This is a genomic window from Cytobacillus horneckiae (assembly GCF_002835735.1).
GTDB classification, from domain to species: Bacteria; Bacillota; Bacilli; order Bacillales; family Cytobacillaceae; genus Cytobacillus; species Cytobacillus horneckiae.
The window spans coordinates 1-57671 of record NZ_PISD01000036.1 but is presented as its reverse complement, the minus strand read 5'-3'; the positions used below and the strand labels follow the sequence as shown (position 1 = coordinate 57671).

General features: G+C 34.8%; 57 protein-coding genes, 1 tRNA gene and 4 pseudogenes (1 of these 62 running past the window's edge). 49 read left to right on the top strand and 13 right to left on the bottom strand.

Annotated features, from left to right (window positions below):
- The 25 genes from CWS20_RS16950 to CWS20_RS16835 all read left to right on the top strand — a co-directional run.
- On the top strand, positions 1–259 hold the 3' portion of the coding sequence (locus CWS20_RS16950; protein ID WP_066190753.1) for a lasso peptide biosynthesis PqqD family chaperone. The gene continues 38 nt to the left of window position 1, outside the view; 259 of the gene's 297 nt are visible here — the last part of the coding sequence; the start codon falls outside the window, past its left edge; it ends in the stop codon at positions 257–259.
- A 3-nt stretch (positions 260–262) separates the two neighbouring features.
- Positions 263–724, top strand: coding sequence for a lasso peptide biosynthesis B2 protein (locus tag CWS20_RS16945; protein ID WP_066190757.1), 462 nt, complete (start codon positions 263–265; stop codon positions 722–724).
- Between the two features lies 1 nt (position 725).
- On the top strand, positions 726–1907 hold the full coding sequence (locus tag CWS20_RS16940) for a nucleotidyltransferase domain-containing protein (RefSeq protein ID WP_066190760.1): 1182 nt from the start codon (positions 726–728) through the stop codon (positions 1905–1907).
- Between the two features lie 140 nt (positions 1908–2047).
- Positions 2048–2776 (top strand): YveK family protein, encoded by a 729-nt coding sequence (locus CWS20_RS16935; RefSeq protein WP_066190762.1) that lies wholly within the window; start codon positions 2048–2050, stop codon positions 2774–2776.
- Positions 2763–3416 (top strand): CpsD/CapB family tyrosine-protein kinase, encoded by a 654-nt coding sequence (locus tag CWS20_RS16930; RefSeq protein WP_066190764.1) that lies wholly within the window; start codon positions 2763–2765, stop codon positions 3414–3416. Before CWS20_RS16935 ends, CWS20_RS16930 begins: the two co-directional genes overlap by 14 nt.
- A gap of 259 nt (positions 3417–3675) precedes the next feature.
- Entirely contained in the window at positions 3676–5499 is a 1824-nt protein-coding gene (locus tag CWS20_RS16925; protein WP_066190766.1) for a polysaccharide biosynthesis protein, read from the top strand.
- A gap of 21 nt (positions 5500–5520) precedes the next feature.
- Positions 5521–6402: a UTP--glucose-1-phosphate uridylyltransferase GalU gene (gene galU / locus CWS20_RS16920; protein ID WP_066190768.1), complete on the top strand. Its 882-nt coding sequence runs from the start codon at positions 5521–5523 to the stop codon at positions 6400–6402.
- Positions 6399–7550 (top strand): glycosyltransferase family 4 protein, encoded by a 1152-nt coding sequence (locus CWS20_RS16915; RefSeq protein ID WP_066190771.1) that lies wholly within the window; start codon positions 6399–6401, stop codon positions 7548–7550. Before galU ends, CWS20_RS16915 begins: the two co-directional genes overlap by 4 nt.
- Positions 7535–8650, top strand: a complete 1116-nt coding sequence (locus tag CWS20_RS16910; RefSeq protein ID WP_066190773.1) for a glycosyltransferase family 1 protein — start codon at positions 7535–7537, stop codon at positions 8648–8650. Before CWS20_RS16915 ends, CWS20_RS16910 begins: the two co-directional genes overlap by 16 nt.
- A complete protein-coding gene (locus CWS20_RS16905; RefSeq protein WP_066190775.1) occupies positions 8647–9543 on the top strand; it encodes a glycosyltransferase family 2 protein in 897 nt (298 codons plus the stop codon). The genes CWS20_RS16910 and CWS20_RS16905 overlap by 4 nt, the downstream gene beginning before the upstream one ends.
- Positions 9544–9559: 16 nt before the next feature.
- A complete protein-coding gene (locus tag CWS20_RS16900; protein WP_066190777.1) occupies positions 9560–10639 on the top strand; it encodes an EpsG family protein in 1080 nt (359 codons plus the stop codon).
- Positions 10640–10692: 53 nt separating this feature from the next.
- The gene (locus tag CWS20_RS16895) at positions 10693–11796 is read left to right on the top strand and encodes a glycosyltransferase family 1 protein (protein WP_083957198.1); all 1104 of its coding nucleotides are present in this window, start codon (positions 10693–10695) and stop codon (positions 11794–11796) included.
- A gap of 87 nt (positions 11797–11883) precedes the next feature.
- Entirely contained in the window at positions 11884–13083 is a 1200-nt protein-coding gene (locus CWS20_RS16890; RefSeq protein WP_066190783.1) for a glycosyltransferase, read from the top strand.
- Between the two features lie 20 nt (positions 13084–13103).
- Complete coding sequence (galE, locus tag CWS20_RS16885) at positions 13104–14183, top strand: UDP-glucose 4-epimerase GalE (protein WP_066190785.1); 1080 nt, start codon at positions 13104–13106, stop codon at positions 14181–14183.
- Between the two features lie 105 nt (positions 14184–14288).
- Positions 14289–14429 carry a YwzD family small protein gene (locus CWS20_RS28085; RefSeq protein WP_157090482.1) on the top strand — a complete coding sequence of 47 codons (141 nt, stop codon included), beginning with the start codon at positions 14289–14291 and terminating at the stop codon, positions 14427–14429.
- Positions 14430–14460: 31 nt separating this feature from the next.
- A complete protein-coding gene (locus tag CWS20_RS16880) occupies positions 14461–15075 on the top strand; it encodes a sugar transferase (RefSeq protein ID WP_066190788.1) in 615 nt (204 codons plus the stop codon).
- Entirely contained in the window at positions 15072–15725 is a 654-nt protein-coding gene (locus tag CWS20_RS16875; protein WP_066190792.1) for an acetyltransferase, read from the top strand. The genes CWS20_RS16880 and CWS20_RS16875 overlap by 4 nt, the downstream gene beginning before the upstream one ends.
- Positions 15715–16860 carry a DegT/DnrJ/EryC1/StrS family aminotransferase gene (locus tag CWS20_RS16870; RefSeq protein WP_066190793.1) on the top strand — a complete coding sequence of 382 codons (1146 nt, stop codon included), beginning with the start codon at positions 15715–15717 and terminating at the stop codon, positions 16858–16860. Before CWS20_RS16875 ends, CWS20_RS16870 begins: the two co-directional genes overlap by 11 nt.
- Positions 16861–16896: 36 nt before the next feature.
- On the top strand, positions 16897–17238 hold the full coding sequence (locus CWS20_RS16865; RefSeq protein WP_066190796.1) for an XRE family transcriptional regulator: 342 nt from the start codon (positions 16897–16899) through the stop codon (positions 17236–17238).
- 20 nt (positions 17239–17258) lie between these two features.
- Positions 17259–18296: a glycosyltransferase family 2 protein gene (locus tag CWS20_RS16860; protein ID WP_066190798.1), complete on the top strand. Its 1038-nt coding sequence runs from the start codon at positions 17259–17261 to the stop codon at positions 18294–18296.
- Between the two features lie 15 nt (positions 18297–18311).
- On the top strand, positions 18312–19493 hold the full coding sequence (locus tag CWS20_RS16855; protein ID WP_066190800.1) for a CDP-glycerol glycerophosphotransferase family protein: 1182 nt from the start codon (positions 18312–18314) through the stop codon (positions 19491–19493).
- The gene (locus tag CWS20_RS16850) at positions 19480–19896 is read left to right on the top strand and encodes an FAD synthase family protein (RefSeq protein WP_066190804.1); all 417 of its coding nucleotides are present in this window, start codon (positions 19480–19482) and stop codon (positions 19894–19896) included. Before CWS20_RS16855 ends, CWS20_RS16850 begins: the two co-directional genes overlap by 14 nt.
- Before the next feature lie 161 nt (positions 19897–20057).
- Positions 20058–21269: a glycosyltransferase gene (locus tag CWS20_RS16845; protein WP_066190807.1), complete on the top strand. Its 1212-nt coding sequence runs from the start codon at positions 20058–20060 to the stop codon at positions 21267–21269.
- Positions 21266–22429, top strand: coding sequence for a glycosyltransferase (locus CWS20_RS16840; protein ID WP_066190812.1), 1164 nt, complete (start codon positions 21266–21268; stop codon positions 22427–22429). The genes CWS20_RS16845 and CWS20_RS16840 overlap by 4 nt, the downstream gene beginning before the upstream one ends.
- 15 nt (positions 22430–22444) lie before the next feature.
- Entirely contained in the window at positions 22445–23980 is a 1536-nt protein-coding gene (locus CWS20_RS16835; RefSeq protein WP_066190815.1) for an oligosaccharide flippase family protein, read from the top strand.
- A 53-nt stretch (positions 23981–24033) separates the two neighbouring features.
- Here the strand turns inward: CWS20_RS16835 and CWS20_RS16830 are convergent, their stop codons facing one another.
- Entirely contained in the window at positions 24034–26079 is a 2046-nt protein-coding gene (locus CWS20_RS16830) for a right-handed parallel beta-helix repeat-containing protein (protein WP_066190818.1), read from the bottom strand.
- A gap of 295 nt (positions 26080–26374) precedes the next feature.
- Between CWS20_RS16830 and CWS20_RS16825 the strand changes: the two genes are divergently transcribed.
- From CWS20_RS16825 to CWS20_RS16810, 5 genes are all read left to right on the top strand, one after another.
- Positions 26375–28156 (top strand): ABC transporter ATP-binding protein, encoded by a 1782-nt coding sequence (locus CWS20_RS16825; protein WP_066190822.1) that lies wholly within the window; start codon positions 26375–26377, stop codon positions 28154–28156.
- Between the two features lie 66 nt (positions 28157–28222).
- Complete coding sequence (locus CWS20_RS27765) at positions 28223–28363, top strand: paeninodin family lasso peptide (protein ID WP_158237013.1); 141 nt, start codon at positions 28223–28225, stop codon at positions 28361–28363.
- Between the two features lie 76 nt (positions 28364–28439).
- Positions 28440–29078: a hypothetical protein gene (locus tag CWS20_RS16820; RefSeq protein ID WP_066190826.1), complete on the top strand. Its 639-nt coding sequence runs from the start codon at positions 28440–28442 to the stop codon at positions 29076–29078.
- Between the two features lie 23 nt (positions 29079–29101).
- Positions 29102–29818 (top strand): metallophosphoesterase family protein, encoded by a 717-nt coding sequence (locus CWS20_RS16815; RefSeq protein ID WP_066190829.1) that lies wholly within the window; start codon positions 29102–29104, stop codon positions 29816–29818.
- On the top strand, positions 29818–30237 hold the full coding sequence (locus tag CWS20_RS16810) for a VanZ family protein (protein ID WP_066190832.1): 420 nt from the start codon (positions 29818–29820) through the stop codon (positions 30235–30237). The genes CWS20_RS16815 and CWS20_RS16810 overlap by 1 nt, the downstream gene beginning before the upstream one ends.
- 451 nt (positions 30238–30688) lie before the next feature.
- Here CWS20_RS16810 and CWS20_RS16800 read toward each other — a convergent pair whose 3' ends face one another.
- Positions 30689–31072, bottom strand: a complete 384-nt coding sequence (locus CWS20_RS16800; protein ID WP_066190835.1) for a PH domain-containing protein — start codon at positions 31070–31072, stop codon at positions 30689–30691.
- 514 nt (positions 31073–31586) lie between these two features.
- Between CWS20_RS16800 and CWS20_RS28080 the strand changes: the two genes are divergently transcribed.
- On the top strand, positions 31587–31751 hold the full coding sequence (locus CWS20_RS28080) for a hypothetical protein (RefSeq protein ID WP_157090483.1): 165 nt from the start codon (positions 31587–31589) through the stop codon (positions 31749–31751).
- A gap of 315 nt (positions 31752–32066) precedes the next feature.
- Here the strand turns inward: CWS20_RS28080 and CWS20_RS16790 are convergent, their stop codons facing one another.
- Entirely contained in the window at positions 32067–32642 is a 576-nt protein-coding gene (locus CWS20_RS16790) for a DUF6944 family repetitive protein (RefSeq protein WP_066190842.1), read from the bottom strand.
- Between the two features lie 133 nt (positions 32643–32775).
- On the opposite strand from CWS20_RS16790, the gene CWS20_RS16785 reads away from it, so the two are divergent.
- The 8 genes from CWS20_RS16785 (at position 32776) to CWS20_RS16745 (ending at position 39074) form a co-directional block, all read left to right on the top strand.
- A complete protein-coding gene (locus tag CWS20_RS16785) occupies positions 32776–33375 on the top strand; it encodes a PepSY domain-containing protein (protein ID WP_066190844.1) in 600 nt (199 codons plus the stop codon).
- A 180-nt stretch (positions 33376–33555) separates the two neighbouring features.
- Positions 33556–34059 (top strand): GNAT family N-acetyltransferase, encoded by a 504-nt coding sequence (locus CWS20_RS16780; RefSeq protein WP_083957200.1) that lies wholly within the window; start codon positions 33556–33558, stop codon positions 34057–34059.
- Positions 34060–34380: a divalent cation tolerance protein CutA gene (gene cutA, locus CWS20_RS16775; protein WP_066190850.1), complete on the top strand. Its 321-nt coding sequence runs from the start codon at positions 34060–34062 to the stop codon at positions 34378–34380.
- Between the two features lie 19 nt (positions 34381–34399).
- Positions 34400–34717, top strand: a complete 318-nt coding sequence (locus CWS20_RS16770; RefSeq protein WP_066190853.1) for a DUF4406 domain-containing protein — start codon at positions 34400–34402, stop codon at positions 34715–34717.
- Between the two features lie 352 nt (positions 34718–35069).
- Complete coding sequence (locus tag CWS20_RS16760) at positions 35070–35609, top strand: GNAT family N-acetyltransferase (protein WP_066190862.1); 540 nt, start codon at positions 35070–35072, stop codon at positions 35607–35609.
- A gap of 207 nt (positions 35610–35816) precedes the next feature.
- Entirely contained in the window at positions 35817–36017 is a 201-nt protein-coding gene (locus tag CWS20_RS16755; RefSeq protein WP_066192047.1) for a hypothetical protein, read from the top strand.
- A 713-nt stretch (positions 36018–36730) separates the two neighbouring features.
- Complete coding sequence (locus CWS20_RS16750; protein ID WP_066190866.1) at positions 36731–38353, top strand: ATP-binding protein; 1623 nt, start codon at positions 36731–36733, stop codon at positions 38351–38353.
- Complete coding sequence (locus CWS20_RS16745; protein WP_066190869.1) at positions 38346–39074, top strand: response regulator; 729 nt, start codon at positions 38346–38348, stop codon at positions 39072–39074. Before CWS20_RS16750 ends, CWS20_RS16745 begins: the two co-directional genes overlap by 8 nt.
- Positions 39075–39156: 82 nt before the next feature.
- Here CWS20_RS16745 and CWS20_RS16740 read toward each other — a convergent pair whose 3' ends face one another.
- On the bottom strand, positions 39157–40188 hold the full coding sequence (locus CWS20_RS16740) for a 2-hydroxyacid dehydrogenase (protein ID WP_066190871.1): 1032 nt from the start codon (positions 40186–40188) through the stop codon (positions 39157–39159).
- Positions 40189–40217: 29 nt separating this feature from the next.
- Entirely contained in the window at positions 40218–41276 is a 1059-nt protein-coding gene (locus tag CWS20_RS16735) for an AEC family transporter (RefSeq protein ID WP_066190874.1), read from the bottom strand.
- Positions 41277–41667: 391 nt separating this feature from the next.
- Between CWS20_RS16735 and CWS20_RS29440 the strand changes: the two are divergent.
- The 6 genes and pseudogenes from CWS20_RS29440 to CWS20_RS16710 form a co-directional block, all read left to right on the top strand.
- Positions 41668–41806: pseudogene (locus CWS20_RS29440) on the top strand (FAD-dependent oxidoreductase); the annotation flags it as partial.
- A 9-nt stretch (positions 41807–41815) separates the two neighbouring features.
- Positions 41816–41968: pseudogene (locus CWS20_RS28740) on the top strand (dihydrolipoyl dehydrogenase); the annotation flags it as partial.
- A 130-nt stretch (positions 41969–42098) separates the two neighbouring features.
- The gene (locus CWS20_RS16725; protein ID WP_066190876.1) at positions 42099–43556 is read left to right on the top strand and encodes a DASS family sodium-coupled anion symporter; all 1458 of its coding nucleotides are present in this window, start codon (positions 42099–42101) and stop codon (positions 43554–43556) included.
- Positions 43557–43595: 39 nt separating this feature from the next.
- Positions 43596–46436, top strand: a complete 2841-nt coding sequence (locus tag CWS20_RS16720; RefSeq protein ID WP_066190879.1) for a 2-oxoglutarate dehydrogenase E1 component — start codon at positions 43596–43598, stop codon at positions 46434–46436.
- A gap of 66 nt (positions 46437–46502) precedes the next feature.
- Positions 46503–47735: a 2-oxoglutarate dehydrogenase complex dihydrolipoyllysine-residue succinyltransferase gene (gene odhB, locus CWS20_RS16715; RefSeq protein WP_066190881.1), complete on the top strand. Its 1233-nt coding sequence runs from the start codon at positions 46503–46505 to the stop codon at positions 47733–47735.
- A gap of 324 nt (positions 47736–48059) precedes the next feature.
- Positions 48060–48749, top strand: coding sequence for an N-acetylmuramoyl-L-alanine amidase family protein (locus tag CWS20_RS16710; RefSeq protein ID WP_066190882.1), 690 nt, complete (start codon positions 48060–48062; stop codon positions 48747–48749).
- A gap of 248 nt (positions 48750–48997) precedes the next feature.
- Here the strand turns inward: CWS20_RS16710 and CWS20_RS16705 are convergent, their stop codons facing one another.
- Positions 48998–49453: a hypothetical protein gene (locus CWS20_RS16705; protein ID WP_142385392.1), complete on the bottom strand. Its 456-nt coding sequence runs from the start codon at positions 49451–49453 to the stop codon at positions 48998–49000.
- Positions 49454–49640: 187 nt separating this feature from the next.
- Complete coding sequence (locus CWS20_RS16700; RefSeq protein ID WP_066190888.1) at positions 49641–49847, bottom strand: hypothetical protein; 207 nt, start codon at positions 49845–49847, stop codon at positions 49641–49643.
- A gap of 120 nt (positions 49848–49967) precedes the next feature.
- On the opposite strand from CWS20_RS16700, the pseudogene CWS20_RS16695 reads away from it, so the two are divergent.
- From CWS20_RS16695 to CWS20_RS29490, 3 genes and pseudogenes are all read left to right on the top strand, one after another.
- Positions 49968–50377 (top strand): annotated as a pseudogene (locus tag CWS20_RS16695) (RusA family crossover junction endodeoxyribonuclease).
- A gap of 46 nt (positions 50378–50423) precedes the next feature.
- A pseudogene (locus CWS20_RS16690) lies at positions 50424–50952 on the top strand (tyrosine-type recombinase/integrase); the annotation flags it as partial.
- 215 nt (positions 50953–51167) lie between these two features.
- Positions 51168–51266 (top strand): hypothetical protein, encoded by a 99-nt coding sequence (locus CWS20_RS29490; protein ID WP_488175129.1) that lies wholly within the window; start codon positions 51168–51170, stop codon positions 51264–51266.
- A 106-nt stretch (positions 51267–51372) separates the two neighbouring features.
- Here the strand turns inward: CWS20_RS29490 and CWS20_RS16680 are convergent, their stop codons facing one another.
- The 6 genes from CWS20_RS16680 to CWS20_RS16655 all read right to left on the bottom strand — a co-directional run bounded on the left by CWS20_RS16680 (position 51373) and on the right by CWS20_RS16655 (position 55792).
- The gene (locus CWS20_RS16680) at positions 51373–51804 is read right to left on the bottom strand and encodes a ferritin family protein (protein WP_066190895.1); all 432 of its coding nucleotides are present in this window, start codon (positions 51802–51804) and stop codon (positions 51373–51375) included.
- Positions 51805–52387: 583 nt separating this feature from the next.
- A complete protein-coding gene (locus CWS20_RS16670) occupies positions 52388–52855 on the bottom strand; it encodes a DUF2690 domain-containing protein (protein ID WP_066190897.1) in 468 nt (155 codons plus the stop codon).
- 691 nt (positions 52856–53546) lie between these two features.
- Positions 53547–54029 (bottom strand): hypothetical protein, encoded by a 483-nt coding sequence (locus CWS20_RS16665; protein ID WP_066190900.1) that lies wholly within the window; start codon positions 54027–54029, stop codon positions 53547–53549.
- A 182-nt stretch (positions 54030–54211) separates the two neighbouring features.
- Complete coding sequence (locus CWS20_RS29030) at positions 54212–54343, bottom strand: hypothetical protein (protein ID WP_276328316.1); 132 nt, start codon at positions 54341–54343, stop codon at positions 54212–54214.
- A gap of 506 nt (positions 54344–54849) precedes the next feature.
- Positions 54850–54922, bottom strand: a tRNA-Ala gene (locus tag CWS20_RS16660).
- Between the two features lie 174 nt (positions 54923–55096).
- Complete coding sequence (locus tag CWS20_RS16655; protein ID WP_066190903.1) at positions 55097–55792, bottom strand: MgtC/SapB family protein; 696 nt, start codon at positions 55790–55792, stop codon at positions 55097–55099.
- Positions 55793–55906: 114 nt separating this feature from the next.
- Between CWS20_RS16655 and CWS20_RS16650 the strand changes: the two genes are divergently transcribed.
- Positions 55907–56833 carry a DMT family transporter gene (locus tag CWS20_RS16650; RefSeq protein ID WP_066190906.1) on the top strand — a complete coding sequence of 309 codons (927 nt, stop codon included), beginning with the start codon at positions 55907–55909 and terminating at the stop codon, positions 56831–56833.
- The last annotated feature ends 838 nt before the right edge of the window (positions 56834–57671 follow it).

Sequence of the window (57671 nt, the reverse complement as noted above, 5' to 3'; positions counted from 1 at the left end):
GCAGCAAGTAAAAGGGAATATTGTCAGTGATATGGGCGGGGAGAAGGTCATGCTCAATATTGGAAATGGAAAATATTATAACTTAGGCACGATTGGCGGTGATATTTGGGAGCGAATGAGTGAACCTGTTGAAATTGGACAGATTATTGCAGATTTACTTAATTATTATGATGTCGATCGTGAAAAATGTGAAGAGGAGGTCATTAACTTTCTTCTTCATCTGCATACAGAGAAATTAATAGAAATGAAGTGTGATTAAGAAATGAATGTAGCGCAAAAAATAACAACTTTCTTTTTATTGGATTGGGATATAAAAAAGCTCTACATAGAAGCTTATGCCTACTTAGCTTACGGGAGAATTTTTAAATTGTTTCCCTTTAATAAAAAATCTCATCTATTAGGATGTTATATGAAAGAAACGAGCTATGAATCGAGTACACATTTGAAGGAAATAAAGAATATATCCAATGCGATTCACCATATGAGCGCATATACATTTTGGGAAAGCCAATGCTTAGTTAAGGCTATTGCTGGAATGAAAATGCTTGAAAGGCGGAAAATCGATAGCACACTATACTTGGGGACTGGAAAGGATGAAAAGGGGCGCTTAAGCGCTCATGCCTGGCTTAGAAGCGGGCAATTTTATGTATCAGGTGCAGAGGAAATGAGCGGGTTTACGATTGTTGGAACATTTGCCAACATAACAAATGGCAAAGGAGAATAACATGGAAAAGGATATAAGCTTGAATTTGGAACAATTGCCATCAGAAATGCAGCTTATATTGTCTATCATGACTAAAAATGGGCAGCGGTATCAAGATCTAACAAAGAAAGATTGGTCTTCATTTCTGGAATTCACAATGCATCATAGATTATTTCCGCTAATATACACTCAACTATCAAATCTTAAGGATTGGGAAATCCCGTCATATGTAATAAATTCATTAGAAAATAGATATAGAAAAAATACCTTTTATATGCTTCATCTCACATCACAAATGGAGTTAATTAATGAACAATTTGGTCAAAAAGGAATCGATACGCTCTTTTTAAAAGGCCCTATCCTTGCAAAAGAATTATATGGAGACTTATCATTGCGAACTTGTGGAGATATAGATTTACTTATTAAAATAGACGATATGCAAACAGCTGATAGGATAATGAAATCACTAGGTTATCAAAAGGATGATTATATAAAAACTGTGTTAAATGATTGGAAATGGCGGCATCATCATTATACTTATTTTCATGAGCAGCATGGCACAAAGGTTGAAGTTCACTGGAGGCTTAATCCGGCTCCAAGTAATGAACCGGCATTTTCAGAGCTTTGGGAGAGAAGAAGGAAAAGTCATATCCATGAAAAGTGTACATTATTTATGCTAGGTAGTGAGGATTTGTTTTATTTTCTTGTTACGCATGGAGCAAGACATGGATGGTCGCGTCTGAGATGGCTGAGAGATATTCACGAGCTAATTAACAGCGAATTAAATTGGGATAAAATCGACGGTCATATTACTCAATTTAAATATAGGAAGGTTGCAGGCCAAGCACTGATCTTGTCCTCGTCCCTGTTTCAAACAGACTTACCTAAAGAAGCACAATCCTTCATCTCATCTCAGTCACTTAAATTAGCCGATCAAGCATTATTTTATTTAAAAACACGAGTGAATCTTCATAGTGAACCTGTGCCTAGAGATGTAGCTAAATATCATGCTTTACATCTTTTCTCTCTTATGAATCTTGAACAGAAATTATTGCATAGCTTGATGATATTGCACCCTTTGTATACAGATGCGGAAACCTTACCATTGCCGAAACGATTGCATTTTTTATACTTCCCGCTAAAGCCAATCATTTGGATTTGGAGGAAGACGCGGAAATCCACCTTAAAAAATATCAAAATATAGTAATTTTCTAGGGCGAATTTCATAAGCGGAAGAGAAAATATATTGACATGTTCTTTATATAGAACTATTATATATCTTAAGAACTTTATTTTTTTATCATTTTGTTCTTTATTTAGAACGATGAAATAAGGTGGTTAATAATGAGCCGATTTACTGATGACCTCAAAGGCGCGAAGGAAATTAACTTATACGAATTATATAAAGTAATTAAAAAGCGCTTTTGGGTAGCAATCTTATTTACTGTACTTGCTGGGGCCGCGGCTTATACGTATAGCAGTTTGAATAAAACAACACCGCTCTATCAAAGCTCGACCAATATTATCATTGGTGCGGAAGCAGCATATCGGAACACGCTTCAGGTCATAATCAAAGATACAATCGTATTAGAGAAAGTAATTGAACAGTTGGACTTAGCCACTACATCAGACGGCCTGGCAAATAATATTACTGTAGAAAGCATTGACGATACACAAGTCGTTAAAATTACAGTGACAGATACTGACCCTTCAAGAGCAGCTAATATCGCCAATAAAACCGCTGATGTATTTATTTCTGAAATACCCAAAATAATGGATTTTGAAGATGTAAGAGTATTGTCAGAAGCGACATTGAATGCAATACCAATTAATGAAAGCAATCAAATACCAATAATGGTTATGGCAAGTATTTTTGGTTTTGCGGCTGGTATTGGCTTAATATTTTTGCTTGATTCATTAGATGATACGATTAAATCTGAACGAGAGATTGAAAGGCTGCTAGAGGTTCAAATAATAGGAACTGTTTCAAAAATAGATAATAAAAATTTAAGAAAAAAGCAAAGTAAACGAGCTGTGACCGAGAATAGGGGGGAAACAATTGAAATGGAATAAAACAAGTGCTAAACGAAGAAATCTGGTCACCTTTTCCCATCCTGATTCCGTTATTTCTGAGCAATATAGGACGATTAGAACAAATATTCAATTTATCATTGGCGAGCAAAAAAATAGCATTCTTTTAGTTACATCTCCGAGTAGATACGAAGGAAAATCAACAACTGTAGCAAATATAGCCGTTTCTATGGCACAGCAGAAGGAAAAGGTTCTGCTCATTGATGCCAATTTAAGAAACCCATCCATTCATGAAATATTAAAGCTCCCTTATTCTTTAGGTTTAACCGATGTTTTAAAAGGTTTTACATCTTTCGAAGACGCGGTCGTCTCATCTCATATTCCAGGCTTAAAGGTATTGCCGTCTGGAGAAATCCCTTCTAACCCATCTGAGCTGTTAAGCTCAAGTATTATGAAAAGATTGCTAGAAAAAGTGAGTCCGCTTTACGATATTATCTTAATAGATTCACCGGCTTTATTAGATGTCACTGACACGAAAATATTAGCCAATGTAAGCGACGGTGTCGTTCTTGTTGTACGAAAAGGAAAGACGAAAGCTGAACATACATACAATGCAAAAAAGGTCCTGCAATATGCAAAGTCGGAGATCATCGGGGTTATCTTAAATGAGGAATTCAAATAAGCTATTTTTTTGTTACGTTGTTCGTTATATAGAATAATATTGTTTTTAAAAAAGAAGAAAGGTGATGTTTCCTTACCTTTATCAATGGAAGCACTCGGTCATGCTGTGGGCATTTGCCTTAGACGCCAGTCGTCGAGAGTGTGATGTGAGGAGGGGTTCAATGCCCCATTTTTAAAATAAAGGATTTAGTTATGTGTTTTTTCATTTAAGAACTTATAACTAAAACCTTTAATTAATCAAAATAGGAAGGGAGACTCAGATGACTTATAGACAACGGCTTTCTTTATTTATTTTAATTGATTCCTGCTTAGTATTAGCTTCATTAATCATAGGGCTGCTCATAGTGAAGGAAACGTTAGTTGAAATGCCTTCTGTTCTGGCTATATCAGCTAGCATCTTGCTTTGCCATCATTTATTCTCATTTAAATTTCATCTCTATAATAAGGATTGGGCTTATGCGAGTATTGGAGAATTAATCATTATATTAAAGGTTGTAGCATATACTGTGCTCATAACTTTCATCATTCATTTTATTCTTTTTCAGTCTATCCCTATCAATCTATTTTCTATTATGGGCCTTCTCCATTTTTTTTTTATCGGGGGGTCGCGTTTTTGTTGGAGAGTCTATCGAGATGAAGTGATGAATAAAAAACAATATAAGCAAAGAACGCTTATTATTGGAGCTGGATCTGCTGGTGTGATGGTAGCAAGACAGCTCTTGAAAAGTAATGATGATCATTTAATCCCAGTCGCTTTTATTGATGATGATAAGCTAAAACACCACTTTGATATATTAGGTCTTCCGGTGGTTGGTGGAGTAGATGTACTTGAAAAGGTAGTAGAGCGCATGGGTATTAATCATATTATTATCGCAATTCCATCATTAAATAAAACGATTCTAAATAAAATCTTCAAAGAATGTGCAAAAACAACTGCTAAAACGCAAATATTACCGAGGTTGGAGGATATTATCACAGGGAAGGTATCCGTTAATCAGTTTAGAGATGTACAAGTAGAGGATCTTCTAGGGAGAAAACCGATTCAGTTGGATATTGAATGTATTTCCGAGTATATCACAAACCAAACTGTTTTAGTTTCAGGAGCAGGTGGATCGATAGGCTCAGAAATATGCCGGCAAATTTCACAATTTAAGCCGAAACGGCTCGTCCTTCTCGGGCATGGAGAAAACAGTATTTACTCTATTCATATGGAATTAGAAGCGAATTTCAAATATAGAGAAATCGAGTTTATTACAGAAATAGCTGATATTCAAGATGAGAAAAAAATGCTAGCGGTCATAAGTGCTCATAAACCATCTGTCGTCTATCATGCGGCTGCACATAAACATGTACCGTTAATGGAGAAGAACCCTGAAGAAGCTGTAAAGAATAACATCATTGGTACAAAAAATATCGCCGAAGCTGCCCACTGGGAAGGTGTCGATGCATTTGTCATGGTATCGACAGATAAAGCGGTCAATCCTACAAGTGTGATGGGCGCAACAAAAAGGCTCGCAGAAATGGTCGTCCAGCATATGGATACAATTAGCCAAACAAGATTTGTAGCAGTAAGGTTTGGCAACGTATTAGGAAGCAGGGGCAGTGTTATTCCTCTATTTAAAAAACAAATTGAAAATGGTGGACCGGTGACAGTCACCCATCCGGATATGATTCGCTATTTTATGACGATTCCAGAAGCATCTAGATTAGTCATACAAGCTGGTGCATTAGCAAAAGGCGGGGAAATATTTGTTCTTGATATGGGTGAGCCAGTCAAGGTGGTTGATTTAGCAAAGAATTTAATCAAACTCTCAGGCTACCATATAGATGATATCGGCATAGAGTTTACCGGAATTAGACCAGGGGAAAAATTATTTGAAGAACTATTAAAAGCAGATGAAGTATATGAACAGCAAGTATATCCAAATATTTATATCGGTAAGTCATCTCATATATTTCTAGATGAAATAAATGAGATATTGGCGCTTTTCGAAAGTGTTGAAAAGGATGTTTTAAGGGACATTTTGCTGAACCTGGCAAACAAAAAGGCTGAAGGTAATCCTCAGCCGGTAATGACCATGTAAAGCAATGAAAGGAGATGCACAATGAAGGTCAGAAAAGCAATTATCCCGGCTGCCGGGTTAGGCACCCGCTTTCTTCCGGCAACGAAAGCAATGCCAAAGGAAATGCTGCCTGTTGTTGATAAACCAACGATTCAATATATTGTGGAAGAAGCCATTGCTGCCGGCATAGAGGATATTATAATTGTTACTGGAAAAGGCAAACGTTCAATTGAAGATCATTTTGATTCATCGTTCGAGCTTGAAAAAAACCTGCTGGAGAAAGGCAAGTTAGACATTCTAGATGAAGTGCAGAAATCATCAACGATGGCGGATATCCATTATATTCGGCAAAAGGAACCAAAAGGTTTAGGGCATGCGATATGGTGTGCTAGAAAGTTTATTGGAAATGAACCATTTGCAGTATTATTGGGTGACGATATTATTCAGTCAACAAAGCCATGTATAAAGCAGCTGATTCATCAATATAATCGCTATCATGCTTCCATTCTAGGGGTACAGGGAGTATCGGACGATGAAGTGTCCCGTTATGGAATCATTGATGGATTTGAAATGGCAGAAAAAATGTATTCGGTAAGAAACGTTGTTGAGAAACCGGCAAAGGAAAATTCCCCATCCCGCCTCGCTATTATGGGCCGATACATATTGACTTCGGGAATTTTTGAGGTATTAAATACTCAACAGCCTGGTGCAGGCAATGAAATTCAGCTTACTGATGCGATAGCTGAATTAAATAAACATGAGGCTGTCTATGCCTATGAATTTGAAGGCGTTCGTTACGATGTTGGTGAGAAGCTTGGCTATTTGAAAACAACGATTGATTTCGCCTTGCGAAATGCTGAGCTAAAGCAGCCTTTACTGGATTATTTAACAACAGTTGTTGAAGGGCAAGCGATAAAGAAATGAAGAAAAAAATATTATTTTGTGCAACAGTAGATTACCATATTCGTTTATTTCATTTACCATTTATCCAGTGGCTAAAGAGTCAAGGGTGGGAAGTTCATGTAGCAGCAGCAGGGAACTCAAAACTTCCTTATGTAGATCAGCAATATCATCTTCCTATACATCGTTTTCCATTAAGGAAGGAAAATATATTAGCTTATCAATTGCTGGAGAGTATTATTGAGAGCAATTCTTATGATATCGTAGATTGTCATACACCTGTAGGAGGTATGATTGCTAGATTGGCAGCTAAAAATAGAAGAAAAGATGGACTTAAAGTGATGTACACTGCACACGGATTTCATTTTTGTAAAGGGGCACCTTATATTAATTGGCTCATGTATTACCCTATCGAGAAACTAATGGCGAATTATACTGATTTGCTTATTACTATAAATCAAGAGGACTATCAGCTGGCTCGACAAAAGAAATTTAAAGCAGCAGATATTACTCATATTCATGGCGTAGGTGTAGATACAGATCAATTTTTTCTAGTATCGAAAGAACAAAAAAATAATTTGCGAGAAAAGCATCGTTTTCCAGAAGATGCTTTTTTATTATTTTATGCTGCTGAATTCAATCGTAATAAGAATCAGGCTTTTCTAATCAAAGTATTAGCTTTACTAAAAGAAACTCTTCCAAATGCAATTTTAGTCCTTGCTGGCGATGGAAAAGAGCTGAGTCATTGTCGGCAAATTGCATACAAAATGGATGTGAATCATATGGTTAGGTTCTTAGGTTACCAAAATAATATGAATGTTCTCCTCCAGATGAGCGATATCGTTGTAGCGTCGAGCAAAAGAGAAGGATTGCCAGTAAATATTATGGAAGCCATGTCATGCGGCCTGCCAATTGTCGCTTTTCCAAATAGAGGACACCGAGAGCTGGTATTGGACGGGGTAAATGGATGGTTGGAATGTACTGAAAAAGGAATGGCTGAAAGAATTGTGCAATTGGCAGAAAATCCGCCTTTAAGATTTAATCTCGGCAAAAATGGCAGGAAAATCATCATAGAGAAGTATTCACAAAATCAAGTATTAGCAGAAAAACGTCGGGTATATCAATCAATCGTAAATGAAATGGAGGAAAGGATGGAATGGACAGCCCATTAAGAATATTGCATGTGGTCGTAAATATGAACCGGGGCGGAGCCGAAACGCTTATTATGAATCTCTATCGTCATATTGACCGATCGAAGGTGCAATTTGATTTTTTAACGTGTAAACCAGGTGCGTTTGACAAAGAAATAATGGAAATGGGTGGAGTAGTCCATAGAATTCCCTATGTTACTGATGTAGGCCATTTCAAATATACCCGGCTGCTGGGAGATTTCTTCAAACTTAATCCTTATCACATTGTTCATTCACATATGGATAAGATGAGTGGTGCCGTCTTAAAGAATGCGAAAAAGTATGGTGTTCCTGTCAGATTAGCGCATAGTCATAATACAGAAAGTGAAGGGAATTCCATAATCAGATTATATAAATGGTGGAATGGAATGAATATTGGCAGAAGCGCAACAAAGTTCATTGCTTGTTCTACAGATGCGGCAGAATGGCTATTTCACAGAAAGGCAGCGAAAGCACAAATAGTAAAGAATGGAATCGTCCCAAGCCAGTTTACTTATTCCAATGAAACGAGAACACGAATAAGAGGAGAGCTTGGATTAGCTGAACATAGTTTTGTGATTGGCCATGTTGGGCGATTTGCCAAGCAAAAAAACCATGAATTTCTGATTGAGCTTTTCTCTGAATATGAACAGTTAAATAAGGATGCTGCTCTTGTGATGTTAGGTGATGGACCAATGAGAAATGAAATGGAGAGTAAAGCTAAAGAGCTGGGGTTGGTACGTAAGGCGAAGTTTTTAGGTGTAAGACAGGATGTGGAGGAAGTGATGCAGGCATTTGATGTTTTTGTTTTTCCATCCAGACATGAAGGACTGCCTGTCACATTAATTGAAGCGCAAGGGTCAGGACTTACTTGCATTATTTCAGATGCTATAACAAAAGAGGTCGACCTTGGTTTAGGCTTGATAGATTTTCTTCCTTTACATGATCAGCGGATATGGTTAAATAGGCTAGTACAAAGCCAAAAGGACATAAATAAAAGAGGAAAGAATCACGAGGCTTTTATTAATAAAGGGTATGATATCACGAAGACAGCAGCAGAGATAGAGTCAATGTATTTATCATTTATAGGTGAAAGCGGATGAAAAAACTAACCATTTTTACGCCCACTTATAATCGAGCTTATTGTTTGGAAAAATGCTATAAGAGTATGCTTTCTCAAACGAATAAATCATTTATTTGGCTTATAGTTGATGATGGCTCAACAGATCAGACAAATATATTGGTACACGAATGGATAGAAGAAGGGAGCTTGGATATTCAATATGTTTATCAGGAGAATCAAGGGATGCATGGAGCTCACAATACCGCTTATCGTCTAATAGAGACAGAGTTGAATATGTGCATTGACTCTGATGATTATTTAGCGGTAGATGCCGTTGAGAAAATCATAAAATTTTGGGAGGATAACGGCTGCGATAGAGTGAGCGGAATCATTGGCCTAGATGCTGATCAGCATGATGGAGTCATCGGTACAAGACTGCCTTCTCATTTAAGGCAATCGACCTTGTTTAACCTTTATTATAAACATGGCGTAACAGGTGATAAGAAATTAGTATACCGTTCTGAGCTAACTAAAAAATATCCATATCCTATTTTTAGTGAAGAAAAGTATGTTGGTCTTGCTTTAAAATACTATTTGCTTGATAGAGAATATGAAATGTTATTAATGGATGAAGTTCTATGCCATGTTGAGTATTTGCCAGATGGTTCATCTAACAACATGATGAAGCAATATAGGAGCAATCCAATGGGGTTCGCTCATTATAGAAAAGAATTAATGAAGCTTCCTTTCGCGGGGAGGATTTTTAAGTTCAGGCAAGCCATCCATTATGTGTCAAGCTCTTTAATGCTAAGAAATCATCATTTTTGGCGGGAAACGCCACAGAAAGGCCTAACTTTTTTCGCTCTTCCTTTCGGAGTCATTTTATATGCTTATATTATCGTAAAATCCCGGACGCCAAAGGCTTTTAATTAGAAAGGAATGAAGAGCAATGACCTTTCTATGGTTAAACCTTTTGTTAGCTTTTACACTGGCGTTTTTTTCAAGATATTTTGCAAGGCCAGCACTTCATTCAGGAATTTATGCACCTGTCCGGCCAAATAAAATTCTCGTCTTAGGTGTAATGTTTATCTTGGTTATCGTTTCGGGCTCGAGAACAAATATAGGGGATACTTATTTTTATCGGCATGCATTTGAAACAAACCATTTTACTTGGGGAACAATTGGAGATCAGAAAGATATAGGGTTCGGCCTTCTGCAAATGTTTTTGAAGAGCATTTCAGAAAATCCGCAAATTCTCGTGTTTACAGCTGCACTTATTACGAATGTGTTGATTGTCTATGTTTTAAGTAAATATTCAAGAATGTTTGAACTAAGCATCTATGTTTATATAACTGGAGGCTTATTTTTAATTTCGATGAATGGGATGAGGCAAGTACTGGCAGCTGCAATAGCTTTTACTGCTACAAAATATTTATTAAATGGAAATTGGCTCATGTATATGCTCATTGTATTCATCGCATCCCTTTTTCATCAAAGTGCTTTTATTCTTATACCGATCTACTTTTTAGTACGTTATAAAGCATGGTCAAAGGCGACTATTTTGTTGCTTGTATTTTCAATCATTATCGTAATTGGCTATGAACAATTTTCGAAAATATTATTTTCCGCGATTGAAAATACACAATATGGAGAGTATGCAGATTTTCAGGAAGGTGGAGCAAGTCTTTTAAGGGTGGCTGTAAATGCAGTGCCTCTTATGATTGCCTTTCTTGGGAGAGATAAGCTCAGGGAAATATATAAGAGCAGCGATTATATTGTCAACATGGTGTTAGTTGGCTTTATTTTTATGGTCATCTCAACACAAAATTGGATTTTTGCCAGAGTATCCATTTATTTTAATCTTTATCATCTGATTTTAATCTCATGGATTATTGTCTTATTTCGGACAAAGGAACAGCGATTTGTTTATTATGCATTATTGACTTGCTATTTAGTTTACTACTATTACGAGAATGTGATTAGTTTAAATATTTTATATAAAAGTCCATTACTAGAACAGCTATTTTAAATAAGGGGGGACAAAAGTTGACGAGGTACAGAGTTTTGCATGTCGTGAGTTCGATGGGACGTGGAGGGGCGGAAACGCTGATTATGAACGTCTATAGACAAATGGACCGCTCGAAGTGCCAATTTGATTTTATAACCCACAGCCATGGAGAAAATGATTATAATCAAGAGATTCGCCGGTTAGGTGGAGATATTTATCAGATCGATAGTCTCGGCCTTGTCGGACCGAAGCAATATTTAAAGAGATTAAAAGATGTAATGAAGATTCGCGAATATGATGCTGTCCACGCCCATACGGATTATCAAGCAGGCTTTCCAGCCCTTGCTGCAAAACAATTAGGAATCGCCACAAGGATTTGTCATTCCCACAGTTCCGGATGGCCGAAAAACAGTTGGAAGGACCGTCTTACTTTAAAAGCGATGCAAGGCTTAATTCGGTATTCAGCAACAGAATATTGTAGCTGCAGTGAGGAAGCTGCAGCTTTTTTATTTGGAAAAAGAAAGGCGAAAATACTGAAAAACAGCATCGATGTCCATTCATTTTTAGATATTCATCCCGACAGCAAACAGTTCATGCATGAATTGCTGAATATTCCCCAATCTGGAAAAGTAATTGGGCATATTGGAAGATTTTCAACATCAAAGAATCAAAGCTTCTTGATTCCTATTATAAAAAAGCTATTACATGATGATTCGTCCTATTATCTTGTTCTTGCAGGTGATGGCCCATTAAGGGAGAAGGTTGAGGCAGAGGCAAAAGCAGCCGGCATTTGGGATCATATAAGATTTCTAGGCATTAGAAAAGATATACCTCAATTGATGAATGCATTTGATGTGTTTTTATTTCCATCAATTTTTGAAGGATTTGGCATTGTCATGCTGGAGGCGCAGTGTGCTGGCATCCCTTGTATAGCTGCAGATACAGTTCCTAAAAGCACAGATATGGAACTAGGTTTAGTAAAATATATCAGTTTGGAAACAAAGATAAGTGATTGGTGCGATGAGATCGAAGCTTCATTTAACTATTCTAGACCGAGCAAGGCGCTCATCCATCAACAATTCGCGAATAAAGGATTTCATATTAATGACGCATGGAAGGATTGGTTCCAGCTTTATCCAGAATCAACTGGAAGTAAAAGCCCTACTTCAAAGTTTTAAGGGGACAATAAAGGATATGTGGGGAGGAAGGAAAACCCCCATGATGGAAATTTTTACTCTATCACGTAGGTTAAGAAAGGTCAGGTCATTGTGAAAAAGAAAATATTAATCACTTCATTTGATATGGCTATCGGTGGGGTAGAAAGAAGCTTAATAGGCTTATTAAACCATATCGACTATAACGAGTATGAGGTAGATATCATGCTGTTCAAACATGAAGGAGAATTTCTGCCATTGCTTCCTCCTTCATCTAGATTATTAAATGAGGTGCCACAATACACTACTTTTAGATATTCAATTGGTCAGGTTTTAAAAAAAGGGTTTTATCAGATAGGTTTAACAAGGCTGGCGGCACGTTCTTTTAGCAGCATTTATGGCAGGATAAGAAATGTAAGTGAGCCTGGTTATTTAAATATCCAGTTTGGATGGGAACTATCCAGTGCATTTTTACCGAAATTTGAAGAAGAGTATGATGTTGCAATCGGCTTCCTTTGGCCACACCATTTTATAGGCAAGAAGGTAAAGGCGAAGAAGCGGATTGGTTGGATTCATACAGACTACTCTAATATTACTTTGAATCGAAGAATTGAAACGAAAATGTGGCAGCGTTTAGATTATATCGTAGCTGTTTCTGAAGAGTGTCGAAATCATTTTCTGCAAAACTATCCTACATTTAAAAAGCAAACAAAGGTAATAGAAAATATATTATCTCCTGACTTTATTCGGGAACAGGCAGTGATTGATAAGGTAATAGAAATCAATCACTCACCTGAACATACTATTATCGTTACTGTCGGCAGGCTCTCGCATGCAAAAGGATTGGATATAGCTATTCATGCATGCAAGAAACTTATCGACAAAGGCTATCAAATACGATGGTATGTTATTGGATATGGCAGTCTAGAATCAGAATTGAAAAGTATAATACATGAGCTCCAAATGGAAGAGCATTTCTTCCTACTAGGGAAAAAGCTTAATCCCTATCCATATATTTCCGCCTGTGATATTTATGTTCAACCATCGAGATATGAAGGTAAGGCAGTAACAGTAAGGGAAGCGCAAATTCTAGGAAAGCCAGTCGTTTTATCAGATTTTCCTACAGCTAAAAGCCAAGCAGTTGATGGCGTGGATGCCCTTATTGTGCCGCAGCATCCAGAAGGAATAGCTAATGGAATTGAACAGCTTTTAGGCAATGAAGCACTTTCCAGCCAACTAATCAGCAATACTTTGGCCAGAGATTATGGTAATGCAGACGAAATTAATAAGCTGTACAGCCTCATAAGATAAATAGAAAGGTGGTTCGGAGAATGACCATATTAATTACAGGTGGTGCTGGCTATATTGGAAGTCATGCATGTGTAGAATTTTTAACTGCAGGATATGACATTGTAGTGATTGATAATTTTATTAACAGTAAGCCAGAAGCATTGGAACGCGTCAAGGATATTACTGGTAGAGACTTTCATTTTTATGAAATCGATCTATGTGATGGCCCCAAATTGGAACAGGTTTTTATAGAAAATAAGATTGAAGCAGTCGTCCATTTTGCGGCATTAAAAGCAGTGGGAGAATCAGTTGAAGTGCCGCTAACTTATTATCAAAACAATATCATCGGGACAGTAATATTGACTCATATTATGCAAAAATATCAAGTTAAAAAACTGGTATTTAGTTCATCAGCTACAGTATATGGTTCACCTGCAGAAGTACCTATTAATGAAACAGCACCGTTGCATGCGACAAACCCATATGGTCGGACGAAATGGATGGCAGAGGAGATTCTAAAGGATTTATCTGAGGCAGATTCTAGCTGGCAAATCTCTATATTAAGATACTTTAATCCGATTGGTGCACATATAAGTGGAAGGTTAGGAGAAGATCCGAATGATATTCCGAATAATTTATTGCCTTATATTACGCAAGTGGCGATAGGAAAGTTAAAGCAGCTTAGTGTGTATGGCAATACTTACCCGACACCTGATGGAACAGGAATAAGAGATTATATACATGTAGTCGATTTAGCTAACGGGCATGTGCAGGCATTAAAAAAGCTGGATACCATCCAAGGAACAGAAGTGTATAATCTCGGAACAGGCAAAGGGTACAGTGTATTTGAGGTAATTCATGCTTTTGAAAGGGTAACGAAAGCAAAAATACCTTATAAAATATCTGCACCTAGATCAGGTGATATTGCCATTTGTTATGCCAACCCAGAGAAGGCGGAAAAGGACCTCGGCTGGGTTGCTGAAAAAGGCATTGAAGAAATGTGTGCGGATGCCTGGAGATGGCAGCAAATGAATCCAGAGGGCTATCTTAGCAATACGGAAATGTACTCTTCACTTGCTTCTGCGAGTGGAGATTTTTTAGCTAATAGGAAGTTATATTAACTTAATTTAATTTAATTTAATGAACCTATCCTATTGGCCTCTATTGCCTAGTAAAAAGCATTCGCTTACGGCAAATGCCAGTTATTCTATAAGGAGAAAGAGACTTTGAACAAAATTTCTGAACAGCAGTTAATAGAATTAATGAAGGAAATCTATATTCGAGTAAACAAAAATCAATCATTGTCTACGATGGAGATTATTGGAGAAATAAAGGATAGATTAAATGATCTGTTCTACATAAAATGAAGCACCCTCATTAGTTAGGAGATTGAATAAGGTGAAAAGAGTGTTTGATGTAGTGGCATCATTATTTTTATTGGTTGCATTGAGCCCGCTCATTGCAATCGTTGCATTCCTTGTCAGAGTAAAAATTGGCTATCCTGTCTTCTTTAAGCAGCTTAGGCCAGGATTAAACGAAGTTCCATTTTATCTTTTGAAATTTAGGACAATGACAAATGACAAGGACAATGCCGGCCAATTATTACCTGATGAAGAAAGAATAACTCGATTCGGTCGGTTTTTAAGAAAATATAGCTTCGATGAACTTCCACAGCTTGTAAATGTTTTAAAAGGGGAACTGAGTCTTGTTGGACCGAGGCCGCTGTTAATGGAATATTTACCTTTGTATTCAGCAGAGCAGGCAAGACGTCATTATGTGAAACCAGGTATAACCGGCTGGGCACAAATAAATGGAAGAAACGCAATTAGCTGGGAGGAAAAGTTCGCGTTGGATGTGTGGTATGTCGATCATCAAACCTTTTGGCTAGATATGAGAATCCTTCTTCTGACATTGAGAAAGGTATGGCTTTCAGAAGGTGTTTCTCAGCAGGGGCATGCTACAGTTGACCGATTTAAAAGCGAGGAAATACGAGTGAAAGAGGGAAGAGGATGAACGTTGCAATTATTGGCAGAGGGGGACATAGCAAAGTCATAGAGGACCTCATTGCAAGCAATGAAAATATGAAAATAATTGGCTACTTTGATGATAAATACCGTTCACTGAAGCTTCATGACGATTATTGTTTAGCGCCTATTGATTATCTAAAAGACATTTTTCATATGCAAGAAGACTTGAAAATCATTATTGCTATTGGTAATAACAGAGTAAGAAAGCAAATATTTGAGCGTCTTCATTTACCTTTAGAAAGCTTTGCAACAATTATCCACCCGTCCGCTTGTGTAAGTCCATCTGCTACAATTGGGTGCGGAACTGTTGTTATGCCTCGTGCAGTTATTAATGCAGATTCCGTCATAGGCATTCATGCGATTATTAATACAGGAGCGATTATTGAACATGATAATCATATTGGCGATTATGTTCATATTTCACCTAATTCAACTTTGACAGGGATGGTCAAAGTGAATGAAGGGGCGCATGTTGGATCCGCTTCAGTCGTTATTCCAAAGGTTGAAATCGGTCAATGGTCTGTCATTGGTGCTGGATCGACTGTCATTCATTCTTTGCCGTCAAAGGTAATGGCTGTTGGTTTACCAGCTCGCACGAAAAAAATACTAGAGTGGAGTGAATATAATGAAAAGTAAAATTTATCTTTCTCCGCCCCATCTGACCGGTAATGAAATGAGTTATATCCAGGAGGCAATGAACCGAAATTGGGTGGCTCCGCTTGGTCATCATGTAGATGGATTTGAAAATGAAATAAGTAATTATACTGGAGCCGGTGGGGCTGTTGCAGTCAATTCAGGGACTGCAGCAATTCATTTGGCTCTTTCTTTATTAAATATAAGTTCTGATGATATGGTTTTTTGTTCGACATTAACCTTTGTTGCAAGTGCAAATCCCATTTTATATTTAGGCGCCCGTCCCGTGTTTATTGATTCTGAGCCAGACACCTGGAATATGTCCCCTCAAGCATTGGCCGTCGCCTTCAAAGATGCTGAAGACAATGGAAAGCTGCCAAAAGCGGTGATTATTGTTCATCTATATGGGCAAATAGCAAAAATGGATGAACTATTAGGAATATGCAATGAATACGGAGTTCCTGTCATTGAAGATGCTGCAGAATCTTTAGGTTCCTCCTATAAAGGCAGAGCAAGCGGGACACTCGGTCATTTTGGCATTTACTCTTTTAATGGAAATAAAATAATAACAACTTCCGGTGGAGGCATGCTTGTTTCAAATGATATAAACGCACTGGATAAAGCGAGATTTTTAGCCACACAGGCACGTGAACCCGCCAGGCATTATCAACACGAAGTATCAGGCTTTAATTATCGATTAAGTAATTTATTAGCAGGTGTAGGAAGAGCGCAATTAAAAGTGATTGATGAGAGAATTTCTGCCAAAAGAATTATATTTGAAACGTATAAAAGCGAGCTATCTTCTATTCGGGGAATTAGCTTTATGCCTGAAATGAAAGGAACCTTCTCCAACCGTTGGCTTTCAGTCATCACTGTCAACAAAAATGAATTAGGCATTTCCTCATTAAAGCTTATTCAAGCACTTGAAGAAGAAAACATAGAAGCACGACCCGTTTGGAAGCCATTGCATCTGCAGCCTTTGTTCAGCGAATGTGAATTTTATCCACACGAAGGCCGTGACATTTCAAGCGAACTATTTTCTCACGGCATATGCCTTCCTTCTGGCACAAGCTTGTCTATGGAAGAACAGTATAGAGTCATAAATTGTATAAAAGATTCCGTGAAAGTAAAAGTATAGTAGAGTAGAGTTCATTATGAAAAAGAGGTTAGGTGAATGTTAGGAAACAATATAGCAGAGATCAGGAAAAGAAAAGGAATGACAATGACTGAGCTGGCAGAAAAAGCTGGCATCGCTAAATCGTATTTAAGTAGTATTGAGAGAAATGTGCATCAAAATCCTTCTATTAATGTGATTGAGAAAATAGCTAAAGTACTGGAGGTAGACGTAAGAATCTTATTGAAAACGGACAATATTAAAAAGTCTTACCATCAGTTAGATGAAGAGTGGATGGATTTAATATATGAATTGAGGGATACAGGTGTTACAAAAGAGCAGATGGATGAGTATCGAACGTTATTAAAGTTTATTAAATGGAAAAAAGATCAGAAAATGTAAAATGAAAAAGGGAGAGGATTATGCCATCAAAAGTAAGTATCATTGTTCCTGTTTATAAAGTAGAGAAATATTTGCATAGATGTGTAGATAGTTTAATCACACAAACCTATGGGGATATAGAAATTATTTTAGTAAATGATGGCTCACCAGATGAATGTGGAAAAATAATTGAGGAATACAAGATAAGAGATCACCGAGTAAAAGCGGTGCATAAGGAGAATGGCGGATTATCTGATGCAAGAAATGAGGGAATGCACTATGCTACGGGAGATTATATATATTATGTTGATAGTGATGATTGGGTTCCGGAAGATAGTATAAAAATCTTAGTTCATGCATTGGAATTTTATAAAGCAGATATTGTTCAAGCAGCCTTCTATTATTCATATGATGATTACCTTCTATATGATAATCGGTATTTTATGAAAAACCATTCTCCTATTATTCTGGATAATGAGGAGCTAATGAGTGAACTAGTAAAAAATGAAGTAGTAAAAAATTTTGCATGGGGTAAGCTCTATAGGCGTCAGGTTTTAGAAGGTCTCTTATTTAAAAAAGGAGTGTTGTTCGAAGATGTTTTTTGGGCTCACCTTGTTATGCAGAGAGTACATACCTATGTAATTATTCATGAGCCACTATATTACTATCAGCAAAGAAATGATAGCATCGTTTCTACATTTTCATCGAGAAATTTGGATTTATTAACGGGGTTAATCGAGAGACACGAATTTATAAAGAGAAATTACCCCGGTTTAATTGATGAGTCTTATAGGCATATTTTAAAAGTTTGTTTTTCATATTATTTGATCATTCTTAGAAACTGGAAAATAAATAAAACAGGGAATGACACATCGAATATAGATCAGTTTATAAAAAAACACTATAAGTATTTAAAAAAAGCTGTAAAAAAAGATAAGTATTTAATGTATCAGCTAAAATTTTTTAGAATTCATCCACTTTTTATGATTATTTACCTTGGTCTAGCTAAAGTCTTAAGAAAAATAAGGTTATTACCGGAGCAGAATCATTTACAGCGAATAGAAAAAGCTAAAGGTTAGGAGTAGGTAGATGGCATGGTAATAGAAAAATGTAGAAATATTATTGCTTTAAGTATTGTCTATTTTTTTCGTTTGTTTCCTATAAAGAAAAATAAACTATTCTTTTATAGTTATTATGGAAGTCAGTATGGCTGTAATCCAAGATACCTTACAGAATATATATTAAAAAACTATCCTAAAGGTTATTTTGATATCGTTTGGGCATTTAATGATTTAAGTAAAAGAGAAAGCATGAAGGATATGAGAATAGTTAAAACGATGTCATTGAGATACTTTTATGATTTGTGTACAGCAAAAGTTGTGATTACGAATTTTAGAACAAATGATATTTTTATGAAGAGAAAGAGTCAATACTATATCCAAACCTGGCATAGCTCATTAAGGTTAAAGCAAATAGAAAAAGATACGGAATCCACACTTGCAGCTTCTTATATTAAAATGGCGAAAAAAGATTCGAGAAAATGCGATCTCCTATTATCTGGCTGTCAATATAGTACAGATATTTTCAGGAGGTCTTTTTGGTATGAAGGTGAGATTTTTGAATATGGCACACCAAGAAATGATTTGCTGTTTGCTCAGCCTCAAAATATTAGGCAGGAGCTTTTAAGTGAGTTGAACATACCAGCACATAAGAAAATTTACCTATATGCACCTACATTTCGTAATAATAATGACGTTACAGTTTACCAGCTTGAATTTAATATGCTGAAGCAAGCATTAGAAGATAAATTTGGAGGTGAATGGCTTTGTTTAGTCAAGCTGCATCCGCATTTACTATCTCAATCTTATGAAATCATAAATGATAAAAATGTAATTGATGTAACGAAACATCAAGATATTCAAGAGCTCCTTATGATTGCAGATGTACTAATAACAGATTACTCTTCATTAATGTTTGATTATGCTATTTCGAAAAAGCCGTGTTTTCTTTATATTCCTGATTATAAAAGTTATATAAAAAATGAAAGAAATCTATATTTTGATGTAAAGGATTTGCCTTTTCCTGCAGCTGAAACATTTCCAATACTTATAGAGCAATTAAAAAAACATGATTATAAACAGTATCAAGCAAAAGTTAAAAGGTTTTTGAATAGTATTGGAACCTTTGAAAATGGTCATGCATCAAAAATGCTAGCCGAGAAAATTAACGAAATTTGCTTTGAAGAAAATAGGAGGGAAATGAATGAAGCCGTATAAATTAGGTTATACGACAGGTGTTTTTGATTTATTTCATGTGGGGCATTTGAATATTTTGAGAAGAGCAAAGGAACAATGCGAATTTCTTATTGTAGGGGTAAGCACAGATGAGCTTGTACAAGATTATAAGAATAAACGACCTGTTATCCAACATAAGGAAAGAATAGAAATCATTGAGGGTATTAAGTATGTAGACAAAGTCGTTTCACAAACGAATAGAAATAAATTCTTAGCATGGGAAGAATTAAAATTCGATGTCATGTTTGTCGGTGATGATTGGAAGGGCGACTCGCTCTTTAATGAAGTGGAAAACCAGTTAAACAAAGTTGGAGTGGACATTGTTTATTTACCGTATACTAAAGGGGTTTCATCAACGATTGTAAAGGACAAAATTAAAATATAAATTATAAGGATACTAGCATAATGTGCAATCAAATGGTCATAAAAATAAAAATGTACTTTTCAATAATCATATTAAATTTAGTGGGCTGAAAACATATTATCAGTTTAATGAAATCTATAGATGTTTAATTAATAGTTAAAGAAAAAGAGATGTGAGTAATTGTGAAAACAAAGATGTTATTTGTAATAGATTCATTAGAATGTGCTGGAGCAGAAAAGAGTTTAGTTACATTATTGTCATTATTGAATTATTCAAAGTACTCAGTAGACCTAATGCTGTTTGGTCATGGTGGTGAACTTGAAAAATTAGTACCAAATGAAGTTAATATTTTAGAGCCGCTAAAATACACTGAATTTTCCAATATGAACTTATCAGAAGCTATATATTATTCTATTGCAAATGTAAATATAAATTTATTAATTGCTAGAATGAAATATTCAATGAGTATTCGAAAGAAAAAATACAGTAATGCTCAGAAAGCTAGAGTTTTTTGGAAGAGTATTTCTAATGTAATAGAAAATAATCCAAAGACATATGATATTGCAATCAGTTACGCACAAGGTGTCCCCACTTTCTATGTTGCTGAAAAAATTAAAGCTAAGAAAAAATATGCGTGGGTGAATGTTAGTTATCGCTTAGAAGAAAACGATAAAGTGTTTCAAAGAAAATATTATAATCTTTATGATAAAATCGTTGCAGTTTCTGATTCAACTAAGGAAGTTTTGTCGGAAACATTTCCGGAATATTCGGAACGAATAGAAGTTATTTATGACATTAATAACCCTAAACTTATTTCTGGAATGGCGGGAATAGGAAAAAGTTATGAAGATGATTATGATGGTCTCAGGATACTTACAATCGGTAGACTCGCACAACAAAAAGGATATGATATGGCATTAGAAGCATGTAAAATGCTTAAAGAAAAAGGTCATAAGTTTAGGTGGTATGTATTAGGAAAAGGTCCCTTGGAAAAAGTGATTAAGGAGAAAATAAAAGAATACAATTTGATAGAAAATTTTATTTTATTAGGTGTTAAAGCAAATCCATACCCTTATATAAAAAATGCTGATATTTATGTGCAAACATCAAGATTTGAGGGTTTTGGTTTAGCTATTGCTGAAGCCAGAATGTTGAATATTCCTATAGTTACCACAAAGTTTGATGCTGTATTTAATCAAATGATAGACGGTGAAAACGGACTTGTCGTAGACATGAATGGTAAAGCAGTTTATGAAGGTATTGTAAGGCTGATAAGAAATCAAGCTATTTATAATCATATTCTTGCATACCTGTCTTCAGAGAAAAAAGGAAATATTGAAGAGCTTGATAAGTTTTATCAATTAATTGAGGAAAGAAAGCAAGTGGTTCAATGAAAAAGCAAAGTATACTGTTTATGGTTATTAATATGAACGTAGGTGGGACAGAGAGAGCGCTCTTAAATATGATCAATGAAATACCGAAGGATAAATATGAGATTACTGTTCTGATGCTAGAGAAATTTGGAGGGTTTCTTAGTTTTATTCCAGATTGGGTAAAGGTGGACTATATAGATGGGCATGATCAATTCAAGCCATTGATTAAAAAGCCACTTCATTTGATAGCGTTTGATTACTTGAGGGAATTAAAGTTTCATTATTTTTTCATCTATTTAATTTTATTTATTGTATCTAAAATGACAAAAGAAAAATCTCTATTTTATCGTTATATTCTTAGAAATTATCCGAAACCAAGTGAAGAGTATGATATTGCAATCGCTTATGCTGGTCCAATGGACTTCATAAGCTTTTTTATTGCTCATAAAGTAAAAGCAAAGAAGAAAATCCAATGGATTCATTTTGATGTAACGAAGATAGGCTTTAATACAAGGTTTGCAAAAAAAGTATACGAATATTTTTATCAGGTAAATGTTGTTTCTGAAGAAGCAAAAAACTGCTTAGTTAAACTCACCCCATCATTAAAAAACAAGATATTTGTATTTCCAAATTTAATCTCTAAGGAAATGATCATCCGGCAAGCAAATATTAGTGAAGGATTTAAAGACAATTATAATGGCATAAGGATTTTGACTGTTGGCAGGTTGTCATTCGAAAAAGGCCAGGATATAGCAATAAAAGCTGCAGCAAAGCTTATTAAAGACGGGATGAACGTAAGATGGTATTGCATAGGTGATGGAATAGCAATACAAGAATATGAAAGATTAATAAAAAAGTTAAATATGAAAGAACATTTTTTGTTACTAGGGTCGGACAGTAACCCGTATCCTTTTATGAAGCAATGTGATTTGTATGTGCAGCCTTCTAGACATGAAGGCTATTGTATGACAGTAGCTGAAGCAAAAATATTTAATAAAATGATTATTTGCACAAATTTTACAGGGGCTAAAGAGCATATGGACGATGGAAAAATCGGAAAGATTGTACCTGTGAATGATCCTGAAAGACTGTACAAAGGAATTAAGGAAATAATAGAAAGTAATAAACTACTATTTTTAGATAAAGATAACCTTATTAAAAGTCCAAAAACTACAAATTAAGACGGAAGGTTTAAAATGAAAAGTCAACTAAAAGCTGGGGCAATATTATCTTATGTACTACTATTTTTAAATAGTGCCATTTCCCTCATATATACACCTATCATGTTAAGTTTATTAGGGCAATCTGAATATGGACTTTATAGTTTGGCTACTTCTGCAGCTGGATATGTTAGTGTATTAAATTTTGGATTGGGTAATGCTTTAATAAGATATATTGCCAAATATAAGGCATTAGAGGATGAACAAAACTGTTCAAAGCTATACGGCATGTTTTTTATTATGTATATTGTTTTAGGCTTTTTGGCTTTAATCATTGGAACGATTCTTACGCTAAATGCCGATGTCGTGTTTTCCTCTTCTTTAACCCCAGTCGAATTATTTAAGCTAAAAGTGATTATGGGCATTATGGTTGTTAACCTATCTATTGGGATTGGTTTAGGTATGTTTAGTGTGATTATTTTAGCACATGAAAGATTTATCTTTCAAAAAATAATTGTAATCTTCACTTCATTGTTAAACCCCTTAATTATGTTACCTCTTTTAATGATGGGGTATGGATCGATTACAATGACTATTGTTACAACATCTATTACTGTTATAACGATCATAATCAATATTTTCTACTGTTATAAAAAATTAAACATAAAAGTATCATTTATAAGTGTTGAAAAGAAGTTATTTAAAGAAGTAATTATATTTTCGTCATTTATCTTTCTGAATTTAGTCATTGGACAGCTTTATTGGTCAACAGATCAAGTATTATTAGGAATATATAGCGGAACAATCGCTGTCTCTATTTATGCTATAGGAGCCTCATTTACTGGATATTTTTCTGGTTTTTCAAGTGCTATCTCTAATGTATTTTTAGCAAAGGTTTCTAGAATGGTTACGAAAGAAGCTACAAATGATGAGATTTCAAACTTATTTATTAAAATAGGCAGAATTCAATACATTATTATTGCATTTGCATTAAGTGGGTTTATTGTTTTCGGTAAAGAGTTTATCCAATTGTGGGTAGGAGCTGAATACAGCCAATCTTATTTAATTGCCTTGATTATTCTAATACCTATGCTTGTAAGTCTTATCCAAAGTATGGGTGGAATAATTCTTCAAGCAAAGAATATGCAGGGGTTTAAAACGGTTATTAATCTTTTTATGGCGATCCTTAATGTTATTCTCACGATATATTTTATAGAATTTTGGGGAGTGATTGGTTGTGCAATTGCGACAGGTTTTTCATTTACTTTAGGAAATATTATCATTATGAACATTTATTATTGGAGAAAAATAAAATTAAATATTTATCGATTTTGGATAAATATGCTTTCGATGAGCTTGCCAATTACTTTAAGTATCATTTACGGCTGGATGATCAACCCTTTGATATTAGCTAGTAACTGGCTTGTTCTAATAATTAAAATCATATCATTCTCAATTATATATCTTTCTATCACGTGGATATCTTCGATGAATAGCTATGAGAAGAGTCTATTGCTTAATCCAATAAAAAAATTATATAGAAAAAAAATCCCTAGAAATCATTATATTTAATTATTTATGAAATAAAAAGACTATCAGCAATTGCTGATAGTCAAAATATTTAACTAAGGATACCTTATATTATCAATGATATTATCAAACCGTAAATGGGAATTACTTAGTTGGAGCCGAGTATTAAAAAGAATATTATCTTTAGCAAACAATTTAACGGTTGGAGAGTTATCGGATTTGATTGCATTCATATTTTTTGCCAAGAAGGTATTGCTTGTTAAAGCAAACGATTCTATTGAAGCGGTTCTAGTTATTTCTATCATGGAGCTGCTGCTGCCATTAAGGTAGTTGAAAGTATTGTTTGAAAAGAGTATATTTCCCCAATTTCCATTCATGTAAAAGGCATAATCACTCGTAGATGGATTATAAAAATAACAATTTGAAATGATTAAAGTATCAACTTTAATAGAAGAACCGATATAAAACAATGGATATGAATCCCACTTAAAGTAGCAGTTATTAAATTCGAATTTAGAGAAGTTCGGTCCCGGATTGCTGTTCAGACGACCGGAATGAATAAATTGACAACCATTATAGGTACCAGGAGGCAATCCGGTTACCCTATTGCTTCGATGTTTAATATTAATAAAAGAAACATTCTCTAATTGCCAATCATATGCACCAGCGGGAACAACAGTAAAAGCTTCTTGACCGCTACCTTCAAAAACTGAATTGGAGATTGTTTGCGGTTCTATACTAAAGATTAATGGAGCACCGGGGTTAGAAGAAGCAAGGTAAAAGTCATCATCAAATAAAAACTTACAGTTATTTATTTGTGCAACATATGCCTTTTGTTTATCAAAGTTAATAGCACTGTTATGAAACTTGCAATTATTCACTAATGCTTCAGAGGTGCCTAAAAGTCTCATCCTACTATTATAAATGTGATTGTTAGAAAAAATGGTTTCGCCACTTAAACGAGGATCACTATTATGAAAATGATTATCAGATACAATTACTTTATCTGCACCTGAATTGATTGTAAAGATACCTTGCTGTATGCGATTGCTAGTAATGTTGATATGCCTGCCAGCAATAACAATGATATTATAAGCTTTGTTATCATAAATATTATTTTCATCTATATAGATGTATTGATTTAAATCATAGCCATCTTCAATATCAATCGCGCCAGCAGGTGAGGTACCACTTATATGATGAATTTCACATCCTCTAATATAGCATTGCTTCATCCCGCAAATGGCGACTCCTAATCTTCGGCAATGGTGGATATTACATTTTTCAATATATATATGTTTAGGGAATTCAGGGGTTCTTATTGTTATTCGTATGCCTTGTGGAGTAGGAATCGTAGATTGATGCAGGACAACTTTTGCGTAGCTTGCTTCAGTTGGAACTTCAATTTCATCGAAGAAATGTAAATCTGTAATAGAGGATAAAAATGAATTGTTGCTTTTATAGAAAATAACATCAAAAGTATCAGTAGATATTTCGTTGCCAATTCCTCCATAGCTGTCACCGTAGAGACCGAAATAACCGAGATTTGTGATTTGGGGAACCATTGGAATATTAATTGAGGAGCGAATTCTGTTAGTATCAGGGGTCAATGTTCCGTTAGTAGTATTTATTCCACCTTGCTCTAAGTTACCAGGTAGTTGAGGAAATCCTCCGCCAATTCCTCCGTAAGAAGTTAGACCTATAATACCATCACCAGTGGTATTATATATTTCGAGATCTTCAATAGTTATATTTTTTGAACCAAATCGAAGATTAATTCCAACTCCAAATTCATGTGTTCCACCACTATCATAGTTGTGTGTGTATCGGTCCCCCTCAACTTTACCGTTAATTATTCGTACATGCTGTTTGTTGTTCAGGAGAATAATTGAGTAACTTGGCAAGCTATTATCCCGAATACGTAATGTAGCACCTCCTAAATTCAATGTTAAAAAACTTTGGGGAATGATGGGGTTATTTTCGTCAATTAAATAAACTCCGTTTGGGAGCACCAGCTCTGCAAAGCCTTCTGTAGCGGCCCAAGATAATGCGTTATTAATACCTGCAGATGTAGTAACTGCATTTGTTCCATCATTTTTTACATTCCACCTGGATAATTCCAGTAAATAAGAACCAGTCATGAAGTTTCACCTTTTCCCTTTCAAAAATGGGTCAAGCACTTATTAACTAAACTATGTTAGATCATTAGTATTAGACAGGGCGAATGTATCCGGAAGTTTTACTTTTTTTTATAATGAAGAAAATTAGGAATTAATACCTAAAAATGATTGACACAAAAATAAAGTGATGATATTTTATTATTAATAAGTTCTTAATAAAGAACGAAGAACCCCTGAAAAATAAGGGGATTTTTTTTGGAACCCTTGTTCTTTATAATGAACATTAAAATGTTTTGCTTAACAGGAGGATGTCATCTTGAAAGATCTTTTATACTTCGTTAAACAGATTCAAACGTTTGCAGGAAAGAAGTTATATATAAATCTTATTGCCATGACATTCATCGGTCTGCTTGATGGAATCGGCCTTTTGTTGCTCGTACCATTAATCAGCATGACAGGTATTGTAGACTTAGGTTTAGAGGAAACAATGTTTACCGGATTTACCCTTTTTAATGATTTCCCTCCCTCTGTGGCACTGCCTATTATTCTATGTATTTATGTTTGCATAGTGATTGTCCATCATTTAATTGAAAGGGCCGTTATGATTCGGAATGTTCAAATTCAGATGGGATATTTAAGGTATTTGCGGATGACTACATATGAGCATGTATTACGGTCTGATTGGTCGTTCTTTATTAGGAATAGGAAATCAGATTTAATTAATCTTCTTCTCACAGAGATAGCAAAAACAAGTGGTGGGACGAATTCATTTTTACAATTGTGCTCAGCATTCATTTTCTCTCTTATTCAAATTGGCATAGCCTTATGGTTATCGGTGGAAATAACAATATTTGTATTAATCGCAGGGGTTTTTATTGTTTTTCTTAATCGCCGATATTTAAAGAAGTCAAGCGCGCTCGGTTCTAGAAACTATAGGCTTGGAAAGGATTTCTTAGCTGGCATGACGGACCATATTAACGGGATTAAGGATATAAAAACAAATAATCTGGAAAAATCACGATTAGCTTGGGCACGATCCATAACAGCGAAGATGGTAGAAGAGCAGATAGAATATACGACAATTAGAATGACATCACAGCTAACTTATAAAATATCTTCAGCGTTATTTATCGCATTATTTATTGTTGTATCAGTTCTTGTTTTCCAAGCGCAGGCTGGGGTTTTACTGTTAATCATTTTGATATTTTCAAGGCTATGGCCGAGGGTAGCTGGCATTCAGGCCTCACTTGAACAAATAGCAACAGCAATACCTTCCTTTAATGCAGTTAAAACATTGCAGGAGGAATGTAAGCAATCAGTTGAATATGCAACAGCAGCAGAAGAAAAAATGCCAGTAAATATCGGGATAGATTGCAGGGGAATTGACTTCCGCTATAACCGAAGTCAAGAACAATATGCTTTAAAAAATATTAATATTTTTATTCCTGCAAATAAAATGACGGCTATAGTCGGACGTTCTGGAGCAGGGAAAAGTACACTAATCGATTTAATAATGGGGCTAAATCAGGCAGAACAAGGAGAAATCCTAATAGATGGCCAGAAGCTAACAAAGGAAAACCTGTTTATGCTCCGTAAAAACATCGGCTATGTTCCTCAGGACCCTTTCCTATTTAATGAAAGCATTCGGGAAAATCTATTGCTTATTTCGCCAGCTGCTACTGAAGACGATCTGTGGAATGCCCTTGATTTTGCATCTGCTGCTGAGTTTGTAAAAAGACTACCGCATGGATTAGATACATTTATTGGTGATCGAGGCATTAAGCTATCAGGGGGAGAACGTCAAAGAATCGTCCTTGCTAGGGCAATCTTACGCAAGCCTTCTTTATTAGTATTAGACGAGGCTACGAGTTCGCTAGACACAGAGAGTGAATTGAAAATTCAAGAGGCTATAGAAAAATTAAAGGGAACATTAACAATTATTGTTATTGCCCATCGGCTTTCAACAATAAGAAATGCAGACCAAGTCATTGTCCTAGACAAAGGACAAGTCGTACAGCAAGGCGGCTTTCAACAATTATCACTGGAGAAAAATCAAGTATTCAGCAAGCTATTAGGGAGGCAGGTGGAGGTCATGTAATTCCTGCACTGCTCCTGCAATGAAGGAGAATAAACAATTTCATATCTGACAAAAAGGAGAATGAGGATGAAAAAGAAATGGAAAGAATTAAGCTTAGAAGAGTTAGAAGTTAGTATGACAATGAAAGGTTGGAAACCGCCAGGAGGCGGAGGCAAGGACCCGAAGCCAGAAGAGCCAGAACCTGAAATTCCAGGTTTAGATAGTTAATTAGTAAAGTCCTTATGTACTGGGAAAAACTTAGTCATAAGGGCTTTTTTTATCAAAAATGAAAGGTGAGACTTATATGTTTGAAATTGTCCTATCCTTAAATCAGCAAAAAACTTTTGAAAACACATGGGAATATTTTTGCGAATTATATGGCTGGTACAACGATCCATATAGTACAGGCGGATTAAGATACCTTTTGCTATTGCCAAGTCATTCAAAGACAGTGATAGGAACCATCGAATTTATTCCATACGATGAAGAAAATCCGAATAGTACGGTTGAGGGGCATTTTCAGTTTTCAAAAATAGAAAAGGTGAAAGAACATAAAGAAAGAGTGTGGGAAATTGATAAGTTGTGCTTACATAAGGATTTTCAAAGAAACGGACATTTTGAAGGGTTTCTTGAAATTTTTTATCACCATGCTCAGGAGTACCGTCCTAAGTATTATATTGGCTTAATGGAAAAGCGTTTTTTTAGAATGGTAAGAATTATATTTGGCGTTTATATCATCCAGGTTGGAAAAGAAATTGAAGGCGAAACCACTATCCTTATACCAGTTGTCCTGGATATGGAAAAAATAATGAATAATGAAAAGATGGCGTTAAATTTATTTAATAAAGGATTTAAGCATAAAAATACCTTTAATATTAAACAGATTTTTAATTTTAAACTGAAGAGAAGGAACACCAAGAAAAAAGTAGAAACTAACCATTAATCAAATTAATGAGGAGGATTCGGATGAAGATTGCCTTTATTTCAGATATTCATGGTAATGCAGTAGCACTTAAAGCGGTATTGGAGGACATTGAAAAGAGACATGTAGATGAAATAATCGTTCTTGGTGATATAAGCTTTCGCGGAATTGAGCCTGCTAAATCATTAAAAATGGTTAGACACAATTCTGAGTGGGTCATTAAAGGAAATGGCGATGAATGGATAGTAAGGGGAATTGAGCAGGGAGAGGTTCCTGATAACATGCTTTCGCTAATGCAGCAGGAGCGTGATTGGGCAGTTCAACAACTGGAAGAATCAGAAATGAATTATTTAAAGGAGCTCCCTCACTCGATAAAGAGAGACATAGAAGGTGTAAAGATCCATGCTTTTCATGCCACCCCACAAAGTTTGTTTGATGTTGTCTTTCCATATGAAAAAAATGAAATCTTGCAAGAGAAACTCAAATTAGATGAAGCTGACATCAGTATATATGGTCATATTCACCAATCGTTTATCAGATATGTAAATGGAAAATGTGTGATGAATATAGGCAGTGTGGGGTTGCCATTTGATGGAGAATACAAATCTTCTTACGGTTTAATTGATGTCCAACAAAATAATTATCAAGCATCGATTATTCGCGTGAATTACGATAGAGATCTTGTGTTGAAGAAAATAAGCGAGTCTGATTATCCAAATAAAGACTTTTTTAGAGATTACTATTCAAGTGGAAAACAGTAATGGGTAAAAAAATCATTTTATTGGTTCTGATTTTCTTATATATGGCCTTTATTTGGATTCAATCAAGCTATTTTAATCCAAGTGGCTTACTTAAATATGCAGATTATATAAGTTTGGATGTTGTGATTATCGCAGGAATTATTCTGGAATTGGCTCATTTAATTGAATTTGGGATTCTCTATTTGCTCTGTATTTTTTTCCTTTTAACATTTGGAAAATTAACTATGAAAAAGGAAATCATTGCAGCTTTATTTTCAATAGCATATGGGGCAGTTGATGAGGTACATCAAATTTTTGTCCCATTTAGGTCATTTTCAATAGTGGACTTAATTAAGAATATAGTTGGTGTGCTGATATTTCTTTATAGTTTTAGAAAGGTCTATTATAAGAAAATGAAAATTAACGTTCTTCCGAAATAAGTCTCCCTCTTCAAGCGTGTGAAAGGTAAAGCCTACGAGAAAGAGGGAGATAATTTTTCGTTTGGTCGATAGCCTAAAGATTTTTTCTTTTGTACATTTCCTCAAGGGGGGTATAGTCAGAGCCAGTATTATAAAGACAAAGTTTTGATGTAACAGTGAACAGTAACAACCATTCAGTATTCGAAGCAAAATCGACCACCTATTCAAAATTAAACACTTTATCGGTAAATTGCCTCGCTATTTCTTTCGTGGCATCAGCTGACCCTGTATCCACTATAATTAATTCATCACTGACTCCTTTTACGCTGCTCAGCATTGTTGCAAAACCTCCTCTTCTTCATTCTTCACAATAATAGTACCAAATGCATTCACCACCACATAACGATTCTATAATAAATGAGAATCCTATAGAAAAGACACCGCTCTCTTATTTAGAGAGGCGGTGTTAATCTTATGACCGTGTGATAGCGGCCGCTAATAGCTTTTGAACATCATTGATGCTGCTGTTTTTACCAAATTGTTTATTAATTGCTGGATTATCTGCGCCGGATATCCATATTTTTAACTCTGAGTCTAAGTCAAACCTTCCGGCAGTCTCAACGCTAAAATGTGAGATGGATTTATAGGGAATTGTGTGATATTCAATCTTCTTTCCAGTAATCCCTTGTTTATCAACAAGGATGAGTCGTGTATTAGTGAAGACCAATAAATCTCTGATTAACTTGAATGCTGCATCAATATCTTCCCCAGGTATTAAAACGGCGCCTAATTCATTCTTTACTTCATCTGTGCTAATGGTTGAAGCGTTACCGAGTAACCCATTTAAAAATCCCATCATTTTTCCCCTCCAGAATTTTACTTTTTCTTTTATTATAAATGCAAAATAGTAGAAAAGGAAATAAGGTGCTTTAATTTAAGCAAACAGCAGGTAAATAAAATGGTATGTAATAAATAGGCCTATATAAGCACCAGCTAATAAAAATATAGGATTTAGAAACACTGCATGGACATTTGTCATAAACACAGTTTGATCAATTATTATGTCATAAATTGTAATAGCGGTTATATATCCAAATATCATGGTGGCAATGATTGAAAGTAAACAGAATAATTTGTGCAAGAGGTTCCAACGTGTTTGAAAGAAAAACATCAAAATCGGAACGACTATAATAGAAAATAAAATAAAGATCTTCAATAATAACACCCTCATTCTATTTAAGATTCTTTATATTATTTCAAGTGCATTGAAAACTCATGCAAGCTTTAAATTATATAATATTATTTGAATTTTCTGTTAAAAATAGAGGGTTTTAATGTTTTTTAGCGAATCATAAAAATAAAAAGAGGAGATGAGCATATGGAGCAAGTTAAACAACGATGGATTTGCTCTAAGTGTAAACAAGAAATTGACGACAAGAACGAGTATTACGACAATAAAGGCGTATGTGATCAATGCTTTTCAATTAAGCTTAAAAAGAGAAGAGGATTTAAAATATAACCAGTTAAAACCTTGATTGCAGCAAGCAATCAAGGTTTTTTGTTGAATTTGCGTCATTTTTTATAATTCTTGCTTTCTTTCTTTTTAAGACAAGCAGGGCAGACAATCTTCTTATTTACCATGTCGGTCAGTTCAAAGCTGACAAGCTCACCACATCGGTCGCATACAATAAATTCACTCATTGAATCTGCACTCCCTAGTTTTTATTACTAGTTTATGGGCAGATTTTCCGTTTTATGCTACAAAGATGGGTTCATAGGCAGCTTTAATTTGTAAAAGCTCTTATTGTTGAATTATTGATTTTTTTGGAAATTTTCCATGTAAATAAATCTTATTCATTAATTCCTAATTGGATTTCCTCAGTTTCTTCTTTAATTTGTCCGATTAAAGATAAAACAGATCCAATTGCTTGAATCCAGCTGCCGCTAACACCTAAAAATTGGCCATATTCATCATTATTGTTATAAAGTTGATCAGTGCCGCCTAAAGCCTGCATGGAGTTGCCTATCCCTTGCAAGAGGCCGCCTGCAATATTCAACGCACGACCTGATGGGGTGGAATCAAAAAATTCATCAGTAAGACCAACGAAGCTACCTAAGGCTTGAAGCCAATTACCGGTTATTATCAATTTTTGATTAACGATATCATTAAATTGTATAAGCAATCCGACAACTACTGTGGAATTGCCAATCGCCTGGATTTCATCCCCAATCAGTTCAAGGGACAATGAACCCTGACCGTCAGCTGATAAACTGGCACCTGCTGCTTGAAGGACGTTCCCTTGTAGACTTAAATTAAACTTTGTCTCCTTGCTTAATTGTTGGAAGGGCGTACTGCCAATTGCTGCTTCAACTGTTCCAATCACAGACAAGACTGATCCTAGAATTTCTTTAATGTGACTGTTCATTTTAACCCCTCCAACAATGGATAATGATTATACTATTCATATTTAGTTAGAATGTTTTTGTGATACCAAGTTTTAAATAGGTATTAGAGAGGAATAATAAAGGTATAAAATCTATACATAAAGGAGATTAAGTATGAAAAAATTACTTTTATTGATTAGCGGATTATGTTTGTTTTTATTAATAGGCTGCAATCAAGACAATGATCAATCAGCTCCGCCTCAAAATGATACTCAAAATGATACTCAAAATGATACTCAAACAGATAATCAAACGGCAAAGCCTGATTTAAATAATGAGGAGCTGTCAGTGAGTTTTAATGATGCAATAGATGAATTTAAGAAAAAATATGCAGATGCTTCTATTACAAAGATTGAACTAGATAGTGATTTAAAAGAGTGGAAGTATGAAATCACTGGTGTTGATGATACGACTGAATATGAAGCAGAAATAAATGCAAATACAAAAGAACTTACTAATACCGGCGAAGAAGCGCTTGATCAAGATGAAAAAAATACAGAAAAAGAAACAAATGCGTTAGATATTGATAACGTCATTTTACCTGACAAAGCCATTGAATCTGTGTTAAATGAAACAGAAGGCGAGATTGATGGATGGACATTAGAAATAGAAGATGGACGTACTATTTATGAAGTGACTGTAAGAAATGGTAATAAAGATATTGATTATATTGTTGATGCAATGAATGGTGAACTTCTCGGGACGGATAAATAAATATAACAATTGTGAAACCCTCTTTTAAATAGAGGGTTTTTTGTTGTTTAACATGTCAAATCAAATATTTCCTTGATTTGAAATATTAGGATATGATTAACGTAAGCTATGTTGCCAATAGTGGAATAAATTCGGCAATATCGTTTTGAAAAAGAAGGAAGGTTGGTAGGATTGGAAGTAATGATAGAAAAATTAAAATTAGATGATGAAAAAGCGCTTTTTGACTTTGAAACGAGCAATAGATATTTCTTTGAAACGCTAGTACCAACCAGAGGAGATGAATTTTACATACCTCCATATTTTAATTTACGGCTACACGCTCTTCTAGATGAGCAAGAAAAAGGGCTGTCATACTTCTTTTTAATAAAGAATAGCGAACATGAAATAGTCGGCAGGGTAAATTTAGTAGATATTAATGAACACGGTACTGGCCAAATTGGCTATAGAGTGGGAGAAGAGTATATTGGCAAAGGTATAGCTTATCAAGCGGTACAGCAATTACTAAAGGAAATAAGTCAGTATAAAAAAGTTAAAGTGATCGAGGGAAAAACGACGGCGAATAATATTGCGTCACAAAAAGTTTTAGAAAAGAATGGATTTGTTTATTGTGGTGAAAGCAATGAAGGTGTAGATCATTTTCTCCACTACAAATATGAAATAAATGAAGGATTGGAGGAATGTTAATTGGAATTTACATATGTAAAAGTGGAAGTGCTTTTACCTGAAGAACATATAGAATCATTAAGAAATAGATTAAATGATTTAGGTGTGCTGACTGTTGGAAAATATGACCATGTCGTTTCTTATTCGCATGTAAAAGGATACTGGCGTCCATTAGACAATGCTCAGCCATACAATGGACGTACAGGTGAAATATCCTTTGGATCGGAATGCAAGCTTGAATTTAAATGCTCATATAAGAAAATCGATCAAGTGAAACAGGCAATAAAAAATATTCATCCGTATGAAGAGCCTGTGATTTATGTTCTACCATTATTGGATTAGCTGAAAAGAGGTTGATGAATTGAAAATTATTACGTTATGTGGATCAACAAAATTTAAAGAGCAATTCAGAGAAGCTGAAGCAGCTTTAGCTTGGGAAGGCAATATTGTCATTAGTCTTGGTTTTTTTGAGCAAAGTGAAAATATTAAACTAACAAATGAACACGAAATGAAGCTTGAAGCGCTGCATCGCAAAAAAATAGATATGTGCGACGAAATCTTCGTCATTGATGTTCATCATTATATTGGTAAAAGCACAGCAAAAGAAATTGACTATGCAAGGCGTAATGGAAAGGGAGTTAGGTACTATTCTGAGGAAAAGCTTATCGCTATACATTAATTATGTCCCTTTTTATATGGTTAAATAATATTAATAATTAAATTTAGCAGGTGAATGATGGGAATATTCTTTCAGTCGCAAACAAAAGAAAATATTAAATCGTTGAATGTACTTAGAACTCTCCTTCTCCTACCTATGGTTTGTTTTTTAATCATGTGGTTAATGAATAGCCTATCCTCTCAGCATTTGAAATATTTTTTTATTCTAGCCGCAACCATTTCTTTTATCAATCTTGTGGAAGGCTTCATTCAAAAGGAAAGTAAACGTGTCCTATATATAGAGGTAATGTTATTCATCATTTGGATTTCATTGACTTTAACTTTATGAAAATAATAGCGAGGAAGGTGCGTGTATGATAAAAGGAGAAAATATCTATATAAGACCTTTAACAATAAATGATGTTAATCAATTGCATTTATTTCAAACTGAGAATGCTGGATTTTTTGAAAAATACGCGATGGAAAGAACGGAACAATTTTATACATTAGACTATCAATCCAGTTTGATAAACAAGTGGGAAAACGATGCAGAGACTGACGGCGAATATCATTTTGGCATATTTAAGATGAATCAACATCAGTTAGTAGGCAAAATCAACTTGTTTCAGGTTTTGCGCGGATCCCTTCAAAGCGCTTTTATTGGCTACTTTTTAGATAAAAGCCAAAATGGGAAAGGCTATGCCACTGAAGCAGTTAAGTTAATAACACTATTCGCATTTGATACATTAAAACTGCATAGAATTGAAGCAGGCGTGATGCCAAGCAATCCAGCTTCTATCCGTGTATTAGAGAAGGCGGGTTACCATAAGGAAGGAATTGCTGTGAAAAATGTGAGAATTAATGGTAAATGGGAAGATCATCAAGTATTGGCTATCATTAATCCGAATGATTAAATCATAAAAAAGAGATGAACTTTACAGCGATTCATAAAACATGAGGGGCTGCCGATGTTAGTAAGTTCATTTTTAACATATGATTTGTTGCATTGAGCGGCAATTGAAAATCTGATAGTTGTTTTCTATGCATTCATTACGCACTATTTAAATAATGGTAAAATTGGTATCAAAATGTAATTGTTTGAATATAATTTTATAGAGGTGATGAATGTGTGGATTTTCCTTGTTTTTTGTGCAGGGTTGTTAGGTCTAGGTTTTTTTATAGATTGGCTTGCTAAAAGGAAAGGGCTCGATCATTATAGCCCTGAAGAAAATGAAAGGAATGTTTCTGAGTCGGAAAGAATCTATACAGAAACATATATGAATCAGATGAGAAATAACAATGATCAAGGACCTTTGCAATAAGCATGTCACTAATAATAGTGGCATGTTTTTTATGTTTTAATAAAAAGCTACACGATTTCATTGCAATCCAAATTCTTTTTAACACAAGCATTTAACCACTCCAAGTTTTTGTGATTCTCCTTTCGAGGTAACACTGCATACCCCTATTGTACGTATAAACGTACAAGCATTAACTGGCAGTAAAACTCCCGCTACAAGACCTTCATTGTGAAGTGCCCCTGTCAAATAGACAATTATAAAAAAGCACAATTATGCAACCTGAGTCCTGTATTGATATGGACTCAGGTTATTTAATACCTTTTGGAAATGCGGATGGTTATAGAATCGCATATATATATTTAAAGCCTTTAATATAGCTGTAGCGATATCGAGTGAAATGCAATTTACACCTCATTTGAAAGGATTTCATTCCAGGAGGTAACCTTGATTGTTGATAAATATGGCTTTTTTCCTTTTCCATAAAACAGATAGGCCATATCGGTTAGAAGGTCTTATCCTAGTTCATGCTAAATACTGGTCTCTTTTTTGTTGATTTCATAGCGAGTAACGTCTAAGGCTATATTCCTGCTCATTTTGTAACAACTTGTCCATAACTTATAAGAATCACCTCATACAAAATTTGATAAATTATATTTATAAGATATTTTTGTAGGAGATAGGAGAGCAGTAGAAAATTGCAAAAATAATTATTAAATAAACTTAAGGAATTAGGTATGATTGAAAATAAATGGTTAGCTAAATTATCATTAAAAAAAATGACGATATTGCTTGTTTTGACGTCAGCCATCGTTTCGTTAGTTGCTAGCAGTCTTTTAAATTTATATGTGTTGAAACGAGAACACAATGTTGTAAAAGAAAAATTAGCAAGTATCGCTAGAATGGTTGCGAAAGATCCGCGTGTAATAAATGAGGTTGATAATGATTCGTATAGTTCAGCTATACAGCAATTTACCTTGGAAGTGATGGAATCGTCGGGTGTTAGCTTTGTTGTTGTACTTAACAATGATCTTATTCGAAAATCACATCCAGACGAAAGTGTTATAGGCAAACCTTTTTCAAATATTGAAGATGCCAAAAAATCATTAAACGGCACTGAGCATTTCTCAAGGGAAGAGGGGGTGCTAGGAGAGGGCACACGTTTCTTTACTCCCATATGGAATAAAGAAGGGAAGCAAGTTGGGATTGTGTGTGTAGGCTTTGTACAGCAAACGATATATCAAGAACTATGGAAAACACAGAAAAATCTGTACTTAGGTATAGGGGTAGGCATTTTTGTAGGCATGTTGGGGGCAATGTATTTAGCACAGCAATTAAAGAAAATGTTATTAGGACTTGAACCTAAGCAGATAGTCGCAAATATAAAGGAACGCGATATTATTATTGATTCAGTAGGTGAAGGGATTATTGCTGTTACTCCAGCTCGAAAAATTCTTTTACAAAATTTAAACTTTACAAAGCTTATAAAAAATGCAAGGTTTACTGGGGACAATATGAAAGATGGTTACCTTGATAAAGATATCTTTTCTACATTCTTTGAAGAAGTATTTACAACAGGAAAGTCAATATCTAATCATGTAATTGTTGTAAACCAGTTTGAGTTCATCGTTAATGTTCAGCTTATCTATATAGAGAACAGGATCTATGGTGCGGTTGCAACTTTACGTGATCAATCAGAAATGCAACAGCTTATTCGAGAGCTTAGTGGAACAGAACAATATATTGATTCCTTGCGTGCTCAAAATCATAAATTTATGAATCAATTACATACAATTTTGGGATTAACTGAATTGGGCAAATATCAAGATGTCGTTCACTATATTCGTGTATTAAATACTGATTATCATAGGGAGATAGGGTTTGTAACGGATAAAATTAAAAGCCCAGCAGTTGCAGGATTCTTAATTGGAAAAGCAAGTGAGTTAAAGGAGCAAGGTGTTAAGTTAATAATAGATTCAGATTCTCTTTTTCCAAATATGAAGATGGGTGAGATACTTCACGATTTGCTTTTATCAATGGGGATTTTACTAGATAATGCCAAAGAGGCTATGGATCTAACTGTCATAAAAAAAGCAACTCTCTTTCTTTACTATGATGAGGAGGAAGAAGTGATTTTAATTGAAGTGAAGGATACAGGAATAGGCGTTGATGAAGGAACAATGGAAAGGATTTTTGAGAGAGGATTTTCAACAAAAGGTAGGGCTAGAGGCTATGGATTGGATGCTATTCAATCGATTGTCAAACAATATCATGGAATTGTTGATGTTCAATCTGAATTAGGTAATGGAAGTATCTTTCGAATAGAAGTACCATACAAACGGAGGAACCTTGATGATTAAAGTTATTATAGTTGAGGATGACCCCATGGTTGCAATGATCAATCAGCAATATATTGAGCGGTCTGAAGGCTTTAAAATTATCGCTACAGTAGGAAATATTGGGGAGCTATGGAATGTAATCAAAGAGAATCAACCAGATTTAATATTACTTGATGTCTATTTACCTGGAGAAACTGGGATTGATTTTTTACAAAAGGTTCGTCAAAAACAGTTCTCAATACCAATTATTATGATTACAGCAGCTCATGATATATCTACTATTAAAAAAGCGCTAGAAAATGGTGTAATAGATTTTTTAATTAAACCCTTTACATATGAAAGGTTTGAACTAGCGATTGAGAATTTTCTTCAATATCATACACTAACTACAAAATTAGAAGAAGCTGACCAGGACGCGTTAGATCAAATATTAATAAAAGAAAGAGGTCCTTTGTCTTTAAATCAAGTTGGTAAGGAGCTACATTCATCACTGCCTAAAGGATTATCAAAACTAACATTAAAAAAAATTCTGCATATAGTAGTAAATCAAGAAGGATATTTTTCAACAGAGGATATTGCTAAAGAAGTTGATTTATCACGTATTTCAACTAAGAAGTATTTGCAGTATCTAAATGATATTGGTTACTTAATTGAAGAATTGAAGTATTTAGCAGTTGGACGACCAATTATGGTATTTCATATTGCCCCAGAAAAAGAGTATTTAATCATGTCTTATAAATAGACGATTGATTTAAAAAAAGAGTCAAAACCTGACTTATTGTTTCATGTAGGTTTGACTCTTTTTTATCAAAGCGAGTTAATCATTACTTAGAAATAAGTTTTCGTTTTTTGGGTAAAGGAACAGCATTTGCTGTGCTCCCTTTTGTAATTAAATCATGTAGGTTTTCGAAGCTTGTTTCAATCATATTAGTAAGTGCTTCATCTGTATTTGATCCCATATGAGGTGTCACAAGGACACGAGGGTATAGTCCCAGTAGTTCTTTTACTGTTGGATCTAGGTTTTCAGTTGTTTTGTCAAATTTTTGGAAGAATATGTTTTCTTCGTTGGCAAATACATCTGTTGCAAACCCTTCTAGCTTATGAGATTTAAGGGCATCAAGTATGGCTTCATTATCATGAAGTTCGCCCCGAGCCGTATTAATGAGAATGGCTCCATCTTTCATTTTTGAAATAAATTCAGAATTGACCATTTTGTCATTTTTTCCTGGAAAATAAGGAATATGTATACTTACGATATCACTTTCCTTTAATAAATCATCCAGCTCCATAAAGGTAACCGTGCGTTTTGCCGAATCACTTTGGAAAACATCATATCCAATAACTTCAGCACCAAGCCCTTTAAAAAGTTTCGCCTCTGTCAGCCCAATTTTACCAGTACCAATAATACCGACTTTACAGTTTCTGATTTCTTTACTAAACATAACGTTATCTACAGTGAAATCTTTATTTGCTGTTCTTGTTGTCGTGTAGGTGGTATGTCTCAACAATGACATTGCAAGTGTTAAAGATAGCTCCGCAATTGCATTTGGAGAGTAGGAAGGAACTCTTGCCACGTGCATGTCGTTATCTGCTGCTGCTTGTAGATCAATATGATTATAGCCAACAGTTCGTGTGAACAAATATTTTACGCCGTATTCTTTTAATTTTTGAATATTCTTCAGATCAGCTACACAATTTCCTCTTAATAAAACAGCATCCATTCCTTGAGCTGTTTCAATATTATCATGTCTAAGTAAATCTTCAATTAGGTATAACTCGAAATTATACTTATTTAATTTATTAAAAAATGGTGCTTCATTTTCTCTAACTCCGTAGCAAGCAATTTTAATGGTCATGTTCAATCTATCCTTTGTTTTAAATTTTGTTATCCAAATAGCCTCGTAAAGCTGATTAAATAAATGGCAATAATCCATATTGGAATCATAACAACTGCACTGATTGTTGAAAGTAATGACGCATTGGAAGCAAGCAAGGCATCCTTATCAAAACTAATTGCATAGGCAGCTGCTACTGTAGCAGTAGGTGTCGCCATCATTATGACTACAACCCCAAGACCAATAGCACTCATTGAAAGAATTCCTGTTAGTGAAAGAATAGCAAGAAATACAATATTGATAATAGGAACTAACACAACTTTGTTTATACTGTAGATTAAAGATGTCCGGTCTGTAATGGCAGTTTTGAAATTTACAGAACCGAGTGTTGCTCCGATGGCAAGCCAAGCAAGTGGTGAAGCTAGGCCAGATAAATAAGTCAGCGGTTTATATAGCCAAACCGCAGTTTGATCAATTCGTAAAAACGCAACTTTTGATAATGTCCCATCAGCAGCTGCAACAGTCACTTGAGGAAGATAGCCTTGGAAAATCCAAATGAATAGTCCTAAAAATGTAGCGATGACAATAGGGTTTATAAACATTTCCTTAATATTTTTCGCTTCCATTTTAAGTCCACTCATCTTGATATAACCATAGGAATATAGAAAAATTCGATAACCAATATTAAAAATGGAAGCATACAGGACACCTTCAGCACCATATATAGCACCTACAATAGGAATACCAAAGAAAGTTGTTGATCCAAAGATTGTTAAAACACGCAAGGTATCTTGTTTGTCCCCTTTATAATTATGGTACAGAGGTTTAGACACAAAAATTAAAATAATGTATATAAGCAGTCCCCAAATTAATATGCTCATTCCTTCAGATAAAGATTTTTGATCAATATCCATCATAAAGGATGTTAAAGCAAGTGCAGGTAATGCAACTGACAATACTACCTTTGATAGCATCTTTCCAACCTGATCATTAAAGATGCCTTTTTTGCGAAAAAAGTAACCTAATAAAATAATGAAGATAGTTGAAGTAATGGCACTTACAATATTCATATCAGTAAGTGTTGTCTGAATAAGTTCAAACATTTTCATGGATTTTTCCTCCAATTGAATTTGTTTGTGAATGATTTCACAAAAACCCTTAAAAAATTTTTTTGACCGCTATTTCTTACAAGTCCATCATAAGTTAATTTGTATTTTATAAAAATAAATTGTAATAAAAATAATTTATGCAATTAAAGTAAGTGAAATATTGAGCAAACTATAAGTCATTTCATAGTTAAGGAAAAAATACGATTGATTTCGATAATTACAAATCACTTTCGTTATTTACGTATTATAGAAATGCATGATTTTTTTTTTTACATTTAGAACGGGAAAGCTATTATGATTCAATTTATTGTTCTCATATAATTTAAAATCTTTTAATTGCTATCTATTTAAAAGATATCGCTCCTGTGAACAATAAAAAGGAGGATGAAAAATGGACAAAAATGAACTTCATTTAGCAGAAACAATCGTAATAGGTGCTGAACCAGGAGGATATGTGACAGCAATTGGTGCTGGCCAGCTGGGGCAAAAAGTTACAATTTGTTGAAAAAGAAAACCTTGGAGGCGATTGTGGGTAATAAGCTTCAGATATAATAGCTGAACTTTCATTAGCGATGGAAGCAGGCTTAATAGCAGAAGATTTGCTTAACCAACCATGCCCAGCCAATCTTGGAGAAATTGTGATGGAATCAGCAGAAGTTGCACTAGAAAGCCCTATCCACATTGTAAAATGAAATGTTAATTAGATTACACCACATGGACTTTATGAACTAGTTCATATATCTGGTATGAATGAAAGTGATTTGTAATTTTGTTAAGGATTTCTTTGTTTCATATATTGAAAAAACAAAAAGAGGGATAAAAATGGACAAGAAAAAATTAATAGCGATTTTCCTAGCTTTTACAGTATTTTTCATTATCGTCCTATTGCCAAATCCTGATACCCTTCCAATTGCAGGACAAAGGGCGCTAGCGATATTAGCTTTAGCTGTCATTCTCTGGGTGACTGAAGCTGTAACTTATCAAGTAAGTGCTGTTCTTATTGTCGTACTAATGACTGTTTTTATAGGACTTGCACCAATGATTGAAGATCCATCAGTAACTTATAGTAGTACAGGTGCATTAAAAATGGCACTGAGTGGATTAAGCTCTCCGGCTGTCGGACTTGTGGCAGGGGCACTATTCATTGCTGCAGCCATGGAAATAACAGGCTTGCATAAACGTCTGGCCCTATTCATTATGTCAAAAGTAGGGACAAAAACAAGTAATTTAGTTTTTGGAACGATTGTGGTTAGTATCGCTCTTGCCTTATTCGTACCAAGTGCAACAGCACGTGCGGGTACAATCATTCCGATACTATTGGGAATTGTAGCAGCATTCAAGCTTCCAAAAACAAGCAGATTGTCGGCATTACTTATTATAACAGCTGTTCAATCCATTTCTATTTGGAACATTGGGATTAAAACTGCGGCTGCACAAAACATGGTTGCTTTAGGCTTTATGGAACAATCCTTTGGTACTAATATCACATGGGGACAATGGCTGTTATATGCTGGCCCATGGTCCATTATCATGTCCGTCATCTTATTTTTTGTAATGAACAAGCTCATTAAACCCGAACTTGGAGAATTACAAGGCGGAAAAGAAATTATTAGTACTCAATTAAAGGAATTAGGAAAGATTTCCTCAAAAGAATGGAAATTAATTATTATTTCACTAGTACTATTAATCCTTTGGGCAACAGAAGGAATCATACATCCATTTGATTCTACAACTGTTACTATTGCTGCTGTTGCTGTTATGCTTTTCCCTCAAATCGGAATTTTCACATGGAAAGAAGTTGAAAGTAAAATTCCGTGGGGAACGATTAGTGTATTTGCAATCGGAATTTCGTTAGGAACTGTTTTATTACAAACTCAAGGCGCATCGTGGTTATCAGAGAGAACGTTAGAAGCTGTTGGATTAACCAGTATGCCACTAGTATTCATTATTATGGTATTAACTTTATTTAATATATTAATCCATTTAGGTTTTGCAAGTGCAACAAGCTTATCATCAGCTTTCATTCCGATTGTTATTGCACTTGTGATGTCAATGGAACCAACATCCTTTAATGGCCCAGGGCTTGTATTGATTCAACAATTTGCTGTAAGCTTTGGATTTTTATTGCCAGTAAGTGCTCCACAAAATATGCTTGCATATGGAACAGGGGCATTTACAACGAAAGACCTTTTGAAATCTGGTATTCCAATTACTCTAGTAGGTTATTTATTAATTATTATTTTCAGCTTAACGTACTGGCAATGGATAGGTTTACTTTAAGAGAGAAAAATTCAATAATGTTTAACTTAATAGAAAGGGATGGAAAGTATGAATAACACAACTAGTTCATGGCATGATGTTTCTGGGCCTAACTTAGGTTATTTGTTAGAACAATATGATTTGTATTTGAATAACCCGGATTTAGTTGACGAAAGTTTACAAGGGCTATTTGCGACGTGGGGAGAACCCCAATTAGATATAACTGAAAATAATGAAGAAGCTGCTTCACCAGCATTTGTTATTAATAAAATGAAGAAGTTTGTTGACGTATTGAAACTAGCAGAAAATATACGCACAAATGGGCATTTAGAGGCAAATATTTATCCATTAGAAAAGCAATCGCCATCAGAATTGCTCACTTTATCTTACTATGATTTAACAGAAGATGATGTGAGGGAAATTCCAGCAGAAATTATTTGTCCAGAGAAGAAGGGACAATTATCAGATGGGTTAGCTGCTATTCAATATTTACTTGAGGTGTATACAGGCTATATCGGTTTCGAAATTCAGCATGTAGAACCAGAAGAACGACGCTGGCTTCAAAGCAAAATTGAAAATAAGTATTATACATTGCCATTCTCTGCTGAAAAAAAAGCGGATCTTTTCTCTAATTTGTATAAAGCAGAGGCATTTGAACAATTTATTCAAAAAACTTATGTTGGGCAAAAACGTTTTTCTGTTGAAGGATTAGAAACACTTGTTCCTTCTTTAGAAGAATTGATTTCTTTATCAGCGGAAGAGGGAATTAAAAACGTAATGATTTCTATGTCACATAGAGGTAGATTGAATGTCCTTGCACATGTATTAGAAAAACCATACGAAGGGATTTTTTCACAATTTCAGCATTCAACATGGATGAACAAAAACCCTGATTATTTGGAAACAAAGGGCAGCACTGGTGATGTTAAGTATCATATGGGGGCAGTAAAGAACAGACAAATTCAAGATAAAAAAATTAAAGTCACCTTAGCCAATAACCCAAGTCATTTGGAGTTTGCAGGTACGGTAGTAGAAGGATATGCAAGAGCAGCTCAGGATGATTGTTCTGAAAAAGGGTATCCGAAACAAGATGTATCAAAAGCACTTGCACTATTAGTGCATGGAGATGCCGCTTTTCCTGGCCAAGGTGTTGTAGCAGAAACATTAAATTATTCAAGAACGAAAGCTTATCAAACAGGCGGCACCATTCATATTATTGCAAATAACTGCATTGGCTTTACAACAGAAAGTGAAGATTCAAGATCTACTAGATATTCCAGTGATTTGGCGAAAGGTTACTCTATTCCAATTTTCCATGTCAATGCTGATGCTCCTAAGGCGAGCTTGACAACGATGCGTTTAGCATTCGAATATCGTCAAACATTCAAAAAAGATGTTGTAGTTGATTTAATTGGTTATAGAAGAATGGGTCACAATGAAATGGATGAACCAATGGCTACAAACCCGTTAACATATAACATTGTTCATAAGCATCCAACGGTTACAACTGTATATAAGCAACAATTAGTAAGTGAAAAATCAATGACAGCTAAGCAAATAAAAGAAATTGAAACAAAAATATTAAAAAAAATTACAGAGGCGTATAAAAATATTAATAAAGAACATTCAGAAGTTCGCTCGATTTCAGAGTTACAGGCGGAAAACCATCATGAAATACAAAAAGTAGATACTACCGTCGATAAAGAAACATTAACCAAAATTAATTCCGAGCTTCTAGAATGGCCAAAAGGCTTCAACGTGTTCGGTAAACTACAAAAAATATTAAATCGTAGACTTGAAGTTTTTGAGAAAAAAAGGAGAACAATTGATTGGGCACATGCGGAAGCGTTAGCTTTTGCAACGATATTGAAAGATGGTACTCCAATTCGATTAACTGGACAAGATTCTGAGAGAGGAACATTCTCCCATCGAAATATTGTTTTATCCGATGTGAAAACGGGTGAAAAATATTGCCCATTGCATAAAATTAGTACGTCAAATGCATCCTTTGCTATCCATAATAGTTCACTTTCAGAAGTATCTATACTAGGCTTTGAATACGGTTATAATGTTATTTCACCTGAAACGCTAGTACTTTGGGAAGCACAATTTGGTGACTTTGCGAACGGTGCACAAGTCATCATCGACCAATTTATATCTGCAGGACAATCCAAATGGGGTCAAAAATCAGGAATTATAGTTTTATTGCCACACGGTTATGAAGGTCAAGGACCAGAACACTCTAGTGCTAGATTAGAACGTTTCCTTCAACTAGCAGCTGAAAATAACTGGACTGTTGCAAATCTGTCTTCCTCAGCTCAATATTTTCATATTTTAAGAAGGCAAGCAGCGATACTGAATACTGATGAAGTAAGACCTTTAGTAATAATGGCCCCAAAAAGCTTATTGCGTAATGCATCTGCTGGAGCGTTTTTAGAGGAATTTACAAATGGTCAATTCCAAGAGGTTATTGAGCAACCAGGATTAGGGAGTGAATCAGATCAAGTAGAGCGAATTGCCTTCTGTACAGGTCGACTCGCAGTAGAGCTATCAGACCATGTGGCCGATACAAAAACCTTTAATTGGTTAGATATTATTAGAATTGAAGAATTATATCCTTTCCCGGAAGAACAAATTAGAAGTTTAATTGGTAAATATAAAAACCTAAAAGAGGTTATCTGGACGCAAGAAGAACCAAAAAATATGGGTGCATGGAGCTATATTGCTCCAAAGTTACAAGCTTTAATACCTGAGCATATTAAAGTTTCCTATACTGGTCGACCAGAAATGTCAAGCCCTTCTGAGGGAAATCCAATGATTCATAAAAACGAGCAACAAAGAATAATAGATGAAGCATTAACACCAACTGATAAAAATACAAAGGAAGAGGTAAGTATTTAGTTGTTTTCGGCATAAGCAGGCGGATTAATTTGTACTTGTCAATCCAATAAAAGGGTGTGTAAAAAAATGGCAGAAATAGTAGTTCCACAATTAGCTGAATCCATTACAGAAGGTACGATTGCACAATGGTTAAAACAACCTGGTGAAACTGTTTCAAAAGGTGATTATATAATAGAGCTTGAAACAGACAAAGTAAATATAGAGGTTATTTCCGAGTTTAGCGGGGTATTAAAAGAAACTTTAAAGACTGAAGGTGATACCGTAAATGCTGGAGAAACGATTGCGATTATTTCTGAAAGTAACGTAAGCAGTTCTGAAGAAAAAGTAGTTGAAGAAAAAATAACTCCAGAAATAACGCCTATTGCAGAATCATTTACTGAACCTGTAAGTAATGTTATTGCCTCCCCTGCAGCAAGGAAATTAGCAAGAGAGCGAGGAATTGATTTACAAAATGTAGCTGCCTTAGATCCATTAGGAAGAATACGTAAACAAGATGTATCAAACTATGTACCTGAAGGTCGTTCAGTTGCAAACACTGCATCTCCAGCAGCACGGCAAACAATACCAGCTCAACAGACCGCTCAAACAAACAGCAACAAGCCAGTAGAAACAAGAAGGATGTCTCGCCGTCGTGCAACCATTGCCAAGAATCTTGTAAAGGTACAGCATTCTGCGGCAATTTTAACCACATTTAATGAAGTAGATTTGACTGCTGTTATGAATGTAAGAAAGAAAAGAAAAGATACATTCTTTAAAGAACATGATGTAAAACTAGGGTTTATGTCATTTTTTACAAAAGCTGTCGTCAGCGCTCTAAAAAGCTATCCGCTATTAAACGCTGAAATTCAAGAAAATGAAATGGTCGTTAAGAAATTCTATGATATTGGAATTGCTGTTTCTACTGATGAAGGCTTAGTGGTCCCAGTTGTAAGAGGTGCAGATCGGTTAAATTTCGCAGAAATAGAGAAAGAAATTAGCGATTTAGCACTGAAAGCAAGAGAAGCAAAACTTACTTTATCCGAACTTCAAGGTGGTACATTTACGATAACAAACGGTGGTACATTTGGTTCTTTATTATCTACACCAATCTTAAATGCTCCTCAGGTTGGAATATTGGGCATGCATTCTATTCAAAACCGACCTGTTGCTTTAGACAACGGAACGATTGAAATTAGACCTATGATGTATCTTGCACTCTCTTATGACCACCGTATTGTAGATGGTAAGGAAGCCGTTGGGTTTTTAGTGAAAGTAAAGCAATTGCTTGAAGATCCAGAAAAATTACTTTTAGAAGCTTAAGAATAGAAAGTCTTAGTTTTTTAGGAGGCATAATATGAATATCCATGAATATCAAGGAAAAGAAGTCCTCGGTCAATATGGTGTATCGACTCCAAAAGGAAGGGTAATATAGGTGATGAGACAGCATCACCAGCACATAGTATGTAAACATGTACAAGCATGAACTGCTGCTATCAATAATTAAAATGACACTATATAGGAAGGTCTAGCAAACCATTTATTAGGCTCTTATCTCCTTTTGCTTGTTTAATAGATGAATTAGTGGTTCTGTACAATCACTTTTTAAGTTTTTGCATAAAACTATTAAAAAAGGAGAGATTTATGATGGTTAAAATATTTATTGATCCCGGTCATGGTGGCACAGATCCAGGTGCGGTTGGTAATGGACTACAGGAAAAGGCGATAACCTTACAGATATCGACTAGAATGAGAGATATGCTCATTAATGGATATAATAATGTTTCCGTTTTAATGAGCCGTACAGGTGATGAGACGGTATCACTAGCACAACGGACAAATGTAGCGAATAGCTGGGACGCAGATTATTTTCTATCTATTCATATTAATGCAGGGGGCGGCACAGGATATGAAGACTATATTTATCCGGGTGTAGGGGCGCCAACTACAACTTATCAAAATATCATTCATGAAGAGGTTTTGAAACAAGTAGATTTCCAGAACCGAGGGAAGAAACAAGCCAACTTCCATGTGCTAAGAGAGTCCAATATGCCTGCGATATTAACAGAGAATGGTTTTATCGACAATGCTGCTGATGCAAATAAGCTTAAACAACCTGCGTTTATTGAAAGAATCGCCCGCGGCCATGTGAACGGACTGGCTCGAGCATTTAATCTTCAACCTAAAGCACCAGTTGTTTATCATACAGTTGTGACAGGAGATACAGTTTACTCTCTTGCCCAAAGATACGGAAGCACGATTCAGCAAATTCGTAGTTGGAATGGATTAGATGAGAATTATACTATTTATATTGGACAGGTCTTACGTGTAAAGTAATCCTAAAAGGTAGCAATACACAAACTCATTCCAATATATAAAAGAGTGGTTTGTGATTTTCTGAGGGGCGAGTGGTCTAACTGAAATGATTTTGTTTACACTTTATCTACACTCTGAAAGGATTCATATGGCATCCTCAGAGTGTAGACAAAGTGTGATACTAAGAAAATCCTAAACGTTTCTTTTTTTTGAAAAAGAGCTTCTCTACAGTCTATGATTCATTAATGAAGTGAAAACAGCATTCTAGGTTATTTATAGGGCTCAATATACTGCCATTTTTGAAATAAGTAAATTAATGCTGCACATATGAGGCAGTTAATATATATCATTAAATGATACTGAGATTTCATTTCATATATCCCCATGTATTCATACAAATTCAATATTCCAAAGGCAAAAATAGCATCGCTAATCGCATTAATGCAGAAATACAAGAGGAAATTTCCAAATGTGAAATATAAAAATACTGTAGGCAAAACAATATATATCCCATATATAAAGGGAGTAGTATTAGTTAACGGGAATATAGTATCTTTAATTTCTAAAAGGTTATATCGTTCGTATAATTGAAAGAAAATAGTTAATAGCAAAGCGCTTACTAATCCGCCTGGCAAAAAAGATTTTAATCTTTGTTTATCTAAAAAGAAGAAAATTCCCCAAGGCAAAATCAGCATTGTCCATAAGTATATATGCGTGAACATCATTTACATCCTCTCAGAATTGATGAGGATATTATTTCCAAATAGTTTGTTCATATGCAATTAAAGTTAAGAAACATTAAGCACTTTCTATTTCGGAGGTTCGTTAGAAGTGTAAAGGAAGGTTATATAAGGCGGTGGTGTCCATTCGTTTAAGTTATTTCTTCGCCTCATTTTTAATGTACAGAGAAAGCTAAATAATTAAATTAAGGCACTGCACCATGCCCTTTTTAGACATCTCCATCATTTGACCAAAGCTCCAATCGTATTCAGTAATCATCAATTCAGTCTTATTTTCACTCACACGTTTGAATTCTATAATATGAAGCTGATTCTGCGGAAAATCTGGAGGCATGCCTACTGCTGCAGGATCGATTTTATTTCCTTTATCGTCTGCCAAATTGTGAATATATTCGATTCGCTGTAAGTGTGAAGAACCAAATGGGTACGCAGTAGAAGGTCTTTGTAGGGTGTGTTACATAGATAAGCTTGAATTCAAAAAGGGAATGGATGAGGAACGATGATTCAATTTACTGTATATGGAGAGCCTGAGCTCAGGGAAGGACGAGAGCTACTACAATCAATGGACTAGTAAGAATGTATGATCCTAAGAAGTCTAAAGCTTCAAGGAGTATGTGAAACTTGTTGCTTCCCAAAATAGACCCTCTCAATTAATAACTGGACCGTTAGTATTATCTGTCATCGTACATTGAAAAGCTTTAGTAAAAAGAAAGCTTCAGAAGCTGAAAATGGAGAGCTAAGACCAATAACTAAACCTGACGTTGACAACTATGTCAAAGGTGTAAAAAATGAGCTCAAATCTGTTATTTGGAAAGATGACAGCCAAGTAGTGGACCTGCATGTTAGTAAGTATTTAGTCAGAACCCTCGTGTTGAGGTAACTATTCAGGAAATTAAACAAACCTTTTGAATCTACTAATCAAGCTTAAAACATAAAAAACAAGGGGGTTTTTGTATTGAAAACCGTTCAACCTATACGTGATTAGAGAAAATTGCTGCTATGAAACAAGTCTTAATGAATCAGCATTATAGAAACTACTTCTTATACGTATTAGGGATCAATACTGGTTTTAGGATAAGTGATTTACTCACTTTGAAAGTGGGTGATGTGAGGAATAGAAGTCACATTGTAATCAATGAACAAAAAACAGGGAAGTTGAAGCGGTTCAAAATAAACAGCGAACTTCAGCATCATATTAGTGATTTTACCATTAGCAAGGATGTCGCTGAGTACCTATTTAAGTCCAGGAGAGGCAATGATCGCATTCATCGGGCAAGCTTGGAAAATACTTAACATGGCTGCCAGTGAGGTTGGACTTAATGAGGTAGGGACTTATACGCTACGTAAAATATTCGGTTATCACTTTTATCAGATATAAGGATGTTGCGGTGTTGCAACAGATATTCAATCATTCATCACCAGCTGTAACTATGAGGTATATCGGAATTAATCAGGACATCATGGATGAGGCTGGATGGGTTTTCATTATAAGGAGGAATTTAAATGAATTGTCCCTTTGTGAGTCGAAGGTCAATATACTTAAAAATGACGCTCCTAAGGGGCAAACAACTATTGATGATTATATAGATGGACGAAACGATGGGGATGCAAAGTTCGTAAATTAGGAAGCGTTGAGGAAATGAAGCCTGAAACCAAAACGGATATGTTTGGAATCTAGAGCTTCGCTTAGAAACGATTCATTTTCGGTATACAAGAACCAACCAAAAGTAAGGCATGGAAAAGCGTTAAAAAAAGAAATCGGTTGGCATGGAGCCAAGTATGGCAATTTCAAAGCTAAGCCAATTTCCATACATCATACTGAACATCTAGGGAAGGGATTAGGCGCAGAAATCAAACGTATGTAATTGCATTTGTATTATGTTTCGTAAAAAAATAGAGAATAATTATCCTCTATTCATTAAGTACAAAAACCATACAGCATGATTTTGCTCATCTTTGGCTGCTCTATTAAATTGTTCTTTAATATATGGATCAACAGCTTTATCTGCAATTTCTAAATAAAAGTCCACAGAATGTTGCTCATCGTTAAATGAAAAATCTAATCCTGATTTATAAGAATTTGGGCACTGGTTATTTAATTGAGGAGAATGAGATTGACCAGTTAGTTGTGTATAAATCCTGTTAAATGATTTGAAATGCCTTTTCTCATCTTGTCTAATTTCTTTAATAACAGTCCTAGCTTTTTCATTAGGTGCTAATTGCTGAAGTTTTTTATAACAATTGATTGCAGAGTACTCACCATCAATAGCTTTGGAAATATCCATTATAAGTTCTTGATTGTTTCTAAAATCTAAAGGGCTGCTAATGTAATACATTTAATCAACTCCTTAATCTAAATCAGTTCAGTATATGCATTATGACAGATTAAGGAATTTGTACACATAAGAATTATTAAGTTTATTAAAAAAAGTACCTATGTGAAGGTGCTTACTTAAAAAATACATGAAAACCTAATGCCATGGGGATTAACCAAATGAAGAAACCTAATAAGGCTATTGGCGCAATAAAGTAATTGTAGAGTTTAACCGGCAAAAATTTAAATAGCAAAAGTCGGTAAATGAAAACAACTCCAAACATTGTAATAAAGAGAATTATTAATGGTCCAATAAATTGCATGAGTTAAATTCTATACCTTCAAGAATATCCATATGAAAACACCTCTTATGTAGGAAAGTAGTTATATTTTACTGTAATATGGAAAAGTTTGAAAAGAGAAATCAAGAGAAGTAATGAAGTTAATCACGAAATTTCTCAATATTATCGTAAATATTCAAATATTCTTTAATGAACATTGTAAAGATACCGTTTATGAATAAAAGAATTTATTTATATAGCGTTTATATTAACTAATATAAATAATAAAAGCAGGCATACATATAGCATGCCTACCTAAACTTATTAATATGATGCAGTGGTAGCCCAGACATTGTAATTAGAGCCATAGTACTTACCAAAGGCATAAGAGGATCTTGGATCTAAATCATAAACCATTGGAGTATAACATGAAGTTTGACCAGCTATGACTTTACCGTTACCACCTGAAGATTCACAACTTAATCGTTTACCATCAGTATTACGTGTTACTTCAGCATTAGCTTCAAAGCCAGATGGAACTTTACTGTCCATTGTAATTTTAGCCCAAGCTGTTTTACAAGTACTACTGAATTTTAATTCAACGACACCTATCTTTTTATTGTTTTCATTAACTAAATTGGCTGATGCTTTTGTACTTGCACTAGAAGCACAATCATTGTAGTAAGGGCTCTTCCCATCGTAAGAATGATTTTCAGCATGAGTTGTTATAGTTCCGAATACAAGAAATGGTAATAGGAGTAGAAATGATACTTTGATAAATAGTTTTTTCATAAACTTTTAACCTCCTAAAATTTTTTACCATACAAAATAAAAAGACAGTCCTCCTCTTTTGGTAATTTTATACACATAAATATTAATTGGATTTAATTATTGAGTCAATAACAAATGGAAAAAATAGTTAAAATGAACGGTGGGGTGAGCGAATACAGTAAGTAGAAATAATCATTACTTTTATCTCGATAGATCAGGAGTAATGAAGGAAATGGATAATGAAAAGGTATGTCAGGAATAAAAAGGTGAAGGATACTTCCGAAATCAATTTGGAACCAATTGGACAGAATGTGAAGAATGTTTAGTTGAAGGCGCTGCTGTATAGTACGAATAAAATATGAAACATATTGATCGGTTTGTTGATTATGAACAACTATTGTAATTAGTTATCCTTGTTTTTGAATGAAAAAATAATTAAATTAAGTAAAAATTCCAAGACTATATGAAGCATATAATTCAACTCCTTCTTAATTAAAGATATTAAGGATTAGGAGTTAATTTGGAATGGAATAAAGAGACCGAGCTTTTTAATATACTCATTTATTATGTAATACCTGTAGTTATACTTGGACTGGTTTTAATTGGAGTTATTTTACTGCTGAGGAATTTAATAAGGTTTAGAAATAATAACAAGAAAAAATCAACGAAATAGAAAGTAGGAGGAGTTAATTTGGCTTTTCGACCGCTTGAGTCACCTACGCCTAATTAGTTTTAAATTATATGGCAATATAAAGACGAATACAAAAAAGTAAAACAAAACAGAGAGAAAATTGAACCAACCTTTTACTGTCATATATCCAGAGTATTCCATTCCTAGTTCAATGGCAAAAGAAATGAATGTGAATAATATTACTAATTTCCATTTGTTTTTCGTATCCAAAAAACTCAAAAAAATACATGCTAATGATGAAGGTATGAATGTGAATGAAAAAATGTCTCCGATTCCTGGTTTTTTAGGAGAACCTAAATCAATCAAATCGAAAACTCTTAGAATAAATGCATCAGTAAACCATGTTGCAAAGCCAACTATACAAAAAATTATATATATTTCTACCCAATTAATTCTTCTTTTAGGGATCAGTAATAGGGTTACTAAAAGAGCGATACTTATCGTAATTGGAAACCATAATCCTTTTGCTCCAAGGTCTAGATTACTAAGGGCGGTAGAAAGCATTGTATCTCCTCCAAATATTACTAATCCTTAGTATGAACTTTGAAATTAAGAATAATTCATTAATTCCAGGTTCTATAAGTAAAGTTGATAATTTGAAGAAACACAAGATAGAAGAAGTTAATTTGAAAAAGGCTGACTAACGGGAAAGTAATTTACAAGGTTGAAGTCAGCCTTGAGAGAAATTATTTATCAAACTCACATAAATTTGTACCTATAGAACAACCTTGCGGGTCAACATTTGCAGCAGAAACAGTAGTTGTCAAAGCAAAAGATAAAACAGTTATTAAGCCTAGTCTTATCAATAATTTTTTCAATTTCTCACCTCCTTTTTTGTTATTCGTTAATATATTAACATCAAGAAAATCAAGTGTTAGATTAAGATCTAATATTGCACATGAACTTGAACTTCATAACTTATCAGATAGCTCTTGGATATCATTTTGCCTACATTTTGTTTGTGTTAGATGAAGCTCAGGCATGGATTTTGACGTCTGCTCACGCATTAGATCGTGTAGTTAATATAATGGTCGCTTTATCCTTTCCAGTGGCGAGTGTTGTAATTGTAGGGGCATCTCCTTCTTAATGTTTCGGAATGCGGAGAAGGCACGGGGCATGATATAGAATGCAGGATTAGGTTTTGTATTGATTCAAGTTTTGCCATTGATTTGAATGTACTTAAACAGGTGGGGAGTGCTATTTAAGATATAAAAAATACAGAAAGAAGAATTTTGACGACAAAATGACGACAAAGGGAAACTGGAGGATTAATTATAAATAGTCAAAAATAAAAGAAGCCCTGATAAATCAAGGCTTCTTGGTATGGAGAATAGGGGGCTCGAACCCCTGACCTCATCGCTGCCAGCGATGCGCTCTCCCAGCTGAGCTAATCCCCCGGATATGTACATAAAAGATTATATCTGGTGAATACTCATCTTTCAAGAGGAAATTATTAATTTTTTTGCTAAAAAGGATTTTTAACTTAATCAAAATGCGTAAGTGAATCTCAATATATATTGCCAAGTAAAATAAAGGCATTCGCTGATAGGAGTGGGCGAAGTTGAGGTTTTCTAGTGCATGCTTTCGATTTCCATAAATTTTACTCCGGGCAGTTTAGAAATATTGTAATAAAAATCAGTCGTTTTTTGTTTATAGTCGACGGCAATGGTTAGTTGTAATTGGGGATTGCCTTCTTCTGTGTCTTTAATTTTTGTTCTTCTAATGGTTGCTTTTAAATCTTTAATTGCTGGGATGATTGCTGCAATATTTTCTTTGCTTTCTACAGTTAATTTAAGCGTGATTTCTTTTTCCCGCAATTGTCTAGGTCCTATCAAGCCTAGTAAGTATGGAACAACCTCCACTGAGATAATAAGCAAAATGACACCAGCAGCAGCTTCCATATAAAAGCCTGCTCCTACCGCAATACCAATTCCGGCAGCTCCCCAAATAAGTGCAGCTGTGGTTAGTCCGGAAATGCTGTCATTGCCTCTTCTTAAGATGACACCTGCGCCCAAAAACCCAATGCCTGAAACGATTTGTGCAGCAAGACGCAATGGATCCATAGTTATATTGATGGCATCATTGCCAGGGAAGATATAGGCAGACTCAATCGAAACAATGGTCAAGAGGCAACTAACAATCGAAATAACTAAACTAGTTTTAAGACCAACCGGCTTTCTCTTTAGTTCCCGCTCAAGTCCAATAATAAGGCCGAGAACAGCTGATATGCCTAATTTCATTAATATTTCCATTTCTAGTCCAGTCATAGAATCGCCTGCTTTATTGTATTTTTTGCTTTTGAAAACAATATCTTTAACTAACAGGTACGGTGTAAAATAGTCTATACCCTATTTAATTATGAAAGAAACCAGGTGAAGAAAATGTCTGAAGCAAAAGTTAATCCGTACTTAATCCTAGCTATTGGGGTTATCTCTGTCTCCACATCAGCTATTCTCGTAAAAGTAGCATCTGCTCCAGCTGGAGTTATAGCTTTTTACCGCCTTTTTTTTACTGTCCTCTTCATGTTGCCAATCTTTCTTATAAAGTATGTTCATGAACTGCGTCATATTACTAAGAAGGATTGGCTGTTTTGTATGATATCTGGAGTGTTTTTAGCTTTTCATTTTATTTTATGGTTTGAATCGTTAAATTACACATCCGTTGCGAGCTCAACGGTATTAGTGACATTGCAACCGTTATTTGCTTTTGTCGGTACCTACATCTTTTTTAAAGAAAAGTTTTCTTGGAAAGCAATCATAAGCGCAGTCATTGCCATCGCTGGCTGTATAATCATTAGTTGGGGAGATTTTATGATCAGCGGTTCAGCGTTATATGGAGATATGCTGGCACTAATTGCTTGTGCTTTAGTAACTGGTTATTTAATGTTTGGTCAATCCGTTAGACAAAGGGTCTCTTTAATAACTTATACATTTTTAGTGTATGCAAATAGTGCGGCAGTCCTCTTTATATATGTTATAACTGTTCAGGAACCTCTGTATCCATATCCTGCTAGTGATTGGCTTTATTTTGTATTACTTGCTTTAGTCGCAACCCTATTAGGGCATACGCTGTTTAACTGGTCAGTTAAGTTTTTAAGCACCTCAACCATATCGATGGCGATATTATTTGAACCTGTAGGAGCGGCAGTACTTGCTTATTACTTATTACAGGAGAGCTTAGTATGGACACAAGTTTTAGGAGGATTCATTGTAATAGGGGGATTATCTATATTCTTACTAGATGAAAGAAGCATTCGAAAAAAGCAGCTGCAAAGTCAGTTAATTAAAATGAACAGTAGCAAACGATAGTAAAAGTAGAAAAAATTTTAGAAAAGGTGAAGGAGCGCGCTCCTTCACCTTTATATATATTTACATGAAAATATAGGATAGCCTTGAGAATATAAAGCCTGCAGTAACTGTAAATATAAATGTACCCCCATATACTTTCCCTTCAGAATTTGCGATTTTTATTCCTTCAACGTAGGAATAAGAGAATAAAAAAATTGCCATGATTACTGATAAATAGAGTGCTGCGGTCTCCAGCTTCATTCACACCTTTCTAAAAGAATAGAGATGATAGATTATATGAGTTGAGTTACTAGACTATTACTGTTTTATTAGTATTGTGATAAAAGAAAATAGATTAATACAGTGGATAAACTTATCTACAGGTTGTGGATAAAGCGGTGGATTGTTTATTGGAACGGGAAATATTTGTTGATAAAATTGTGGATTCATTAAAATTTATGATAGGACAAGGAGAACTTAATTCATTTCATACAATTATTTTAGAAAATATATAGTAGAAAATAGAAAACGCTCAATATGAAAGCGTTTGTATTTGTTAATGTTGAAATAGCTTACTAGAAAATGATTAATAATAAATAATATGAAAAAACTTTTAAAAACTATATTGCAAACACTTTTATTACGTGGTATATTATATCTCGTCCCCGATAATTAAATGATTTTATAACTTTAAAAAAGAGAAAAAAGTTATTGACATTATAAAGGGATATGTGTTAAATTAATAAAGTCGCTTTTGAAGCGAATGAGATTGATCTTTGAAAACTGAACGAACAAAAACGTCAACGTTAATTCTAAAAAAACAGCTGAATAACAGCTGAGCACCATTGGTGCAAAAACG

Coding starts and splice junctions, on each gene's coding strand:
- CWS20_RS16945 (WP_066190757.1), top strand. CDS start 263: ATGAATGTAGCGCAAAAAATAACAACTTTCTTTTTATTGGATTGGGAT.
- CWS20_RS16940 (WP_066190760.1), top strand. CDS start 726: ATGGAAAAGGATATAAGCTTGAATTTGGAACAATTGCCATCAGAAATG.
- CWS20_RS16935 (WP_066190762.1), top strand. CDS start 2,048: ATGAGCCGATTTACTGATGACCTCAAAGGCGCGAAGGAAATTAACTTA.
- CWS20_RS16925 (WP_066190766.1), top strand. CDS start 3,676: ATGACTTATAGACAACGGCTTTCTTTATTTATTTTAATTGATTCCTGC.
- galU (WP_066190768.1), top strand. CDS start 5,521: ATGAAGGTCAGAAAAGCAATTATCCCGGCTGCCGGGTTAGGCACCCGC.
- CWS20_RS16915 (WP_066190771.1), top strand. CDS start 6,399: ATGAAGAAAAAAATATTATTTTGTGCAACAGTAGATTACCATATTCGT.
- CWS20_RS16910 (WP_066190773.1), top strand. CDS start 7,535: ATGGACAGCCCATTAAGAATATTGCATGTGGTCGTAAATATGAACCGG.
- CWS20_RS16905 (WP_066190775.1), top strand. CDS start 8,647: ATGAAAAAACTAACCATTTTTACGCCCACTTATAATCGAGCTTATTGT.
- CWS20_RS16900 (WP_066190777.1), top strand. CDS start 9,560: ATGACCTTTCTATGGTTAAACCTTTTGTTAGCTTTTACACTGGCGTTT.
- CWS20_RS16895 (WP_083957198.1), top strand. CDS start 10,693: ATGGGACGTGGAGGGGCGGAAACGCTGATTATGAACGTCTATAGACAA.
- galE (WP_066190785.1), top strand. CDS start 13,104: ATGACCATATTAATTACAGGTGGTGCTGGCTATATTGGAAGTCATGCA.
- CWS20_RS16875 (WP_066190792.1), top strand. CDS start 15,072: ATGAACGTTGCAATTATTGGCAGAGGGGGACATAGCAAAGTCATAGAG.
- CWS20_RS16870 (WP_066190793.1), top strand. CDS start 15,715: ATGAAAAGTAAAATTTATCTTTCTCCGCCCCATCTGACCGGTAATGAA.
- CWS20_RS16865 (WP_066190796.1), top strand. CDS start 16,897: ATGTTAGGAAACAATATAGCAGAGATCAGGAAAAGAAAAGGAATGACA.
- CWS20_RS16860 (WP_066190798.1), top strand. CDS start 17,259: ATGCCATCAAAAGTAAGTATCATTGTTCCTGTTTATAAAGTAGAGAAA.
- CWS20_RS16855 (WP_066190800.1), top strand. CDS start 18,312: ATGGTAATAGAAAAATGTAGAAATATTATTGCTTTAAGTATTGTCTAT.
- CWS20_RS16850 (WP_066190804.1), top strand. CDS start 19,480: ATGAAGCCGTATAAATTAGGTTATACGACAGGTGTTTTTGATTTATTT.
- CWS20_RS16840 (WP_066190812.1), top strand. CDS start 21,266: ATGAAAAAGCAAAGTATACTGTTTATGGTTATTAATATGAACGTAGGT.
- CWS20_RS16835 (WP_066190815.1), top strand. CDS start 22,445: ATGAAAAGTCAACTAAAAGCTGGGGCAATATTATCTTATGTACTACTA.
- CWS20_RS16830 (WP_066190818.1), bottom strand. CDS start 26,079: ATGACTGGTTCTTATTTACTGGAATTATCCAGGTGGAATGTAAAAAAT.
- CWS20_RS27765 (WP_158237013.1), top strand. CDS start 28,223: ATGAAAAAGAAATGGAAAGAATTAAGCTTAGAAGAGTTAGAAGTTAGT.
- CWS20_RS16820 (WP_066190826.1), top strand. CDS start 28,440: ATGTTTGAAATTGTCCTATCCTTAAATCAGCAAAAAACTTTTGAAAAC.
- CWS20_RS16815 (WP_066190829.1), top strand. CDS start 29,102: ATGAAGATTGCCTTTATTTCAGATATTCATGGTAATGCAGTAGCACTT.
- CWS20_RS16810 (WP_066190832.1), top strand. CDS start 29,818: ATGGGTAAAAAAATCATTTTATTGGTTCTGATTTTCTTATATATGGCC.
- CWS20_RS16800 (WP_066190835.1), bottom strand. CDS start 31,072: ATGGGATTTTTAAATGGGTTACTCGGTAACGCTTCAACCATTAGCACA.
- CWS20_RS28080 (WP_157090483.1), top strand. CDS start 31,587: ATGAGCATATGGAGCAAGTTAAACAACGATGGATTTGCTCTAAGTGTA.
- CWS20_RS16790 (WP_066190842.1), bottom strand. CDS start 32,642: ATGAACAGTCACATTAAAGAAATTCTAGGATCAGTCTTGTCTGTGATT.
- CWS20_RS16785 (WP_066190844.1), top strand. CDS start 32,776: ATGAAAAAATTACTTTTATTGATTAGCGGATTATGTTTGTTTTTATTA.
- CWS20_RS16780 (WP_083957200.1), top strand. CDS start 33,556: ATGATAGAAAAATTAAAATTAGATGATGAAAAAGCGCTTTTTGACTTT.
- CWS20_RS16760 (WP_066190862.1), top strand. CDS start 35,070: ATGATAAAAGGAGAAAATATCTATATAAGACCTTTAACAATAAATGAT.
- CWS20_RS16755 (WP_066192047.1), top strand. CDS start 35,817: ATGAATGTGTGGATTTTCCTTGTTTTTTGTGCAGGGTTGTTAGGTCTA.
- CWS20_RS16750 (WP_066190866.1), top strand. CDS start 36,731: ATGATTGAAAATAAATGGTTAGCTAAATTATCATTAAAAAAAATGACG.
- CWS20_RS16745 (WP_066190869.1), top strand. CDS start 38,346: ATGATTAAAGTTATTATAGTTGAGGATGACCCCATGGTTGCAATGATC.
- CWS20_RS16740 (WP_066190871.1), bottom strand. CDS start 40,188: ATGACCATTAAAATTGCTTGCTACGGAGTTAGAGAAAATGAAGCACCA.
- CWS20_RS16735 (WP_066190874.1), bottom strand. CDS start 41,276: ATGAAAATGTTTGAACTTATTCAGACAACACTTACTGATATGAATATT.
- CWS20_RS16725 (WP_066190876.1), top strand. CDS start 42,099: ATGGACAAGAAAAAATTAATAGCGATTTTCCTAGCTTTTACAGTATTT.
- CWS20_RS16720 (WP_066190879.1), top strand. CDS start 43,596: ATGGAAAGTATGAATAACACAACTAGTTCATGGCATGATGTTTCTGGG.
- odhB (WP_066190881.1), top strand. CDS start 46,503: ATGGCAGAAATAGTAGTTCCACAATTAGCTGAATCCATTACAGAAGGT.
- CWS20_RS16710 (WP_066190882.1), top strand. CDS start 48,060: ATGGTTAAAATATTTATTGATCCCGGTCATGGTGGCACAGATCCAGGT.
- CWS20_RS16705 (WP_142385392.1), bottom strand. CDS start 49,453: ATGATGTTCACGCATATATACTTATGGACAATGCTGATTTTGCCTTGG.
- CWS20_RS16680 (WP_066190895.1), bottom strand. CDS start 51,804: ATGTATTACATTAGCAGCCCTTTAGATTTTAGAAACAATCAAGAACTT.
- CWS20_RS16670 (WP_066190897.1), bottom strand. CDS start 52,855: ATGAAAAAACTATTTATCAAAGTATCATTTCTACTCCTATTACCATTT.
- CWS20_RS16665 (WP_066190900.1), bottom strand. CDS start 54,029: ATGCTTTCTACCGCCCTTAGTAATCTAGACCTTGGAGCAAAAGGATTA.
- CWS20_RS16655 (WP_066190903.1), bottom strand. CDS start 55,792: ATGACTGGACTAGAAATGGAAATATTAATGAAATTAGGCATATCAGCT.
- CWS20_RS16650 (WP_066190906.1), top strand. CDS start 55,907: ATGTCTGAAGCAAAAGTTAATCCGTACTTAATCCTAGCTATTGGGGTT.